Raw genomic sequence first — 53,932 nt, 5'->3', positions numbered from 1 at the left:
CGGAGTTGGAGGGAGTCAAAAGCTTGCGCGTGTCGGGGTTGTCCAAGGTCAAGCTCGGCATGACTTCGCTGGAAGAGATTCTGGGCTGCACCAATGTTTAAGCAGTCGCGTTCAATTGCCGTCACCTGGCGGCATGAGCGTGGCGACAAGGCGGTCTGAGACTGTCGATACAACGAGAAAGCATCATGGCAACTGCAGTATCCAAGGGCATCAAGGAATTTGTTTTCGAGTGGGAGGGCAAGGACCGGGGCGGCAAGCAGGTTCGCGGTGAGATCCGCGCCGCCGGCGAGAACCAGGTCAAGTCTTCGTTGCGCCGCCAAGGCGTCCTGCCCACCAAAATCAAGAAGCGCAAGATGCGCTCGGGCAAATCGATCAAGCCCAAGGATATTGCGATCTTCACCCGCCAGCTGGCCACCATGATGAAGGCCGGCGTACCGCTGCTACAGGCTTTCGACATCGTGGGACGCGGCAATCCCAATGCCAGCGTGACCAAGCTGCTCAACGACGTGCGCACTGACGTTGAGACCGGTACCTCGCTGAGCGCGGCGTTTCGCAAATTCCCGATGTATTTCAATGCGCTCTACTGCAACCTGGTTGAGGCCGGCGAGGCCGCCGGTATCCTGGAGTCGCTGCTGGACCGCCTGGCGACCTACATGGAGAAGACCGAAGCCATCAAGTCCAAGATCAAGTCGGCCCTGATGTACCCGATTTCGGTGGTGGTGGTGGCCTTTGTAGTGGTCGCCGTGATCATGATTTTTGTGATCCCGTCGTTCAAAAACGTGTTTTCCTCATTCGGCGCCGATTTGCCGGCGCCCACGCTGATCGTCATTGCGATGAGCGAGTTTTTTGTGGCCTATTGGTGGCTGATTTTCGGCGGCATAGGCGGCGGGCTCTACTTCTTCTTCCAGGCCTGGAAGCGCAACGAGAAAATGCAGAAGTTCATGGACAGGGCTTTGCTCAAGGTGCCGGTGTTCGGCGCACTGATCGAAAAATCCTGTATCGCCCGTTGGACCCGCACGCTCGCCACGATGTTCGCCGCAGGCGTGCCGCTGGTCGAGGCGCTGGATTCCGTCGGTGGCGCTTCCGGCAATTCGCTGTATGCCGATGCCACCGAGAAAATCCAGCAGGAGGTTTCCACGGGTACCAGCCTGACGGCAGCCATGACCAATGCCAACCTGTTCCCCTCCATGGTGCTGCAGATGTGCGCGATCGGCGAGGAGTCTGGCTCCATCGACCACATGCTTGGCAAGGCGGCCGACTTTTATGAAGCGGAAGTCGATGAAATGGTGGCCGGCCTTTCCAGCCTGATGGAACCCATCATCATCGTGTTCCTGGGCACGCTGATCGGCGGGATCGTGGTCTCCATGTACCTGCCTATTTTCAAGCTGGGCCAAGTCGTTTGATGGGGACCGGTCTGGGGCCGGCATTCGATGGGTTGCTGGCCGGTTTCATGGGCCTGCTCATCGGCAGTTTCCTTAACGTTGTTATTTACCGCCTGCCCAAGGTCATGGAGCGGCAGTGGGCGCAGGAATGCGCCGAGCTGACCGGAACTGCACAGGAACCCACCGAAAAATTCAACTTGCTGGTACCGCGTTCGCGCTGCTCCAGCTGCGGCCACGTCATACGCTGGTATGAAAACATTCCGGTGGCCAGCTACCTGTTTCTCCGGGGCAAATGTTCTGTGTGCGGCACGCCCTACGGCCTGCGTTATCCGATGGTCGAAGCGGTGACAGGGGCCCTGTTCTTCTTTTGTGCATGGCGCTGGGGCTTGTCGCTGACCGCGCTGGCCTGGTGTGGTTTTTCCGCGGCGCTTCTGGCTCTGGCGGTGATCGACTGGGACACGACCCTGCTGCCGGACGACATCACCTTGCCCTTGCTATGGGCCGGCCTGATTGTTGCCGCCCTCCAGTGGAATCCCCCGGTCAGCCTGGGGACGGCCTTGTGGGGCGCAGTCGCCGGCTACCTTTCCCTCTGGCTGGTGTATTGGGCGTTCAAACTGGTGACCGGCAAAGAGGGCATGGGCTATGGCGACTTCAAGCTTTTCGCCGCGCTCGGCGCCTGGTTCGGTTGGCCTGCGCTGGTGCCCATGATCCTGATGGCTTCCGTGATCGGTGCCGCCGTCGGTATCGCGATGAAGTTCTCCAGCGGATTGCGTGAAGGCGGCTACGTGCCCTTCGGTCCTTTCCTGGCCGGGGCGGGCTTCACTGCCATGGTCTTCGGGCCTCAATCCATCCTGCGGTTTATCGGCCTGTGAAGCCATGCGCCGTGCAGCTTTGCGCATTGGACTGACGGGCGGCATAGGCAGCGGGAAAAGCACGGTCGCCCGCACCCTGGTGGCTTGCGGCGCGGCGCTGGTGGATGCCGATGCGATCTCCCGTGCGGTCACGGCGGCAGGCGGCGCCGCCGTGAAGGAGATTGCCGCGCAGTTCGGCGGCCAGATGATCACCGCCGACGGCGCCATGGACCGGGACCGGATGCGCCAACTGGCCTTTGACGACCCCTCCGCCAGGCGGCGGCTGGAGTTCATTGTTCATCCCCTGGTCAGCCGCGAGACCTTGCTGCAATACGAGCAGGCCGCCGCTGCCGGTTGTGCCTGTGTGGTGTTTGATGTGCCCCTGCTGGTGGAATCGGGGCGCTGGCGGCAGCAACTGGACCAGGTGCTGGTCGTGGACTGCGGCGAGGCCACGCAGCTCAGCCGGGTCATGGCCCGCAACGGCTGGCCCCGGGAGGCGGTGGAGAAAGTCATGGCCGGACAGGCCAGCCGCGCACAGCGCCTGTCGGCCGCCGATATATGCCTGCACAATGATGGTTTGCCGCTGGAGGCCCTGGATGCCGAGGTGCGGCGGCTTGCCGCGCGCTTCGGGCTATGATGCGCAAACAAACCTCCTCATTGAAGCCGACGAAAATATAGCGCTGTGATCCTTTACGAGTATCCTTTTCACGAACGCATACGCACGTATTTGCGACTTGAACACCTGTTCCGCCGCCTTGGTGAACTGGTGGAGCGGGAGAGCCCGACGGATCATCACTACGCCATCACGACGATTTTTGAAATCATGGACGTGGGCGCGCGGGCCGACCTCAAGACCGACGTCCTCAAGGACCTTGAGAAACAGAAACACGTCCTCAACGGCTACCGCGGTAACCCTGCCATTTCGGAGGCCGTCCTGGACGAGGTGACCGGCCAGCTCGAAAGCTGCTTTTCCGCCCTGAACAGCCTGCCCGGAAAGGCCGGCCAGTCGCTGACCGAAAACGACTGGCTGATGAGCATCCGCAGCCGCGTCGGCATCCCGGGCGGAACCTGCGAGTTTGACCTGCCGGCCTACTATGCCTGGCAGCACCTGCAGACGGGCGTGCGCAAGCAGGACTTGCAGCGCTGGATCACCCCCCTGGTTCCGCTCGCAGAGTCCATACGCGTGCTGTTGACCTTGTTGCGAGACTCTGGCGCGCCGCAAAAAGTGGTGGCGCCGGCCGGCCAATACCAGCAGACGCTGCCGCAAGGACGCACTTTCCAGCTTTTGCGCCTCCGCATAGACCCCGCCCTGGGGCTGATTCCTGAAATCAGCGGCAACCGGTTGATCGTTTCGGTGCGCCTCATGCGCCACGGCGAAGACGACCGGCTGCATGCCAGCACCGACGATTCGGCGTTTGAGTTGACCCTCTGTTCCTGATCCGCGGGCTCGCCAACCACCGGCCTCCTTTCCGATTGATCCCCCAGACTTGTCCTGAAACATGCCTGTGACGAAAAAAGACTCCCCACCCGTCAAGCTGGTCGTGTGCCCGGGCTGCGGCGGCGAAAGCGTTTACGCGCCCAGCAACCCTTTTCGCCCTTTTTGCAGCGAGCGCTGCAAAAACATCGACCTGGGCGCCTGGGCCAGCGAAGGCTTCCGCCTGCCGGCGGACACGCCGCCCGACGACGAGGTTTTCGGCGATCCCAAGCTGCAATAGAATTTGCCGAGGCGCGCGGTGTCAGCCGCGTTTGATAAAAGCAAAAAAGAGAGGGAGCGAAAAATGAACATCAAGTCTTTGATGAGACCCGTCCTGGCCGCGCTCATGGCGGCCGCTTTGGCGGCAAGCCATGCCCAGGCGCAGACCCAGCCGGCACCGGAGGGCGAGAAGCCCGCCAAGTCCAAATCCAAAAAAGCCGCCAAATCTGGCAGTAAAGCCAAATTCATCCCGGGCTCCGGTGAAACGGTCGCCCAGCGCACCGCCCGCCTCAAGCGTGAATGCAAGGGTGCCGTGGATGCGGGCGCCTGCTCCGGCTACACGCGCTGACCGGTATTTGAAGAGGGCGGGCCGGCGGATAGTACCGCTGGTATCGCGCCTTGGCCGCCGGGCCGCTCAGGCGGCGGGTGTGCCCAGCACCTGCTGGAGTTCGCCGCTCTGGTACATCTCCATCATGATGTCCGAGCCGCCGATGAATTCACCCTTCACATACAGCTGGGGGATGGTGGGCCAGTTGCTGAATTCCTTGATGCCGTGGCGGATTTCCTCGTCTTCCAGCACGTTCACGGTGGCGGGCTTGTTCACGCCGCAGGCCTTCAGGACCTGGATGGCGCGGCCGGAGAAACCGCACATGGGAAACTGGGCCGTGCCTTTCATGAAAAGGACCACGTCGCTGGATTTGACGATTTCGGCGATGCGTTGCTGGGTGGGGTCTATGGTGCTCATGGTGAAATCCTTTGCAAATCCGTGGGGGTAGGGGCTTGGGCCCCGCGCCAGCCCGGTATCAGGGCAGGCGACTTCAATTAGATGGAATCTGGGAAGCAGAATTCAACAGGCCGATTATCCCGCCGTTTCGCATCCCGCGTGGCGGCCTCACTCGCCCACCCATAGCCCGCCCGAGCAGCGCGCAATGCCGGCCAAGTCCAGCTGGCTCTGGACTTGCGCAAAGCCTGCCTGGGCCAGCAGATTGCACACCGCCTCGGCCTGGTCGTAGCCATGCTCCAGCAGCAGCCAGCCGCCCGGCAGAAGGTGGCCGGGCGCCTGCCGCACGATTTCGCGGATATCGTCCAGCCCGTCGGTGCCGGCGGCCAGGGCGGACAGGGGCTCATAGGCCAAGTCCTCCAGATGATGATCAGCGCTGGCGATATAAGGCGGGTTGCTGACGATCAGGTGAAAGTGTCCGCTAACTTCCTCTAGCCAGTGGCTCTGGAGGAAATCCAGACCCAGCCCGAGGCGGGAGGCGTTACCCCGGGCCACCTCCAGCGCCCCCGCGCTCGCGTCCACGGCCACGACATTGGCCTGGCGGCCTTCTGTTTGCAGGCTGTGCGCGATGGCCAGCGCAATCGCACCGCTGCCGGTACCCAGGTCCAGCACCGTCGGCACCGGCGGCATGTCGAGGGCCTGCAGCCGCTCAAGCGCCCAGCCCACCAAGGTTTCAGTGTCGGGCCTCGGCACCAGCACGCGGGCGTCCACCTGAAGCGTGAGACCGAAAAACTCCTTGTAGCCGACGATGTAAGCCAGGGGCTCCCCGGCGATCCGGCGCAGGCACATGGCCCGGAAGTCTTCAGCGGCCCGGTCCGGCAGGACATCGGTGTCATGCGCCAGCAGCCAGGCCCGCGCGTCGCCGGGCCTGCCCAGCGCATACAGCAGCAGCAGCTGGGCGTCCAGCCGATCCAGCCCTTGGGACTGGGCGGCGGCCAGGGCTTGCGCGCAGTTTGGCGGGTTCACGGCGAACGCCTCAAAGCCCGCTGTTAGCGGTTTCCAGCTCGGCGAGCTGCTCGGCGCCGCGCGCCACCTGCAGCGCGGTGATCACGTCGCCCAGGTCGCCTTCCATGATGGTCAGCAGCTTGTACAGCGTGAGGTTGATGCGGTGGTCGGTCAGCCGGCCCTGCGGGAAGTTGTAGGTGCGGATGCGGTCGCTGCGGTCACCCGTGCCGACCAGGCCCTTGCGCAGGGCCGCGTCCTTGGCGGCGCGCTCGGCACGGTCTTTTTCATGGATGCGGGCGGTCAGCACCTTGAGCGCCTGGGCCTTGTTGCTGTGCTGGCTGCGCCCTTCCTGGCATTCGGCGACGATACCGGTCGGGATGTGCGTGATGCGCACGGCCGAGTCGGTCTTGTTGATGTGCTGGCCACCGGCGCCACTGGCGCGGTAAGTGTCTATACGCAGGTCGGCCGGGTTGATCTGGATGGCCACCGCCTCGTCAGGCTCCGGCATCACGGCCACGGTACAGGCGCTGGTGTGGATGCGGCCCTGGGTTTCGGTGGCCGGCACGCGCTGCACGCGATGGCCGCCCGACTCGAACCGCAGCTTGCCGTAGACACCTACGCCCATGGCATCGGCGGCGCCCTCGATGCGCAGCACCACCTCCTTGTAGCCACCCAGCTCGCTCGGCGACTCGCTGATGATCTCGACCTGCCAGCGGTTGCGCTCGGCAAAACGGGTGTACAGGCGGAACAGGTCGCCGGCGAACAGCGCCGACTCATCGCCACCGGTGCCGGCGCGGATTTCGACAAAGGCCGGGCGCAGGTCGTCAGGGTCCTTGGGGATCAGCATCAGCTGCAGCGCTTCGTCGATGGCTGCGATGTCGGCCTTGGCCGCGTCAATCTCTTCCTCGGCCATGGCGGCCATCTCGGGGTCGTCTTTCGCGTCGGCCAGCATGCTTTCGGCACCGGCCAGGTCGGCCTCGCGGCCGGTCAGCCGCGTGTACTGCTCGGCGATCACACTGGCTTCTGCGTGCTCCCGGGTCAGGGCACGAAAACGGTCCAGGTCGCTGACCACGTCGCTGGCGGACAGCAAGGCGTCCAGTTCGTGCAGCCTCAGAAGCTGGCGGTCCAGGGTTTGGCGAAGAAAGGGTTTCATGGGAATGGAGGCCGGAAAAGCCGAAAAGGGTGCCGCAAGGCCGTCAACAAGGGCGCCGGCTGACGCCGGCAGGGGAGGTCAGCGCTGTGGCGGGCGCTAACGCTCTTTGTCGTCGGGCTTGATCTTGGGCAGCTGGCCGCGCAAAAACAGCCGAGAGACAGCCTGCGCCGTGGCTTCGCGGCTACTGGCGTCGCCGGCATGCAACTCGGCCAGGGTGCCGTGCAGCATCTTCTGGGTCAGGCCGCGGGTCAGTGCATCCAGCACGGTGTCTATGGGTTCGCCTCGGGCGAGCAACTTCTTGGCCCGGACGATTTCGGCGGCGCGCCATTCGTCGGTCTGCGCATTGAGCTGCTGGATCAGCGGCACGCTGCGGCGCTGGCCCAGCCAGTGCATGAAGTTCTGCACGCCGGCGTCGATGATAACTTCGGCCTGGGCCACGGCGGCCTTGCGGCTGTCCTTGCCGGTCTGCACCACGTGCGCCAGGTCGTCCACCGTGTAGAGGTAGATGTCGGGCAGGGCCTTGACTTCGGGTTCGATGTCGCGCGGCACGGCCAGGTCGACCATGAACATGGGGCGATGCTTGCGCAGCTTGACGGCGCGCTCGACGGCACCCAGGCCGATGATGGGCAGCGTGCTGGCGGTGCAGCTGATCACCGCGTCGAATTCGTGCAGGCGGCTGGGCAGGTCGGCCAGGCGCATGACTTCCGCGCCGAAGCGGCCGGCCAGCTTTTCGCCGCGCTCCAGCGTGCGGTTGGCAATCGCCATGGCTTTCGGGTTTTTGGCGGCGAAGTGAGTGGCCGCCAGGTCAATCATCTCGCCGGCGCCGACAAACAGCACCTTGATATCGCTGAGGTTCTCAAACAGCTGGCCGGCCAGGCGCACGCTGGCCGCCGCCATGCTGATGCTGTGCGCGCCGATTTCGGTGCTGCTGCGCACCTCCTTGGCCACGGCAAAGGAGCGCTGGAACAGCTGGTGCAGCGTGGTGCCCATGGCGCCGGCGTCTTCGGCGGCGCGCACCGCGTCTTTCATTTGCCCCAGGATCTGCGGTTCGCCCAGCACCATGGAGTCGAGGCCGCTGGCCACGCGAAAGGCGTGGCGGGCGACCTGGTCGCCCTGCAGCGTGTAGGCATGCGAGCGCAGCAGGGCGGGCGAAACGCCGCCGTTGTGCGCCAGCCACTCCAGGGTGTGGTCCAGGTCCGTGTTGTCGCCGGCGCAGTAGATTTCGGTGCGGTTGCAGGTGGAGAGCAGCGTCGCCTCAGGCTGGCGCGCCAGCGAGGCACGCAGGCCGCGCAAAGTGGGCTCGACCTGGTCCAGGGCGTAGGCAAAGCGCCCGCGCAAATCGAGCGGTGCGGTGTTATGGTTTAGCCCAAGGGCCCAGACTGACATCCTCCGATTATAAAATTGAAGCGGCCGGCCCGGCTGGAAGCCCTGACAATCGCCTTGACAGCCCTTTTTTCGAGGCTTTTTGGGATGCTTCCCGGCGATTTTTCAATCTTCCCCAAGCGAATGACCTTTTACCTGCTGGCCAACCACCTGTTCAACCTTGTCCTGCCGGCCGCCGTGGTCGCCGTGCTGTTGGTGCTATCCAGCCGCGTGTTTGGCGGAGTTTTCAGGTCTAAAAACCCCGTGGCCGCCACTTGGTGGGCGCAGGCGGCGATTGTTTTCGCCGTGAATGTGCTGGTGCTGGTCGCCGGCCTGGTGTTCTTCGGCCATGACGGCAAGATGCTGACCTATGCCGCAATGGTGGCCGGCGCGGCGCTTTGCCAGTGGGTACTTTTGGGCGCCTGGAAAAACTGAAAGCCTAGTCAGGCTTGAAGACGTTCACCGCGTCAGTGATGATGCCGTCGGTGCCCAGTGCCAGCAGCCTCTGCACATTGGCCTCGTCGTTGACGGTGTAGCTCAGCAGCTTGAAGCCGGCTTTTTTGGCTTGCGCCACCGTGTCGGCGTTCCACAGTTTGTGGTTGCAGACTATCGCCACACAGCCCAGCCCGGCCGCGGTTTCCAGCCAGCTGGCGGGGAGTTCGTCGAGCAGCAGGCCGCGCGGCAATTGGGGCTGCGCGGTACGGGCCGCTTCAAGCGACAGCGGCTGGAAGGACGTCAGCAGCGGCGGAACCGCCGTGCCCTGCCAGAGCCGGGCCGCTTCATTGGCCACGACGGTGCCGGTATGGCTCTCTACGCCCGGTGTGGGTTTAATTTCGATGTTCAGGAAATAGCCCTTGTCCAGGCAAAAGCGGGCGATGCGCTCAAAGCTGGCCAGGCCTTCGGCGGCAAAGGCCGGCGAATGCCAACCCCCAGCGTCGAGCTTTGCCAGAGCCTCCCAGTTCAGCTCACCGGCCACGCCCTTGCCATTGCTGGTGCGCTCCAGCGTGGCGTCGTGCAGCAAAAACGGGATGCCATCGGCGCTGAGCTTCACGTCGCACTCAAACATGCGGTAGCCATGGCTGGCGCCCAGCATGAAAGAGGCCAGGGTGTTTTCAGGCGCCAGCTTGCCGGCGCCGCGGTGCGCCACCCAGCGGGGATAGGGCCAGTTGGAGGCGGTCACGGGATTCGTCATGGCGCAATTACAGCCGTTTGCCCGTCTCGGCGTCGAACCAGTGCAGGCGGTCCGCGCGCGGCGTGACGTGGATGGTCGCGCCGATTTCAGGCGCCGTCGACAGGCTTTCGTCGGTGCGCACGATGATGGCTTCGCCGCCCATGCGGCAATACACCAGCCGCTCGGCACCCAGCATTTCAATCGTGTCGACTTGCACCGCCCAGCCGGTGGCGCCAACCTGCAGGTGCTCGGGCCGTATGCCCAGGATGGCGCCCGGCTTGCCACCGAAGTCGGCGTTGGGAGCCTGCTTGAGCAGGTTCATGGGCGGCGAGCCCATGAAACTGGCCACAAAAGTAGTGGCGGGGCGGTTGTAGACCTCTTCGGGCGTGCCGAACTGCTCCATGCGGCCGGCGTTCATCACCATCATGCGCTGTGCCAGCGTCATGGCCTCGACCTGGTCGTGGGTGACGAAGAGCGAGGTGATGCCGAGTTCGCGGTGCAGTTTCTGGATTTCCAGGCGCGTCTGCACGCGCAACTTGGCATCCAGGTTGGACAGCGGCTCGTCGAACAGGAACACCTGCGGCTGGCGCACGATGGCGCGGCCCATGGCCACGCGCTGGCGCTGGCCGCCCGAGAGGGCGCGGGGCTTGCGGTCCAGCAGGTGGCCGAGTTCGAGGATCTTCGCGGCCTTGTCGACGCGGGTCTTGATCTCGTCCTTGGGCACTTTGGCGATCTTCAGGCCGTAGGCCATGTTGTCGAACACGCTCATGTGCGGGTACAGCGCGTAGTTCTGGAACACCATGGCGATGTCGCGCTCCGAGGGTTCCAGTTCGTTGACGACCTTTCCGCCGATGGAAATCTGCCCATCGCTGACCTCCTCGAGGCCGGCCACCATGCGCAGCAGGGTGGATTTGCCGCAGCCCGAGGGGCCGACGATGACGATGAATTCGTGGTCCTTGATTTCGGCGTTGACGCCGTGCAGCACCTGCAGCGCGTCCTTGCCGGTGCCGTAGCGCTTGATGATGTTGTTGAATGAAAGGGATGCCATAACTATTTCCGTCCTGTCTTGCTTGTTTCTTTTATTTCTCGGTATCGACCAGGCCCTTGACGAACCATTTCTGCATCAGCACCACCACCAGGGCGGGCGGCAGCATCGCCAGGATGGCGGTCGCCATGACCACGTTCCATTCGTTCTGGCCGTCGCCGCCGGCGATCATGCGCTTGATGCCCACGACGACGGGGTACATGTCTTCACTGGTCGTGGCCAGCAGCGGCCAGAGGTACTGGTTCCAGCCGTAGATGAACTGGATCACGAAGAGCGCCGCGATCGAAGTCTTGGACAGCGGCAGCAGCACGTCGAAGAAAAAGCGCATGGGGCTGGCGCCGTCCATGCGCGAGGCCTCGGTCAGCTCTTCCGGCACCGTCAGGAAGAACTGGCGGAACAGAAAGGTTGCCGTGGCTGAAGCAATTAGCGGCACCGTCAGGCCTGCATAGGTGTTGAGCATGTTCAGGTCCGACAGCACCTTGTAGGTCGGCAGTATGCGCACCTCGACCGGCAGCATCAGGGTGATGAAGATGGCCCAGAAGCAGGTCTTCTTGAAGGGAAAGCGGAAGTACACGATGGCGAAGGCCGACAGCAGCGAGATGGTGATCTTGCCGACGGCGATCACCATCGCAGTGACGAAGCTGACCCACATCATGTGCGCCACCGGCGCATTGGAGCCGGTCGCGGATTCGCGCCCGAACAGCGCCGCCTTGTAGCTATCGAGCATGTTCGTGCCCGGCAGCATCGGCATGGGCGCCTGCACGATTTCCTGCGCCGTATGGGTCGAGGCCACAAAGGCCAGGTAGAGGGGGAAGGCGACGATGAAGACGCCCAGCATCACCACCACGTGGGCGAGGATGCCGTGGGTGCCGCGTTTTTCAACCATGAAATGACCCCCACGGTTGCTCACTTCGTGTAGCGCCCTGCCCCCCGAGGGGGCCGCTGCGCCTGCGGCCTGGCAAAGCCAGTTCCGCGGCCCCTGCTGAACAGGAATTCACATGTTTTTTGGAGACCATCAGTACTGAACCTTTTTCTCTACATAGCGGAACTGGATGACCGTCAGAGCCACCACGATCACCATCAGCACCACCGACTGCGCGGCCGAGCCGCCCAGGTCCATGGCCTTGAAGCCATCGTGGTAGACCTTGTAAACCAGGATGGCCGTGTCTTTGCCCGGACCGCCTTCGGTAGCAGCGTGGACGATCGCAAACGTGTCGAAGAATGCGTAGACCACGTTGATGACCAACAGGAAAAAAGTGGTGGGCGACAGCAGCGGGAACTGGATGGTCCAGAAGCGGCGCCAGGGCCGGGCACCGTCAATGGCGGCGGCCTCGATCAGTGACTTGGGGATCGACTGCAGGCCCGCCAGGAAGAACAGGAAGTTATAGGAAATCTGCTTCCACACTGCAGCCATCACAATCAGCGTCATCGCGTGACGGGAGTTCAGCAGGTGATTCCAGTCAATGCCTATCTTGCCCAGGGCATAGGCCACCACGCCCAGCGAGGGAGAAAACATGAAGACCCACAACACGGCCGCGACAGCTGGGGCGACGGCGTAGGGCAGCACCAGCATGGTCTTGTAGAACATGCCGCCGCGCGTGATGCGGTCGGCGAAAACGGCCAGCAGAAGTGACAGGCTGATGCCTATGCCGGCCACCATCACCGAGAAAAACGCGGTGGTCTTGAACGACTCCACATAGCTCGGGTCGTCGAACAACTGCTGGAAATTGGCCATGCCGACGAATTCGACGGAGGTGCCGAAGGCATCCTGCTGTTGCAGCGACTGCAGGATGGCCTGCGCGGCAGGCCAGAAGAAGAACACCAGGATGACCGCCATTTGCGGCAGCAGCAGCAGCCAGGGAAGCCAGCTGGATCGAAAGACAACGCGTTTTTCCATAGGGCCTTCAGTGGGCAGAAACTTGGGGGCGCTTAAACATAAAAGCCCGCCTGGCCTTCTCTTGTCGGGAAGGGGAAGTCAGGCGGGCCGAGTGTAGCCCGTCGGACGGGCTTGCTCTGTCGCTTGCGTGATCAGCCTTTGTTGGCTTTCTGGAAGCGCTCAATCTGTTCGTTGCCGCGCTTGACGATGGAGTCCAGGGCTTCCTTGGCCGTCTTCTTGCCGTTCCAGACTTGCTCGAGTTCCTCGTCCTCGATCGCGCGCACCTGCACATAGTTGCCAAGGCGGATGCCGCGGCTCTTGTCGGTCACCTTGCGAATCATCTGCGTCACGGCGACGTCGGTGCCCGGGTTTTGCGTATAGAAGCCCGATTTTTCGGTCAATTGGTAAGCGGCAGTGGTCACCGGCAGATAGCCGGTGCGCTTGTGGCTGGCCGACTGCACTTCAGGCGTCGAGATGAAGCTGAAGAACTTGGCAACGCCCTTGTATTCGGCCGGTTTCTTGCCCGACATGACCCAGAGGCTGGCGCCGCCGATCACCGTGTTCTGCGGCGCGCCGGGAACGTCCTGGTAGTAAGGCAGCGGGGCCAGGCCGTAGGCGAACTTGGCGTTCTTGGCCACGTTGCCGTAAAAGCCCGAGGAGGTGTTGATCATGGCGCACTCGCCCGACACAAAGCTGGCTTCCGGCACGTTGCCGCGGCCTTTGTAGACGAAAAGGCCTTGCTTGGCCATGTTGGCCAGGTTTTCGATGTGGCGCTGATGCAGCGGCGAGTTGATCTTCATGCGCGCGTCGAGCCCGGCCAGACCGTTGCTCTTGGTCGCGAACTCGACGTTGTGCCAGGCCGAGAAGCTCTCCAGCTGGGTCCAGCCCTGCCAGGCGGTGGTGAAGGGGCACTTGTGGCCGGCGGCCTTGAGCTTGGCGGCGGCATTCACCACCTCGGGCCAGGTCACCGGCGCTTTGTCGGTAGGAAGGCCGGCGGCCTTGAAGGCATCCTTGTTGAAGTAGAAGATGGTGGTGGAGCTGTTGAACGGGAAGCTCAGCATCTGGCCGTTGGGCGCCGTGTAGTAGCCCGCGACGGCCGAGATGTAGGCGTTGGGATCGAATTTCTCGCCGGCGTCCTTCATGACCTGGCCGACCGGAATGACCGCGCCCTTGCTGGCCATCATGGTGGCGGTGCCGACTTCGAACACCTGCAGGATGTGGGGCGCGTTGCCGGCGCGAAAGGCCGCGATGGAGGCCGTCATGGATTCGTCGTAGCTGCCCTTGAAGGTGGGGACGATCTTGTATTCCTTCTGGCTTTCGTTGAACTGCTTGGCCAGGTCATTGACCCATTCACCGTTGACCGCCACCATGGAGTGCCACCACTGGATCTCGACTTGCGCCTGGCTGGCCAAAGGCATGCACAGGCCTAGGGCCGCAAAAGCAAACGCGGAAAGACGGTTTTTCATCAAAACTCCTGGGATTTGGGCGCACACAAGGGGCGCCAAGTTAAACGGGACAGTCTAGAAACTGTTTATGACACACGGATTTAAGCGATTTCGAAGACCTCAGACAAGCGGGATTTCCATAAGACAACTTAGGACTATTCCCCCAGGCCTGTGTGGTACGGCCACGAATGTTGCGCTGCGGTAATATAGGGCAACAGCGCTGGACACGGGTCTGAAGCCGCTGGCTTTTCACGATGAACGCCCCTACCACACTCCAAGAACTCCACGTCTTTGCCGGTGACGCAAAGGCCGGCGAAGCCCGCATCCGCGAGATTCCCTACAACTACACCTCGTTCTCCGACCGCGAAGTGGTCATCCGCCTGCTCGGCGAGAGGGCCTGGGACCTGCTAAACCGCCTTCGCGACGAGCGCCGCACCGGCCGCTCCGCGCGCATGCTGTACGAAGTGCTGGGCGACGTCTGGGTGGTGCAGCGCAACCCCTATTTGCAGGACGACCTGCTCGACAACCCCAAGCGCCGCAAACTGCTGGTCGACGCCTTGCAGCACCGTCTGACCGAGGTGGAAAAGCGCCGTACGCCGGATGTTGACCAGCAGCGCGACGCCATCGTGGGCGAATTGCTGGACGCCGCCCGCGGCGCCGTTGCCCGCTTCTATACCTCCTTCAGCGAGATGTACGACCTGCGCCGCCTGACGGAACGCAAGCTGCGCAAGCTGACCCTCAAGGACAACATCAAGTTCGACGGCCTCTCGCGGGTTTCACACGTCACCGACGCGACCGACTGGCGCGTCGAATATCCTTTTGTGGTCCTCACACCCGACACCGAAGCCGAAATGGCCGGCCTGGTCAAGGCCTGCATCGAACTCGGCCTGACCATCGTCCCGCGCGGCGGCGGCACCGGCTACACCGGCGGGGCGATCCCGCTGACCTGGAAGTCGGCCGTTATCAACACCGAAAAGCTCGAAGCCATGACCGAGGTCGAAATGGTCTCGCTGCCGGGCCTTGAACAGCCTGTCGCCACCATCTGGACCGAAGCCGGCGTGGTCACCCAGCGCGTGGCCGATGCGGCCGAGCGCGGGGGCTTTGTGTTCGCGGTCGACCCGACCTCGGCCGAAGCCTCCTGCATAGGCGGCAACATCGCGATGAACGCGGGCGGCAAGAAGGCCGTCTTGTGGGGCACCGCGCTCGACAACCTGGCCTCCTGGCGCATGGTCACGCCCGAAGCGACCTGGCTGGAAGTCACGCGCGTGGGCCACAACCTGGGCAAGATCCACGACGCCGAGGTGGCCAGCTTCGAGTTGCAGTATTTCGAAGCCGACGGCAAAACTCCCATTCGCACCGAGCGGCTGGATATTCCCGGCAAAACATTCCGCAAGGAAGGGCTGGGCAAGGACGTTACCGACAAATTCCTGAGCGGCCTGCCCGGTATCCAAAAGGAAGGCTGCGACGGCCTGATCACCAGCGCGCGCTGGATCGTGCACCGCATGCCGGCGCATACCCGCACCGTGTGCCTGGAGTTCTTCGGCAATGCCAAGGACGCAGTGCCCAGCATCGTCGAGATCAAGGACTTCATGTTCGCCGAGCAAAAGCGCGGTGGCGCCATCCTGGCGGGGCTTGAACATCTGGATGATCGCTACCTGAAGGCGGTCGGCTACGCCACCAAATCGAAAAAGCATGGCGGCTTGCCGAAGATGGTGCTGTTTGGCGACATTGCCGGCGACGATGCCGATGTCGTGGCGCGTGCCACGTCGGAAGTCGTGCGCATTGCCAACTCGCGCCACGGCGAAGGTTTTATCGCCATCAGCCCTGACGCCCGCAAGAAATTCTGGCTGGACCGCAAGCGCACCGCCGCGATCTCCAAACACACCAACGCGTTCAAGATCAATGAAGACGTGGTGATCCCGCTGCCTCGTATGGCGGAGTACACCGATGGGATCGAGCAGATCAATATCGAGCTCAGCCTGCGCAACAAGATCAAGCTCTGCGACGAACTCGAGGCTTTTTTCCTCAAGGGCAACCTGCCCCTGGGCAAATCCGACGATGCCAACGACATTCCATCGGCCGAGCTGCTGGAAGACCGTGTAGCCCAGGCGCTTGCGCTGGTGGGCGAAGTGCGCGCGCTCTGGTCGGGCTGGCTCGAAGGCGTGGCCACGCTGTTCCCGCAACTGCAGGACCACTCGCTGCGGGCGAGCTGGAAAACCCAGATCCGCGCTCCGCTGCAGGCGATTTTCTCGGGCGGCGCGTTCTTGCCCATCCTCGAGGAATGCACGGCCATCCACAAGCGCGTGCTCAAGGGCCGCGTCTGGGCCGCGCTGCACATGCATGCCGGCGACGGCAACGTGCACACCAATCTGCCCGTCAACAGCGACGATTATGAGATGCTGCAGACCGCGCATGTGGCCGTGGCGCGCATCATGGTGCTGGCCCGTTCGCTGGACGGCGTGATTTCCGGCGAGCACGGCATCGGCATCACCAAGCTGGAATTCCTGACCGACGAGGAGTTGCGGCCTTTCACCGAATACAAACAGAAGGTCGACCCTGAAGGGCGCTTCAACAAGGGCAAGCTGCTGCGAGACCAGGGGCACCTTGGCAAAGAAGGACAAAGTCTTCAAGCCGATTTGACGAATGCCTACACGCCCAGTTTCGGCCTCATGGGGCACGAATCGCTGATCATGCAGCAGTCCGACATAGGCGCCATCGCCGACAGCGTGAAGGACTGCCTGCGCTGTGGCAAATGCAAACCTGTCTGCGCCACCCACGTACCGCGCGCCAACCTGCTGTACAGCCCGCGCAACAAGATCCTGGCGACCTCGCTGCTGGTGGAGGCTTTCCTGTACGAAGAGCAGACCCGGCGCGGCGTGAGCATCAAGCACTGGGAAGAGTTCGAGGACGTGGCCGACCACTGCACGGTCTGCCACAAGTGCCTGACCCCGTGCCCGGTGGATATCGACTTCGGCGAAGTCTCGATGAACATGCGCAACCTGTTGCGCAAGATGGGGCAGAAGTCCTTCCGGCCCGGCAATGCCGCCGCCATGATTTTCCTGAACGCGACCAGCCCGCAGACCATCAAGTTCATGCGCGGCGCCATGGTCGATGTGGGCTTCAAGGCCCAGCGGCTGGCCAACGACCTGCTGCGCCGGCTGGCGCGCAAGCAGACGGCGCTGCCGCCGGCGACGGTCGGCAAGGCGCCCGTGAAAGAGCAGGTGATCCACTTCATCAACAAGAAGATGCCGGGCGGCCTGCCCAAAAAGACCGCGCGCGCGCTGCTGGACATCGAGGACAAGGACTACGTCCCCATCATCCGCAACCCGAAAAGCACCACGTCGGAAACTGAGGCCGTGTTCTATTTCCCCGGTTGCGGTTCCGAGCGCCTGTTCAGCCAGGTCGGCCTGGCGACGCAGGCCATGCTCTGGCATGCGGGTGTGCAGACCGTGCTGCCGCCGGGCTATTTGTGCTGCGGCTACCCGCAGCGCGGCAGCGGGCAATTCGACAAGGCCGAAAAAATCATCACCGACAACCGGGTGCTGTTTCACCGCGTGGCCAACACGCTGAACTACCTGGACATCAAGACGGTGGTGGTCAGCTGCGGCACCTGCTACGACCAGCTGCAGGGCTATGAGTTCGACAAGATATTCCCGGGCTGCCGCATCATCGACATCCACGAATACCTGCTGGAAAAAGGCATCACACTGCGCACCGACCAGCCGGGCGCGGGCTACCTGTACCACGATCCCTGCCACAGCCCCATGAAGCTGCAGGAGCCGATGAAGACCGTCAAGGCCCTGATGGGCGACAACGTGCTCAAGAACGACCGCTGCTGCGGCGAATCTGGCACGCTGGGCGTCACCCGCCCCGACATCTCGACGCAGATCCGCTTTCGCAAGGAAGAAGAGCTGCGCAAGGGCGAAGCCGCCCTGCGGGCATCCGGCGCCGTCGCCGAAAGCGGCAGCGTCAAGATCCTCACCAGCTGCCCGAGCTGCCTTCAAGGGCTCTCGCGCTACGGCGACGATCTGCAGAACGGTTTGCTCGAGGCCGACTACATCGTCGTGGAAATGGCCAACCAGATCCTGGGCAAGGAATGGCTGCCGGCCTACGTGGAGGCAGCCAACCACGGCGGCATCGAGAGGGTGCTGGTCTAGCCAGGCTTCGGTGTCAATGGGCTTATTGCCAAAACCATGATGGCCGGATGAGTCCGGCCATTTCCTCTCAGAAAGCGATCACTCCATGGCAGGCCTTCAACCCGGCTCCCCGACGCCCACGGCGCTGACGGTTCACAGCCAGTCGCGCGTCCTTGAAGTCGCTTTTTCCGACGGCGCCGAATTCCGGATTCCGTTTGAACTCATGCGCATCTACTCGCCGTCGGCCGAGGTCCAGGGCCACGGCCCGGGCCAGGAAATCCTGCAGACCGGCAAGCGCGAGGTGAACCTGGTCGAGCTCGAGCCCATCGGCAACTACGCGGTCAAGCCGGTGTTTTCCGACGGTCACGAGAGCGGGATTTTTTCCTGGGACTACCTCTACCACCTGGGCGCCGAGCAGAGCCGCCTCTGGGACGATTACCAGCGGCGCCTGCAGGCAGCCGGTGTGGACCGCGACGCACCCATGCCGCAAGCCGGCGGCCACGGCTGCGCAAGCCACTGAGCGCACAGGCCGCGCGAAGGCCCCGGCCGTGCCGCGCGAGTGCGGCGAAAGCCGGCTTTGCGGCACTGTTGTTTTTCCAGCATAAAAGCCGGCAATAAGGCCGCAATGCCCCGCGTCATCCCAGGGTTGTCGCGGTCATTCCGGGCATTGCCCTCTAGCATTGATGCATGAGCAGCACCCATTTCGGTTTTGAATCCGTCGACGAGCAGGACAAGGCGCGCCGCGTGCGCGGCGTTTTCGATTCCGTGGCGCCCAAATACGACGTGATGAACGACCTGATGTCCATGGGCCTGCACCGCGCCTGGAAGGCCTATACCGTGCTGGTGGCCAACGTCAAAGAGGGCTACCAGGTGCTGGACATCGCCGGCGGCACCGGCGACCTAGCGCTGGCTTTTGCCCCCAAGGTGGGCAGCACCGGGCGTGTGGTGCACACCGACATCAACGAGGCCATGCTGCGCGAAGGCCGCAACCGGCTGCTGGACGCCGGCGTGAACCTGCCGACGCTGGTCTGCGACGCGGAGCACCTGCCTTTCCCCGATGCGAGCTTCGACGTGGTGACCGTGGCCTTCGGCCTGCGCAACATGACGCACAAGGAAGACGCGCTGCGCGAGATGAACCGCGTGCTCAAGCCCGGCGGCAAGCTGCTGGTGCTTGAATTCTCCAAAGTGGCCAAGCCGCTGGAAAAAATTTACGACTGGTATTCCTTCAAGGTCCTGCCCCGGCTGGGCAAGCTGGTGGCCAACGACGACTCAAGCTATCAGTACCTCGCCGAGTCCATCCGCATGCATCCGGGCCAGGAAGAACTTAAAGCCCTGATGCGCAAAGGTGGTTTCGGCCATGTGGACTATCACAACATGTCGGGCGGTGTGGTGGCATTGCATGTTGGAATCAAGTGCTGAGGCATTGAACCGCTGAATTGAAATTGAAGTGTTGAGTGTGATTAAGGAGACGATATGAAAACGAAAATCTGGTCCGCGATTCTTTCCACCGTGCTGGTCACGGCCATGGCCCTGGCCGGCACGTCGGCCGAGGCCAAGCGCCTGGCCGGCGGCAAGTCGATCGGCAAACAGTCGTCCAACGTCACACAACGCGAGGCGGCGCCGGGCGGCGCCGGCTCGGCCACCAACTCCGCCGCCAAGCCGGCCACGCCCGCCGCGGCGCCCGCGCAGGCGCCCAAGCGCCCTTGGGGCGCGATGCTGGGCGGCCTGGCCGCGGGCCTGGGCCTGGCCTGGCTGGCTTCGTCGCTGGGCCTGGGCGGCGCCTTCGGCCAGATCATCATGTTCGCCCTGCTGGCGCTGGTGGTCATGGTGGTGATCGGTTTTGTCATGCGCAGGCTCAAGGGCGGGGCGGCTGCGGCGCCCGGCGCGGCGTCCGGCCAGGCGCCGTTCGCCTTCCAGGGCGCGGGCAATGCCACCACCCCCAAGAACTACAGCCCCGAGAACGTGGGCAACGATGCCTCCGCGCGCCCCTGGGAGCGCAGCAGCATGGCTTTCGACGCCAACAAATACGACGCGGCCGCACCTGCTGCGGGCGGCTCCATGATCGGCTCGGCCCTGCTGGGTTCGCAGTCCTGGGGCGTGCCGGCCGGATTTGACGCCGAAGGCTTTCTCAAGGCCAGCAAGGCCAACTTCGTGACTTTGCAGGATGCCTGGGACCGCTCCGACATCCAGAGCCTGCGCGCCATGATGACCGACGACATGCTCGAGCAGATCAAGACCCAGCTCGCCGACCGCGAATCGCACACCGGCGGCCAGGTCAACAAGACCGAGGTCGTGATGCTGGACGCCCAGTTGCTCGGCATCGAGGAACTGAGCGACGTCTACATGGCCAGCGTGGAGTTCTCCGGCATGATCCGCGAAGACGCCTCCGCGGGCGCCAGCCCCTTCCGCGAGGTCTGGAACATGACCAAACCACGCAGCGGCGGCAGCGGCTGGTTAGTGGCAGGCGTACAAGCTCTCCAATAATCCCCGTCCAGGCTCACTTCGTGTAGCCTGTTCCCACCTACAGGGGGCGAAGCCTGCGGCCCGGCAAAGCCGGCTCCGCGGCCCCGGTTGGCAGATAAATAGGCTACTTGCCTTGTCAGGTGTTTTATCCTGCAAAATCGGGGTCGTATGAACACTACGACCCCTTTTTCATTTCTGGAATCCATTGCCACCCGCTTTCAGCCGCCCGCCTGGGTGGTCGATGAGGGGCAGCAACGGCTGGTGCTCTTCCTGAACCACGTCCTGATGCAGGAAAAGCAGGCCCAGGACCGCCTGCTGCGGCAAAAGGGGCGGGTGGTGCACTTGCGCTGGGGCCTGTTTTCGATCGACCTGGTGGTCACTCCAGCGGGCCTGGTCGACAGGGTCGCACCCGGCACCAAGCCGGATCTCACGCTGGCCGTCGCCACCGAATCACCCCTGACCGTCATGCAATCCGTGCTGGCCGGCAAGCCGCCGCCGGTGAAGATTGAAGGTGACGTGCAACTGGCCGCCGAACTCGGGTGGCTGGCGGAGAACCTGCGCTGGGATGCCGAGGAAGACCTGTCGCGCCTGATCGGCGATGCACCCGCCCACGCGGTGGCCGACGCTGGCCGCCGCCTGTTTGAAGGGCTCAAGCAGTTCCTGGCCAGGACGCCGCTGTCCCCGGCCCCCGTTTCATCCGGTGTCGCCAGCCCGGCGGCCCCCGCAAGCCCCGCGGCGGCAGGCGAGGGCGCCCCGGCCGCGAAGGCTTCTGCATGACCCGGCTTTTCCGGGGTATCTTCATCGTCTGGACCGTGCTGCGGTTCGGGCTGGACGAACTGGTGTTGTCCAGTTTCGAGCGCCCCTGGATACGCCTGCTGACGCGCATTGTTTCAGTCGGCCGCAACCTGAAGGCGCCGCGCGGCGAGCGCCTGCGCGAGGCGCTCGAAAGCCTGGGTCCCATCTTCGTCAAATTCGGCCAGGTGATGTCCACCCGCCGCGACTTGCTGCCGCCCGACATCGCCGACGAACTAGCCCGCCTGCAGGACCGGGTGCCGCCCTTTGAATCCGCCGTGGCCGTGGCCATCATCGAAAAAGCCTTCGGCCGGCCGCTGGACCGGATTTTTGCGAGTTTCGAGCAGACGCCGGTGGCCAGCGCCTCGATCGCCCAGGTGCACTTCGCCACCCTGCCGAACGGCCGCGAAGTGGCCGTCAAGGTGCTGCGGCCCAACATGCTGCCCGCCATCGAAAAAGACCTGGCGCTGATGCACATGATGGCCGGCTGGATAGAAAGCGCTTCGGCCGACGGCAAGCGCCTCAAGCCCCGCGAGGTGGTCGCCGAATTCGACAAATACCTGCACGACGAACTCGATCTGCTGCGCGAGGCGGCCAATGCGGCCCAGTTGCGCCGCAACATGCAGGACATTGACCTGGTCATGATCCCCGAGATGGTCTGGGATTTCTGCATGCCCGACGTGATGGTGATGGAGCGCATGAAAGGCGTTCCCATCAGCCAGGCCCAGCGGCTGCGCGATGCCGGCGTGGACATGAAAAAACTGGCGCGCGACGGCGTCACCATCTTTTTCACCCAGGTGTTCCGCGACGGTTTTTTCCATGCCGATATGCACCCGGGCAACATCCAGGTGAGCCTGGCGCCGGAAACCTTCGGCCGTTACATCTCGCTGGACTTCGGGATCGTGGGCACGCTGACCGAAGTCGACAAGGAATACCTGGCGCAGAACTTCAGCGCGTTTTTCCAGCGCGACTACAAACGTGTGGCCGAACTGCACCTCGAGTCCGGCTGGGTGCCCCCGGAAACGCGGGTCGACGAGCTGGAAGCCGCCATCCGCGCCTGCTGCGAGCCCTATTTCGACCGGCCCCTGCGTGAAATTTCGCTGGGGCTGGTGCTGATGCGCCTGTTCCAGACCTCGCGGCGCTTTCACGTTGAAATCCAGCCCCAGCTGGTGCTGCTGCAGAAAACCCTGCTCAACATCGAAGGCCTGGGGCGGGAACTGGATCCCGACCTGGACCTCTGGAGCACCGCCAAGCCTTTTCTCGAAAAATGGATGCTGGAGCAGGTGGGCCCCGAGAAACTGCTGGCGCAGCTCAAGGCCGAGGCGCCGGCCTACGCCAAGCTGCTGCCGGGCCTGCCGCGCCTGCTGTCGCAATACCTCAAATCTCCGCCCGGCCTGCACCGCCGGGAGATCGAGGAACTGTTGTACGAGCAAAAACGCACCAACAAGCTGCTGCAAAGCGTGATTTACGGCGGCCTGGGCTTTGTTTTGGCGCTGGTCACCATGCAAGTCGTGCAGGTGCTGCGGTTCCGCTTGTTCTGAGCTTGACGGGGCCCCCAACGGCCTATAATTGAAGGCTTTGCATCTGGGTGCCTTTTCCGGGCAATCCAGGCGAATTCCCCCGGGTAATCCTCGGAATACCCCTCTCAAAGCCTTAAGCACTATGCCAATCTACGCCTATAAATGCGAGTCCTGTGGGCATGCCAAGGACGTCCTGCAAAAAATCTCCGATGCGCCGCTCACGGTGTGTCCGCAATGCGGCGCGCCCGCGTTCAAGAAGCAGGTCACGGCCGCGGGTTTCCAGCTCAAGGGCTCGGGCTGGTACGTGACGGACTTCCGCGGCAACAGCACGGGCGGCGCGCCCGCACCCAAGACAGAGGGCGGCGAAACAGGCGCGGCTAAAGGCGCCGACAGCAAGCCGGCCGATTCCGGTACAGCCGCGCCGGCAAGCACCGCCGCAGCCCCGGCTCCCGCGCCGGCCGCGCCCGCCAAGGCCCCGGCCGGCGATTCTTCCTCCAAATCGTCTTCGTGATGGCCTCAATCCGCCGATGGCTTCTGGCCGGACTGCTGGTGCTGGTTCCCCTGGCGATCACGCTGTGGGTGCTCGACTGGATCGTCGGCACGCTGGACCAGACGCTGCTGATCCTGCCGGGCTCCTGGCACCCCGACAAGCTGCTGGGTTTCCACATCCCGGGTTTCGGTGTGTTGCTCATGCTGCTGATCGTGCTGCTGATGGGCGCCATCGCCAGCAACTTCTTCGGCAAAAAGCTGGTGCGCTGGGGCAATTCCTTCCTGAGCCGCATTCCCATCGTCCGCTCCATCTATTCCAGCGTGAAGCAGGTTTCCGACACGGTGTTCTCGGAAAACGGCAACGCTTTCCGCAAGGCCCTGCTGGTGCAATGGCCGCGTGAAGGCGTCTGGACCATAGGCTTTCTCACCGGCACGCCCGGCGGCGACGTTGTCAACCACCTGCAGGGTGATTACCTGAGCGTTTACGTCCCGACCACGCCCAACCCCACCGGCGGCTACTTCGTGATGCTGAAAAAAAGCGACTGCATCGAACTCAAGATGAGCGTCGATGAAGCCCTGACCTATGTGATTTCCATGGGTGTCGTGGTGCCCGCAGCAAAACCTGCGCCGCTGCCCGCGACCCTGCCCCTGACCCCTCCCCTTTAAACGGCGAAAACTGCCTTTCCAAAAGCGCTGAAAGTTCGAGTATTTTTATGGCCATCGTTTCCCAAATGCGTTCCAACTATTGCGGTCTGGTGACCGAGAGCCTCATGGGCCAAACCGTGAGCCTGTGCGGCTGGGTGAACCGCCGCCGCGACCACGGCGGCGTGATCTTCATCGACCTGCGCGACCGCGAGGGCTATGTGCAGGTGGTCTGCGACCCGGACCGCGCCGACATGTTCAAAACCGCCGAAGGCGTGCGCAACGAATTCTGCGTGCAGGTCAAGGGCGTGGTGCGGGCCCGTCCCGAAGGCACGACCAACGACAACCTCAAGAGCGGCAAGGTCGAGGTGCTGTGCCATGAGTTGATCGTGCTGAACCCCAGCGTGACGCCGCCCTTCCAGCTTGACGACGACAACCTGTCGGAGACGACGCGTCTCACGCACCGCGTGCTGGACCTGCGCCGCCCCTACATGCAGAACAACCTGATGCTGCGCTACCGCGTGTCCATGGAAACGCGCAAGTTCCTCGACGCCAACGGCTTCATCGACATCGAAACCCCGATGCTGACCAAGAGCACGCCCGAGGGCGCGCGCGATTACCTGGTGCCCAGCCGCGTCAACGAAGGCATGTTCTTCGCGCTGCCGCAAAGCCCGCAGCTGTTCAAGCAGCTGCTGATGGTGGCCGGCTTCGACCGCTACTACCAGATCACCAAGTGCTTCCGCGATGAAGACCTGCGCGCCGACCGCCAGCCCGAATTCACGCAGATCGATATCGAAACGTCCTTCATGGGCGAGCAGGACATCCGCGACCTGTTCCAGGGCATGATCAGCAACATCTTCAAGACCGTGCTGGCCACCGACCTGGGCGAGTTTCCCGTCATGGCCTATGCCGACGCCATGCACCGCTTCGGCTCCGACAAACCCGACCTGCGCGTGAACCTGGAGTTCACCGAACTGACCGACGTCATGGCCGATGTGGACTTCAAGGTCTTCAGCGCGCCGGCCACGGCCGTGGGCGGCCGCGTGGTGGCCCTGCGCGTGCCTGGCGGCTCCGAGATGAGCCGCGGCGAAATCGACGGCTACACCGAGTTTGTGAAGATCTACGGCGCCAAGGGCCTGGCCTGGATCAAGGTCAACGATGTGAGCAAAGGCCGCGAAGGCCTGCAAAGCCCCATCGTCAAGAACCTGCATGACGCGTCTATCGCCGAAATCCTCAAGCGCACCGGCGCGCAGAACGGCGACATCCTGTTCTTCGGCGCCGACAAGGCCAAGATCGTCAACGACAGCATAGGCGCGCTGCGCCTGAAGGTCGGCCATAGCGACTTCGGCAAGAAGACCGGCCTTTTCACCAAGGGCTGGAAACCGCTGTGGGTGGTGGACTTCCCGATGTTCGAATTCGACGAGGATGGCCAGCGCTGGAGCGCCGTGCACCATCCCTTCACCGCGCCCAAGGACGGGCATGAGGACTGGATGGACACCGACCCCGGCCGCTGCATCGCCAAGGCCTACGACATGGTGCTCAACGGCTGGGAACTGGGCGGCGGTTCGGTCCGTATCCATCGCGCTGAAGTCCAGAGCAAGGTGTTCAGCGCGCTGAAGATCGGCCCTGAGGAAGCGCAGGAAAAATTCGGTTTCCTGCTGGACGCGCTGCAGTACGGCGCACCCCCCCACGGCGGCCTGGCCTTCGGCCTGGACCGCATCGTCACCATGATGACGGGCGCCGAGTCCATTCGCGACGTGATCGCTTTCCCGAAAACCCAGCGCGCGCAGGACTTGCTCACGCATGCGCCCAGCCCGGTGGACGAAAAGCAACTGCGCGAACTGCACATCCGCCTGCGCAATCCCCAGCCAGTCTGAAATGCCAGCGGGGAGGGGATGCCTTGAAGCCGTTCAAGATTCCCGAATCCGTGCTGGTGGTCATCCACACGCCGCAACGCGAGGTGCTGCTGATAGAGCGCGCCGACAATCCTGGTTTCTGGCAAAGCGTCACGGGGTCCAAAGACACGGTCGATGAGCCTTTGCTGGAAACGGCGATGCGCGAAGTGTTCGAGGAAACCGGCATCGCAGCCGCGGCCGGGCAGTTCCGCGACTGGGGCTTGTCCAATGTGTATGAGATTTATCCCGTCTGGCTGCACAGGTACGCAGCCGGCGTCACCCATAACACCGAACACGTCTTCAGCCTGTGCCTGCCCCATGCCTGTGAGGTGAGGCTCAACCCCGCGGAGCACACCGCCTGGCGGTGGCTGCCGCACCACGAGGCCGCCGACCTGTGCTTTTCACCCTCGAACGCCGAAGCGGTGCTGCTGCTGCCGACATTCATGGCGTGAGCCGCGCGGCGCGGCAGGCGCAACACTTTGTGAGTTGGCGTTTCATGGGATTGGCAAACACCGGCCGCTCGGTTTAAATGGGCTGGACCTCACGCCCACTTCTCGCCACTCGCAAGGGACGACCGCCACCGGCCATGCTGTACCCATTTCACAAGACAGGCGAGCTGCAACTGCTGCAAGGCGGGCGGGATTATTTTCCCGCCTTGATCCGGGCACTGGACGCGGCGCAGACCTGGATACAGCTGGAAACCTACATTTTCGATTTTCACGGCGCCGGGGCCGGGGTGGCCGAGGCGCTGGTGCGAGCGGCCGGCCGCGGCGTGACGGTCCAGGTGCTGGTGGACGGCATAGGCACCAACCCCCTGCCGCCGCAGTGGCGGGAAAAATTCGCGCAGGCCAAGGTCGAGTGGTTTGTCTATTCGCCCCTGGGGACGGGCCTGCGCGGCCTGGGCCTGCTGCTTCCTGAGCGCTGGCGCAGGTTGCATCGCAAGCTCTGCGTGGTGGACCAGCACACGGTGTTCTGCGGCGGCATCAATGTGCTCGACGATTTTTACGACCCCAACCATGGCGAGCTTCAGGCGCCGCGTGTCGATTTCGCCGTGTCCGCCACCGGGCCGCTGGCGCGGGAAGCCGCCGATGCGATGGCGCTGCTGTGGTGGCGCGTGCAGGCGGGTTACAGCGCGCGGCAGCGGCACATGACCGCGGCGTGGGAGACGTTCAAGGCGGCGGGCTACGGCGGACGCACCCAGGCCGAGCCCTCTGTCGCAGGCAATAGCGCCGGCGCCGCCGGTCCGCGGGCGGCGCTGGTGCTGCGCGACAACCTGCGCAACCGCAGCAGCATAGAGCGCGCCTACCGCAAGGCCATCGGCAAGGCGCACCGCGAGATCATCATCGCCAACGCCTATTTCCTGCCGGGCGGCAAGCTGCGGCGCGCCCTGATCGGGGCCGCGCGGCGCGGCGTGCGCGTGACGCTGCTGCTGCAGGGACGCTACGAATACTTCATGCAGTACCACGCGGCCCGCCCCGTTTACGGCGCCCTGCTGGAGGCCGGCGTGGAAATCCATGAATACGAGGCCGGCTTTCTGCATGCCAAGGTGGCCGTGGTGGACGGGCACTGGGCCACCGTCGGTTCATCCAATCTCGATCCGCTGAGCTTGCTGCTGGCCCGCGAAGCCAATGTGGTGGTCGAGGACAAAGCCTTTGCCGAAGGCCTGGCGGCCATCCTGCGCGAGGCCATGCTGACCCAGGGGCGGCGCATGGAGCCGGCCGCCCACAGCCACCGCCCCCTGGGCCAGCGCCTGCGGGGCTGGGTGGCTTATGCGCTGGTGCGGCTTGCGCTGCTGGTGGCCGGCCAGCGTTATTGAGGCCTTGAGGCCGCGCTGCCCCTAACAAGCTACCAAATTGATAGCTGCTTGTGCCCATGTGGAAAGGGAGAAATGCCAAAGACCCTGTCAAATTCCGGACAAGACGGCACAGGGTCAGGCTGGTAATATCTGGCATGCTTATGAAATCCGACACGCCCCCCCAGGACGCGACCGGCGAGGGTACGCCCGTTTCCGTCAAGATCCGCGAACGGCTCGCCCTGGCGCGCAAGCGCTTTCACGCCAATGACAACATCGCCCAGTTCATCCAGCCCGGAGAGCTCGAAAAACTGCTGGACGAAGTCGAGGTCAAGATGCAGGGTGTGCTCGACAGCCTGGTGATAGACACCGCCGGCGACCACAACACCAACAACACGGCGCGCCGCGTGGCCAAGATGTACCTTAATGAGGTCTTCAAGGGCCGTTATGTGCAGCCGCCCACCATCACCGAATTCCCCAATGCCGAGCACCTCAACGAGCTCATGATCGTCGGGCCCATCACGGTGCGCAGCGCCTGCTCCCACCATTTCTGCCCGGTCATCGGCAAGATCTGGATAGGCGTGCTGCCCAATGAACACACCAACGTGATCGGCCTCTCAAAATACGCGCGCCTGGCCGAATGGGTCATGGGCCGCCCGCAGATCCAGGAAGAGGCCGTGGTGCAACTGGCCGACCTCATCATGGAAAAAACCCAGCCCGACGGCCTGGCCATCGTGATGGAGGCCAGCCATTACTGCATGGCCTGGCGCGGCGTGAAAGACATGGACAGCAAGATGATCAACTCGGTGATGCGTGGCGTGTTCCTCAAGGACTCGACCTTGCGCCGCGAATTCCTCGCCCTGATTCCGCAGAAAGGCTAAGCATGTTGGTACGTTTACTTTACGCAAGCCGCGCGGTCGACACCAGTCCCGAAGCCATCGAGGGCATCCTGTCGCAGTCGCGCCAGCACAACCCGGCCACCGGCATCACCGGCATCCTCTGCTACGGCGGCGGCATCTTCCTGCAGGCCATTGAAGGCGGGCGCATGGCGGTCAGCGACCTGTTCGGCCATATCCAGCACGATGCACGCCACAAGGACGTGGTGCTGCTGCACTTCGAGGAAATTTCCGAGCGGCGTTTCGGCGGCTGGACCATGGGCCAGGTCAATCTCTCCAAGCTCAACCATTCCATCCTGCTGAAGTACTCCGAGAAAGCCGAGCTCGATCCCTATTCCGTCTCCGGCAAGGTTTCGTACGCGCTGCTCGAAGACCTGATGGCCACCGCCTCCATCTGCGGGCGCGTTTGAGCCTGGCGGCAGCGCCGGTGACCGGGCTGCTTCTGGGCTGCGATTTCTCCAGCAGCCCGAGCCGCCGCAAACCCATTGTGATGGCCACTGGCTCCTCGGCGGGCGGCCGCGTGCTGCTCATGGGCCTGGAGCGCATCGAGTCGCTGGACGGCTTCGAGCAATGGCTGCGCCGCGAGCCCGCCTGGCTGGGTGCTTTTGACTTCCCCTTCGGCCTGCCGCGCGAACTGGTCGAGCAACTCGGCTGGCCCGGCCAATGGCCGGAGCTGATGCTGCACTATGCCGCCCTGAGCCGGCCCGACATCCGCACCGCCTTTGCCGCCTTTTGCGATGCCCGCCCCGCCGGGCGGAAATTCGCCCACCGCGCGGCCGACGGGCCGGCCGGCTCCAGCCCCTCGATGAAATGGGTCAACCCGCCGGTCGCCTACATGTTGCATGCCGGCGTGCCCCGGCTGCTGGCAGCCGGCGTGCACTTGCCCGGCCTGCACCAGGGTGACCTGAACCGTGTCGCGCTGGAGGGCTACCCCGGCCTGCTGGCGCGCGAGGTGCTGGGCAGTCGCTCGTACAAAAGCGACGACAAGGCCAAGCAGACGCCGGAACGGCTGATCGCGCGTAAAGACCTGATCACCGCGCTGGAAAACGGGCAAACCCGGCTGGGGCTGCGCCTCAAGGTCAGCCATGCCCAGCGCGATGCGCTGGCCGACGACGCCAGCGGCGACAGCCTGGACGCCGTGCTGTGCCTGATGCAGGCGGCCTGGGCCTTGCGGCAGGGCGCACCGCGCTATGGCTTGCCGCTCGAGATGGACCCGCTCGAAGGCTGGATCGTCACGGCCTGAGATCTGCGCGAAGGCGGGTGAACCGTACTGTTTGTTTGTCCAGTATATTCAAGGCCCTTCCTTCCGCAGTTCACGGGCCTCTTCGGACAATGTCTTCCCTTTCACGCACTCTTGCCACAGCTGCATTGCTGGTCGCATGGCTTCTTCCGGCCCAAGCCTCTTCACCGGGCAAATCCTCGGCGCCGGCCTGGTCCGGTGTCGTCAGCTATGTGGTCGACGGCGATACCGTCAGGGTGCGGCCGCCCGGCGGAGGCAAGCCCATCAGCGTTCGCATCAACGGCATAGACGCGCCGGAAATCTGCCAGGCCGGCGGTACCGCCTCCCGCGACGCGCTCATGCGAAAGCTGCTGGGCCAGCGCGTGGCGGTGCATGGCCGGCATCATGACGACTATGGCCGCCTGCTGGCGAAGATCACGCTCAAGGGCGAAGACACAGGCGGATGGATGGTGGCGCAGGGCCTGGCCTGGTCTTACCGCAGCCGCGGCGGCGCCGGCCCATACGCCGTACAGCAGCGGCGCGCCAAGGCCGCGGGGCTGGGGGTTTTTTCGCCGGCGCATGGTGTTCCGCCTGTGTATCCCGCGCAGTTTCGCAAGCGGCACGGAAGCTGCCACTAGCCGCGCGCGCTGTCCCTTGTCCTACGGCTGTTTCAGCCGGCGCCGATGTGCGGCAACGGGCTCGCTGGCTAGAGTGAATGTGCGCGAACGCTGCTTCGCCATCCCCCAGCGCCCGACCAGCCCAGCCCAGGCCGGGCCAGCGCACATTCCCAACAAGGAGCCATCATGATTTCCAAGCTTTCCAACCCCTTGCATGCGGGCCATTCCCTCCGCCCCCTGGCTGTCCTCGGTGCGCTCTCCGTGGCGATGGCGCTGTCGGCCTGCAACAAGCAGGATGAAGGGAAAACCGCCGGCCAGCAACTCGACTCAGCCATTGCCAAAACCGAAGACGCGGCCGCCAGGGCCAAGGCCAAGGCTGAAAGCGAAATGGCCAGTGCCGGCGCCGCGGTGAAGAACGCGACCCAGGGCGCCGAGTCTTCTGGCAAGGACATGGCCGCCAAAGCCGGTGAAAAAATCGACGACCTCACGATCACGACGACCGTTACCGCCGGGTTCGCGAAGGACCCCGATTTAAGCGTGCTCAAGATCAACGTGGACACCCGCAACGGTGCCGTGACTCTCAATGGCTCCGCGCCCACGGCGGCCGCCCGCGACAAGGCCGGTAGCCTGGCCAAAGACGTCAAAGGCGTCAACTCGGTGGACAACAAACTGGTGGTGAAGGCTGCCGGCTAGTCCAGGCTGTCGGTCTTATCCGGCCGGACACAAAAAAAAGGCAGGCATGGGAAACCATGCCTGCCTTTTTGCAGCCGCCTCGCGGGCGGCCGGCCTTGCAAAACCGTTTATGGGCGGACGACGATGTCGTTGCGAACGGCTTTGACGTTCTTCACATTGCGGGCAATGTTTTCAGCCTGGGCTTTTTCCGCTGAGGATTTGGCGAAGCCGGACAGTTGGACCGTGCCGTTGAGCGTTTCCACCTTGATGGAGGAGGCCGCCACGGTTTTGTCTTCGACGAATTTCGCCTTCACGGAAGTCGTGATGGCGGCGTCGTCGACATAGGCACCTGCGGACTCCTGGCCACGCCCGACAGCGCAGCCGCTGCCAATGATGGTGATGCCTGCCAGAGCGGCGAATGCAATTGCGCGAGCGTATTTCATATTGTTTTCCTCTTGAGTTGATGTCATTGGTTTGGTGCAAGTTTAAAAAAGCCTGCAGATGGGCGGCACCACGCCCACCGGCCTGCGGTAACGCTATTTCTCCAGCCAGTCCTTGAGTTCGTCGGCGTGCTCCTCCTCGTCGGCAAGAACGTCTTCGAGCATGCGCCGCGTCGTCGGGTCCTTGTCGCCGATCAGCGCGATCATCTGGCGGTAGGTCTCCACCGCGATGCGCTCGGCGACCAGGTTGACGCGCACCATGGTCTTCAGGTCGTTGGATTCGTCGTAGTCCGCGTGGCTGCGCTGCAGCAGCGTGCCGGGCGAGAAATCGGGTTCGCCGCCCAGCTGCACGATGCGCCTGGCGATGCGGTCCGCGTGCCCGGATTCTTCGTTGGCGTGCACCAGGAATTCGTCGGCGATGGGCGGAGACGACACGCCGCTGGCCATGAAGTAGTGGCGCTTGTAGCGCAGCACGCAGACCAGTTCCGTCGCGAGGGCGTCGTTGAGCAGTTTCACGATGGCATCGCGGTGCGGCCCGTAGGCCGGCGTGATGGCGCCGTCGGCCAGGCTGTTGCGGGCCGCGTCCAGGCCGGTCTCGTCCAGCACAAGTTCGCCGGACGCCGCTGTGGGGAGTTTGGAAATAACGGAGGAGTTCATGGGGGTGTCCTTTGAGTCTGTTCGTTGCTTTGCACCGGGCTGGAGAGCATCGACAGCAAGGCGCCGGAGAGCTCCGACGACTTGAGCGCGGCCAGCAGCACGCTGCCCAGCGACACCAGCCGCCAGGGCTTGAATGCCACGGCCGCCGCGCCCGCCACGGCGGCGATGCCCAGCAGTTGCAGGGGTTTTTCCCTGGCGTAATCGCCGAGCACCGGCCGCGCCAGGCTGAACGCGGCGCTCACGGGGTGGTGCTGCCACCAGGCTCCCAGCGCGTGTTTGATGAAGCCCCAGCTTCCGCCCCCGGCGTGTTCAGGATCTTCTTCACCGTGCTGTCCGGAGTGCTCCTGCTCATCGTGGGACAGCTTGTCGCGGCTCATGTGCCGGACGATGGCCTTGCGGCTGCTAGCCAGTCTTTCCTGCGGTGTGGGCTGGGTGAGCGATGTCATGGCGCGGTCTTCGGCACGGTGTTTATGCGGCCGTGCGCAGGGCACGGGCATCGCTGTCGATCTGCGCCTTCAGTTCGGGAAAGCGTTCCGTGGCGAAAGGCTTGCGCGCCCGCATTATGGCAACGACAAGAATCGCCAGTGCGACGCCCGGCACCACCACCAGCACCCAGTGGAACTGGTTGTGCAGCATCCCCAGCATCGCAGCCGTGCCGGCCAGGCCCAGGAAGACAGCGGCCGCGACAACCGCCACGACCCAGGCCACCACGCGCACCACCAGCTCGGAGCCGGCTTCGGAAGCTTCTTCCTGGAACAGCGCCGCATAGGCCGACAAATGGTCCACGACCAGGTCGGGCCGCTGCACGATGGTGGAGAAAAGAGGGTGGAGCATAGGGCTGGGTGGTTTTGATCGCGGCGATGGCTCAGTAACGGTTGTGGTTGCGGTGGCGTGCCGAGGAGATCAGCAGCGCGACACCGGCGCCCACCGCCGCAGCGATCAGCACGGAACGCAGCGGCTGGTCGGCGACGTAGCGCGACGTGGCGCCCGCGGCATTGGACAGCGAGCGTTGTGCGCGTTCCTTGGCTTCAGCGGCGAGGTCCAGGCTCTGGCGGGCCAGGTGCTGGGCCTTGGAGGCCAGCATGTCGACCATGGGGTCGACGCTGCCGCGCAGGTCGCGCACCTTGTTCTCGGCCTTGTCGAGGGCTTCGTTGGCGTAGCTGCGGGTGGTGCCCACGGCCTTCTCGGCGGTCTGCAGCAATTCATCGGAGGTTTGTCGTGCGGTGTTGGCGGCGGTCTGGGTGTTCATGGCAAATCCTTGGCGGGTTAAAGGGAGGAGTGAAAAGAAGAAGGGAAAACAAAAGCCGGGTCACCGGGTGACGCGGCTCGTGCGGGGAAGCTCCGGTGAAAAACGCGGGGGCCGTCAGTTCTTGCGCAGAAGGCTGATGACAAAACTCACCACGGCCATCACGGCGAAGATGAAGAACAGGATCTTGGCGATCTCGACGGCGCCGGCCGCGATGCCGCCGAAACCGAAGACGGCGGCGATCAGCGCGATGACGAGGAAAACGACGGAGTAGTGCAGCATCTTGGGCTCCTTGGCTGTGGGTGTGCGGCCCTTGTTTCGTTTGAAACGGCCTTGAGCCAAGCTTAGTGAGCGCCCCTGGTTTGCCTCATCGGCTGCCAGCGTGTGCCTGTGTCAGTTCGAATGGCCATGCCCTGTAGGAGGGGGCCGACAGTTTGTTACGCAGCTTTTGCGCGTCGTATGCGCGTCGCCGCCGCGGCCAACCAAAGGGATCGACGCGTCTTCGGGCCAGCGATGCTCAAAGCGTCTTCGGCAGCACCGCGGAAATTTTGGTGCCTTCGCCTTCGGTGCTGGTGACCGTCAGGCGCCCGCCGGCGGCTTCCACGCGATGCCGCATGCCGGCCAGCCCATGGCTACCGGCGCTCACGCTGCCGACCTTGAAGCCCTTGCCGTTGTCCTTGACCTCGACAGTGATGTAGCTGTCGAAGTTGTGCAGGCTGATTTCGGCCTGCTTGGCTTCCGCGTATTTGCCCATATTGGTCAGCGACTCCTGCACCAGGCGGTAGACCGTCAATTGCGCGGAGCCGCCGAGTTCGACGGATTCCAGGTCGGTGGTGATGGACAGGCCCGAGCGTTCCTCGAACTCGCGCGCCAGGATCTCCAGCGATGCCACCAGGCCCAGGTGCGACAGCGAGGACGGCCGCAGGTCTTCCACGATGCGGCGCTTGAGCGCGATGCCGCTGTTGAGCGTGTTGGTCAGGTGCGTCAGCCGTTCCGCGGCTTCCGGCAGATTGCCCGCCAGGCGTGACTTCAAACGGGCCACGTCGAGCTTGGCCGCCGTCAGCAGCGCGCCCAGTTCATCGTGCAGTTCGCGCGCGAGGTGGCCGCGCTCGTCCTCGCGCACGTTCTGCAGGTGGGTGGCCAGCTCGGCCAGGTTGGCGGTCCGGTCGCGGACCTGCACTTCCAGGAAGTCGCGCTCGCGCTGCAGCGACTCCTGCTCGCGGCGGCCGGAAGCCAGCAAGGCCTTGGTCTGCAGAAGGTACATGTAGAAGGCCAGCAGGCCCGCCAGCGCCATGGTGGCCACGCCGATGCGCGACAGCTGTAGCGTTCGCCTGATCTGGTCTTGCCCCTGTTCCATTTTGCTGACGCTGCTGGCGGCCAGCTTGGCGGACTGCGCGCGGATGGCCTCCATATGCTCCTTGCCGACGTCGGTGGTCAGCACGAATTTCCAGGCGTCCTCGTTGCCCTCCTTGCGCATGCGGATGCTCAGGTCCATTTCAGCGAGCTTGCGCGAGACATGCCGCGACATCAGGCCGAATTCCCCGAGCTGCTCCCGGTACGGGGTGAACAGCTGGCGCAGCGCGTTCAGGTTGTCGTCGATATCGGCCAGGGCGGCGTTGTAAGGCTCCAGGTAGCGCACGTCGCCTGTCAGCAGGTAGCCCCGCTGGCCGGTTTCCGCGTCCAGCATATGCTGCAGAAGTTTATTGATGGCGCCGCGCGTCAACTGCGCTTCTTCAATGCTGGCCGCCGCCTCGGTAGACTTGCGAAAACTCGCCTCATTGATGAAGATGAGGAAGGCGGCAGCCAGCACCGCCAAGGGCAGGCTGATGGCCATTCTGGGTATCGCAAATGGTTTCACGGCAAACTCCGTTTGGTACTTCGGTGAAGAATTCGTCAATAATGGATGCTGAAAATTAAAGCAGGTGCCGTTCCCGGCATCTCTCTTTCACGGCACCGCCGGCTTGCGCGGGCTTTATAAGGAAGACAGCGACATGATCAAAATCGGAATTGTGGACGACCACGCCATTGTGCGTTCCGGGCTCAAGCAGTTTTTCTCGGACCAGGTCGACTTGCGCGTCGTCGGCGAGGCCGGCAGCGGCCGCGAGGCCATTGACCTGGTTCGCAATGTCGAACTCGACATCCTCGTCATGGATTTGTCCATGCCCGGGCAGAGCGGTATTGATGCACTGGCCATGATCCGCGCGAAGGCGCCCGATGTCGGCATTCTGATCCTGAGCGGCTATCCCGAGGAACACTATGCGGTCAACCTGATTCGGCAAGGCGCCAGCGGCTACCTCAACAAGGAGTGCGATCCCTCCGAAATCGTCGACGCCATCCGCGTGATCTCGCTGGGAAAACGCTACATCACCCCGGCGGTCGCCGAGCTGCTGGCGCAACAGCTGAACCGGCCCAACGACGTGGCTTCGCACGAGCAGCTGTCCGAGCGGGAGTTCCAGGTGTTTCTGAAACTGGCGAAGGGTGAAACGGCGGGCGACATTGCCAAGGCGCTGTCGCTGAGCGTGAAGACGGTGAGCACCTACCGCACGCGCGTGATGGAAAAAATGAGCCTTTCCTCCAACAGCGACCTGACTTACTACGCCCTCAAGAACAAGTTGATCGACTGAGTTCAATCGACGGCGGCGCTCTGCTGGATGCAATAGTCCACCAGGGCGTCGATCTCGTTGGATTTGTCGAACACTGCGTCGACACCCAGCTGGGTGCAACGCTGGCGGATATCGGCCGTCGCGTAGTTGCTCAGGACCACGACCTTCTGACGCGAAGGGCGATCCCTGCAGGCGGCCAGCACGCCCAGGCCGCTTCCCTGTTTGAGAAACAGGTCAACGATCGCCAGATCCCAGTCCCCGCTGTTTTCCGTCAGCCAGGCCTTGCCTTCGTTCTCGGTTTCTGCGGTTCCCACGGCATCAATGCGTGCCAATTCCTCAAGCGTCCCGATCAGGTTTTCACGAATCGTGGGATTGTCTTCTACGATGTACGTTTTCAGTCTCACTGCTCAGGTCCAGGTAGGAGGCGTCGTGGCTCTCGAAGTATTACGAAAGTCCAAAGGATTCGAGAGTCTCTTGTTTCCTAATGTATCTTTTATCAGGGCCCATTCTGCCAGCGGCCAAGGCCAGCACTTGTAGGAGGGCTCCTACGCCCCCCGATTTGCCCACACACCAGACGCTCGCTTGCGGGCTGTAGGCACATGCCCACAGTGTGTTGTGGCGCCTGCCGACTGTTGCGTTGTGCGATTCCGGTCGATAGTGAGGCACATAGAAAACAGAGCCCTGCGCCGTTCCCGACGCGGACATCACACCCACAAACGCAGGGAGGCGGCGCATGTTCGGCAGTGTTTCCAACGCCTTTCCCGGCCACTGCATGGCAAGCCTCACGCCTTCCTTTTGATGCAGGCTTGACCCTCCATGCCACCCATGAACGACACACAGTCCCACCCGGTCCTTTGGCGAAGATGGCTTGCCGGCATTGCCGCCGTGCTGGCCGTCCTTGTCCTGGTGCTGGTGTTTTTCCCCTGGGATGTGCTGCGCGGCCCCATCAACCGCCATGTCTCGGACCAGCTGGGCCGGCGCTTTGAAATCACGCGGCACCTGTCGGTGCATCTGGGGCGCACCGTCACGGTCAGGGCCGACGGTGTGGAGTTCGCCAACCCCGAATGGGCCGACAAGCCGTACCTGGTCAAGGCGCAAGCGGCCGAGTTCGACATCAAGCTGCTGCCGCTGCTGCTGGGCAAGGTCGTGCTGCCACGCATCGCGCTGACGGCGCCGGAGATCGGCTTGCAGATGGAGCCCGACGGACGCAGGACCTGGGCGCTGTCACGCGACACCTCCGACGAAGGCGCCACCCCGCGCATTGATGCCCTGCTGATCGACGGCGGCAGCGTCGATTACCAGGCGGCAGCGCAGGGTGCGAACATCCATGTGGATTTTTCGCTCGCGCAGGAAACCGCCGGCCAGTTGCCGCTGAGCTACAAGGCCAAGGGGAAATGGCAGGGCGAGGCCTTCAGCGCCAGCGGCCGCACCGGCGGCGTGCTGCAGTTGAGCAAGAACCTCGAAGCGCCTTTTCCCATCGAGGTGAACGCGGTGGCCGGCAAGACCAGCCTGAAGGCCAAGGGGACCATCGCCAACCTCGCGGAACTCGCGGGGGTGGATGCCAGCTTCGACCTGCAGGGCCGCAACCTGGAAGAACTCTACAAGTTGCTGGGCGTGGTATTGCCTTCCACCCCCCCTTACAAGCTGCGCGGCAAGTTGGCCAAGCACGGCAAGGTCTGGGCCGCCAGCCAGATCCAGGGCACGCTGGGAAGCTCGGACCTCGGCGGCGCGCTCAGTTTCGACCAGTCGGCTGCGGTGCCGCTGCTGACCGGCAAGGTGCAGTCAAAATTGCTGGACTTCGCCGATCTGGCGCCAGTGATCGGGTTGCCTCCGCCAGCCGGGCCCACGCCCACGAAAGCGGCGGCGGCCAAGGCAGAGGATGAACCCGCACCGGCAAAAAGAAGCACGCCCGGCGGCGCATCGCGCAAAGTCCTGCCCGTCGCGACACTGGACGTCACCCGGCTCAAGGCCATGAATGCCGATGTGGTGTATTCCGCATCCGACATCCGGCATGTGGAGGTCCTGCCGCTCGACAAAGGCAGCGTCCACGTCAAGCTGAGCGCCGGCGTGCTGCAGCTGGAGCCGATCTCCTTGGGCATCGCGGGCGGCACGGTGGCCGGCAGCATACGCATCGATTCCAATGTGATGCCCGCGAGCTTCGCGACGCGGCTGGACCTGCGCGCGGTGCAGCTAAACCAGCTCTTTCCGGCGGTGGAGACCAGCAAAAGCAGCCTCGGAAAAATCAGCGGCCAGTTCGACCTCAAGGGGCGGGGCAATTCGCTGGCGCAAATGCTGGGCACTTCCTCCGGCGATGTGGCCGTGCTGATGGGCAAAGGCGAGATCAGCAACATCCTGCTTGAATTCATGGGACTGGACGGCGGAGAAATCATCAAGTTCCTGGTGCGCGGCGACCGCAATGTGCAGCTGCGCTGCGCGGCTGCCGCGTTTGAGGTCAAACAAGGCCTGATGAGCACCAAGACCATCGTGCTGGACACCACCGACACGGTGATCAACGGGCGCGGCAACATCAGCTTGGCTGATGAAACGCTGGACCTGATCCTGGACCCGGCGCCCAAGGACCGCAGCATCCTGAGCTTCAGGTCGCCCTTGAGGATAGGCGGCACCTTCGCGGCGCCGTCGGCGGGGCCAGACAAGAGCGCGCTGGCCGGCCGGGCCGGCATCGCGCTGGCGCTGGGCGTGGTCAATCCGCTGCTGGCTTTGGCCGCCACCATCGAAACCGGGCCGGGCCAGGATGAAAATTGCGTCGCGATCCTGAAACAGGCCGCTGCATCCAGTGCCGGTTCGCGTATGCCGACGCAGACACCGGCCGTCAAATAAAAGCAGCGCTCAGCCGTGAACGCTGCCGCAGACAGCACAAGCGGTGTTGCGCGCCAGTTTCATCTCGCTCCACTCCATGCGTTTGCCTTCCAGCATCAGCAAGCGCCCGGTGAGCGCCTCACCCACGCCGCAGATCAGCTTCAAGGCCTCGGCCGCCTGCATGCTGCCGATGATGCCGACCAGCGGCGCGAACACCCCCATGGTGGCGCAGAGCGCTTCTTCCATCAGCTCCGATTCGGGGAACACACAGGCGTAGCACGGCGACCGTGCATCGCGCGCGTCGAAGACCACGACCTGGCCATCGAAGCGGATGGCCGCGCCTGAGACCAGTGGTTTGCGATGCTTCACGCAGGCGCGGTTGATCGCGTGGCGGGTGGCGAAGTTGTCGGTGCAGTCGAGCACCAGGTCGGCCTCGCCGACCAAGCGGTCGAGCAGCGAGCCCTCAGCCCGCTGCGTGACCGGCGTGACCTCGACGTCGGGGTTGATCGCCGCGATGGCCTGTCGCGCGGACTCGGCCTTGAATTCGCCGACGCGGCCCAGGGTGTGGGCGACCTGCCGCTGCAGGTTGGTGGCATCGACCCGGTCATGGTCGGCAATGGTGAGGTGGCCGACACCGGCGCTGCCCAGGTAGAGCGCGACTGGCGAACCAAGCCCACCGGCCCCGACGATCAGCACATGCGCCTTGAGGATCTTGTCTTGGCCTTCGATGCCGATTTCATCGAGCAGGATGTGCCGGGAATAGCGGAGCAGCTGGTCGTCGGTCATGGGGAGGGAGGACTGCCGTGAGGGCAAGGCAGTCGGGGAAAAAGGCGCGAGACGCGCGAGAAACGAAACCGGGAAGACCGGCGTCTCCGGCGCTATCCCGTCACGGCTTTAGTTCTCTTTTTTCTCGTTCTTTGGCTCCACCACGGCCGTCTTGCTGACGAGCACGGGCCGGCCCTTGAGCTGGTTGATCGCCTGGGCCAGCTGGAAGTCCTTGTCGCTGCCCAGTTCAGGCGGGCGGCGCTGTTCCGGCGTCTTCTTGGCTTCTTCCTCGAGGCGTTTCATGGCTGCTTCGCGGGCTTTTTCACGGTTGGCATCCTTGACTTCGGCACCCTGGCCGCTGTTAAGGTGTTTTTCCAGGTCGGCTTCGCGGGTGCGCAGGGCGGCAAACGGGCTGCCTTCGGCGGTGTCGTCCACCATCACGTCGGGCACGATGCCGCGCGCCTGGATGGATTTGCCGCTGGGGGTGTAGTAGCGCGCCGTGGTGAGTTTCAGGCCAGTGTCGGGCCCCAGCGGACGCACGGTCTGCACCGAGCCCTTGCCGAAGGTCTGGTTGCCCATGATGGTGGCGCGCTTGTAATCCTGCAGCGCGCCGGCCACGATTTCGCTGGCCGAGGCCGAGCCCTCATTGACCAGCACCACCAGCGGCACGGTCTTGAGCGCCGCGGGCAGGCGCTTGAGCGGGTCGGAGCCGTTGCGGCGCTGGTAGAACTCAGGCGAGGCCTTGTAGGTGAACTTGCTTTCGGCCAGCTGGCCGTTGGTGGACACCACGGTGACGTTTTCGGGCAGGAAGGCGGCCGATACCGCGACGGCGGCATCCAGCAGGCCGCCCGGGTCGTTGCGCAAATCGAGCACCAGGCCCTTGAGGTTGGGTTCCTGCTTGTAGATCTGCTCGAGTTTGGTCACGAAATCGTCGACCGTGCGTTCCTGGAACTGGCTCAGGCGTATCCAGGCGTAGCCGGGTTCCACCACCTTGCTACGCACCGACTGGGTGCGGATTTCTTCCCGCGTGATGGTGACCGGGAAGGTGCGGTTTTCGTCCTTGCGGAAGATCGTCAGCAGCACCTTGGTTTTGGGTTCGCCGCGCATTTTTTTGACGGCTTCATTGAGCGTCAGGCCCTTGACGGCGGTGTCGTCGATGCGCGTGATCAGGTCGTTAGGCTTGAGGCCGGCGCGGTCGGCGGGAGAGCCTTCGATCGGCGAGACCACCTTGACCAGACCGTCTTCCTGGCTGATTTCGATGCCGACGCCGACAAAGCGGCCGGTCGTGCCTTCGCGGAATTCCTTGAAGGACTTCTTGTCGAAATAGACCGAATGCGGATCCAGGCTGGCGACCATGCCGGAGATCGCGTCGGTGATGAGTTTTTTCTCGTCCACCGGCTCCACGTAATCGCTCTTGACCATGCCGAAAACGGCGGCCAGCTGCTGCAGCTCCTCGAGTGGCAGCGGGGCGATGCCCGCGCGGGCCACCGCCTGCAATTGCACTGTGGTGAGGGCCCCTGCCACGGCGCCGATTGAAATCCAGCCTGCTATCTTGAGCTTCTGACCCATAAAAATACCTTCTTTAGCCTGTTGGGGAACCCTTGTTCCCCCTGTGGGAAGCAATATACACCTTGGAGAAAGGCCGGGAGCCCCAGTTCCGCCCCCGGCGCGGCACGGTGCGAAAAAAGAGGCGAAACGGCGGCTATTTACAGGACTTTTACAAAAACCAGGCCAGACGAGCCCTCGGGAGGAATCAGGCCTTGCCTTGTGCGCCCACGGCCGCCGCGGCCTTGGCCGCAGCCTCGCTGTCGCCCAGGTAATAGTGGCGCAGCGGTTTGAGCCCGGCATCCAGTTCGTAGACCAGCGGAATGCCGTTGGGGATGTTGAGTCCCACGATGTCGCTGTCGGAGATGTTGTCCAGGTATTTCACCAGCGCGCGTATGGAATTGCCGTGGGCCGCCACCACGATGCGTTTGCCGGCCTTGATGGCCGGCGCCATCGATTCGTTCCAGAAAGGCAGCACGCGGTCCACGGTGTCCTTCAGGCATTCGGTCAGCGGCACCTGGCCGGGCTGCAGCCTGGCGTAGCGCGGGTCGTCACGCTCGCTGCGCGGGTCGTTCGCCTCGAGCGGCGGCGGCGGCGTGTCGTAACTGCGGCGCCAGACCAGGACTTGCTCGTCACCGAATTTTTTCGCGGTTTCGGCCTTGTTCAGCCCCTGCAGGGCGCCGTAATGCCGTTCGTTGAGGCGCCAGCTGTGCACCACGGGCAGCCAGGTGCGGTCCATTTCATCCAGCGTGTGCCACAGCGTGCGGGTCGCGCGCTTGAGCACGCTGGTGTAGGCCAGGTCGAACTCATAGCCTTCGTTTTTGAGCAGCTTGCCGGCGTTTTTGGCCTGTTCGATGCCGGTTTCCGTGAGGTCCACGTCGGTCCAGCCGGTAAAGCGGTTTTCAAGGTTCCAGGTCGATTCGCCGTGGCGTATGAGCACGAGTTTGTACATGGTGGGAGGGATGAAGAGTGAGAAAAAGGGAGAAAAGAGGGAAAAAAGGGGAATAGGGAGGGTGGCCGGCGGGGCCTTTTCTCCCTCCATTCTAAAATCACGGGTTAGCCGAAAAATACACAAAGGGTATACCGTGAAATTTCTGATCGATAACTGGATGCTGATTTCGATAGCGCTCGCCTCGGGCGGCATGCTGGTTTGGCCCATGATTGCCAGTGGCATGAACGCCGGCGCACTGACCGCCAGCGGCGCGGTGCAGCTGATCAACCGCGAAAAAGCGGTGGTCGTGGACGTCAGCGAAGCCGACGAATTCGCCGCCGGCCACGTCACGGGCGCCAAAAACGTGCCTTTCAGCGAGCTGGAAGACAAATTGCCCGCCACGGTCAAGAACAAGGGCCTTCCCCTGATCCTGGTATGCGCCACCGGCGCGCGCGCCGGCCGTGCCGTCGCCGTCGCCAAAAAGCTCGGCTACGAGCAGGCTCAATCGCTGGGCGGCGGGCTCAAAGCCTGGAAAGAAGCTAACCTTCCCCTCGAAAAGGCCTGAATGAGGGTCGGCTGGCCAGGGCGGGCACGAAACCTGCCTCAGCCGGCCTGCCCCGCTTCATCCACTTTCCCCGCGCCGCGCCCACGCCGGCGCGATCCGGAGAAACCATGCAAACCGTCAAGATCTATACCACCGGCACCTGCCCCTACTGCATCCAGGCCAAACAGCTGCTCAAGCAGCGCGGCGTCACCGAACTCGATGAAATCCGCGTCGACATGGTGCCCGGCGAACGCCAGAAGATGATGGACATCACGGGACGGCGCACGGTGCCGCAGATCTTTATCGGCGAAACCCACGTCGGCGGCTGCGACGACCTGATGGCCCTCGACGGCCGAGGCGGCCTGATGCCATTGCTGAATAATCCTGCCTGAATTTTTGAGGCAGGAATTGCCTGAGATAATGCGCGCTGGCCGCCGGCCTGCCGGCGCATCGATCCCCCTTCCCGCACCCGAAAGAACATCATGGCTGAAGCCAATCTTGACCCCGTATTCCAGATCCAGCGCGTTTACCTCAAGGACGTGTCGCTGGAGCAGCCCAATTCCCCCGAAATCCTGCTGAACCAGGAACAACCCAGCGTGGACATCCAACTGGGCGTGGGTGCCACCCCCATCGCCGAAGGCCTGTTCGAAGTCGCCGTGACGGCCACCGTGCAGACCAAGATCGCCGACAAGACCGTGTTCCTGGTGGAAGCCAAGCAGGCCGGCATCTTTGAAATCCGCAACGTGCCGCCCGAGCAACTCGGCGCCATCCTGGGCATTGCCTGCCCGCAAATCGTTTACCCCTACCTGCGCGGCAACGTGGCCGACGTGATCCAGCGCGGCGGTTTCCCGCCCGTGCACATGGCCGAAATCAACTTCCAGGCCATGTACGAGCAGCAGCAGGCCGAAGCCGCAGCCGCCGCACCGGCCGCTTCCCAGATCATCGTGTGATGGCCCGCCGGGGCAAGCACCCCGGCCGCCTCATGATGTCCTCATGACGCCCTCATGAAAATACTGGTCATTGGCGCGGGTGCCTGGGGCACGGCGCTGGCCGTCAGCAGCGCCTCGCGCCACCAGGTCACCCTGTGGGCGCGTGATGCGGCGCAGCTTGCAAGCCTGAAGTCCGAACGCACCAACACCCGCTACCTGCCCGGCATTGCCTTGCCTCCGGCCCTGGTGCTGCAGGGCGGCGATGCGCCGCTGGTCCAGGCCCTGGCCGGGCAAGACCTCATCATCCTGGCCACGCCGGTCTCGGCGGCGCGTGGCATGCTGCAGAGCCTGCAGCATGCCAGCGCGCCCGTGGCCTGGCTCAGCAAGGGCTTTGAAGCGCCGGTGGCCGACGCTGCTTCTTCGCCTTCGCCGTTCGGGCTGATGGTCCATGAAATCCGCGCCCAGGCCGCCCCCGATTTAAGGGCCGGCGTGCTCAGCGGCCCCAGCTTTGCGCTCGAAGTCGCGCGCGGCCAGCCGACGGCGCTGGTTGCCGCCAGCGAGCATGCCGAGGTGCGCGATGCGCTGGTCGCCGCTTTCCACGGCGCCACCCTGCGCGTCTATGCCAATGACGACGTGGTTGGCGTCGAGGTGGGCGGCGCCGTCAAGAACGTGCTGGCCATCGCCACCGGGCTTTGCGACGGCCTGCAGCTGGGCCTGAATGCCCGCGCCGCGCTCATCACGCGCGGCCTGGCCGAAATGACGCGCCTGGGCGTGGCGCTGGGCGCCCGCGCTGAAACCTTCACCGGCCTCTCGGGCCTGGGCGACCTGGTGCTCACGGCCACCGGCGACCTGAGCCGCAACCGCAAGGTGGGCCTGTTGCTGGCCCAGGGCCAGACGCTGGCGCAGGCGGTTGCTTCGCTGGGCCATGTCGCCGAAGGCGTGTACTGCGCCCGCACCGTGGTGCAGCGCGCCGCCGGCCTGGGCGTCGAGATGCCGATCGCGCAAAGCGTGGTGGCCTTGCTGGACGGCAAGCTCCAACCCGCCGAAGCGGTGGCGATGTTGATGGGACGCGGGCCTACGGCCGAACTGGCCTGAATCTCCACTTCACGCCAAGGCGTGGCTACTTGCACAGATGCAGCGTCACCAGCAGCGAGGCGTCCTGCACCGCCGTCAGGCCGTGCGGCACACCGCCTGCCAGCCAGAGCAACTGGCCGGCTTTCATGGGCTGGGTCTGGCCGTTCGCGGTGAAGGCCACCTCACCCTCCAGGCATTGAACGGTGATTTCGCCTTTGACCTGGTGCGAAGGCACGGTTTTGCCGGCCGGCACGATGAGGCGCATGACTTCCAGTTCATCGCTTTTGAACAGCGCGACGGTCCTGGCTTCCGAGAGTTTTCCCGCCAGCGGCTGGACGTTGATCAGCTGCCCGGAAGCGGCGTGGGGAATGGCCATGGTGGAACTCCTGCAACGTGGGGGCAATATGCCAAGCCTGGGAACTTTATACCCCAAGGCCGGCGTCGCCCGTCCCCGCGTTTGACCTGATCAGGCCGGCACCACCGCCCCGGGAATCGCCTTGTTGTAGTACAGGAAAACCTCGTCGCGCACCCAGTCCAAAGATTCGTACAGGGCCTGCGCCTTGTGGTTGGTCCTGGCGGTGCTGAGGTCCAGCCGCGCGAAGCCGTTCTGCCGCGCATGGTCGTGGGCCGCCTGCATCAGCGCGCGGCCGGCACCGGTCTGGCGTGCTGGGGGCGCCACATAAAGATCGTAGAGCGTCAAGATCGGCTGAGCGATCACCGAGCAGAAGCTGGGGTAGAGCTGGCAAAACCCCACCAGCGATTGCGCAGCATCCGCAGCCTGGGCGACCAGGATCACCGATTCCTGGTTCCGCATGCGGTCGCCGATGAACTGCAAGGCCAGTCCGTCGTCGGCGGGCTGCTCGTAGAACTGCCGGTAGGCGTCAAACAGCGCGGCCACGGCCGGCAGGTCGGGCAGGGCGGCGAGGCGGATGGACACTGCGCTCATGCCGGCGGCACCCTAGATTTCCAGGTTGTCGATCAGCCGCGTGCTGCCCAGCTTGGCCGCGCCCAGCACCACCAGCGGCTCGCCGGCCAGCGGGCCCTGGGGCGCCAGCAAGTCGGCGCGGCGGCGCACGGTGAGGTAGTCGGGCTTCCAGCCGCGGCGCGCCAGCGCCTGCATGGCCTGCGCTTCCAGCGCGGGCAGGTCGGGCGTGCCGCCGGCGCGGGCGGCCTCGCCCAGCGCGCGTATGGCCTTGGAGAGCTCCACAGCCTCGGCGCGCTCGGTCGCACTCAGGTAGCCGTTGCGGGACGACAGCGCCAGGCCGTCCTCGGCGCGCTGGGTCTCGCCGGCCAGGATATCGATGGGCAGCGCGAACTGCTGCACCATGCGCCGCACCACCATGACCTGCTGGTAGTCCTTCTTGCCGAAGGCCGCCACGCCTGAGGGCATGCCGGCGAACACGCAGCTGAACAGCTTGAGCACCACGGTGCTCACGCCGATGAAAAAGCCGGGCCGGAAGTGGCCCTCCAGAATGTCGCTCAAGTCGGTGGCTGGATGCACCTTGTAGGTCTGTGGCTCGGGGTAGAGGTGTTTTTCGAGCGGTGCGAACAGCACATTGCAGCCGGCGGCTTTCAGGCGCTCGGCGTCGGCGTCCAGGGTGCGCGGATAGCTGTCGAAGTCCTCATGCGGCGCGAACTGCAGGCGGTTCACGAAGATGCTGGAGACGGTGACGTCACCCAGCGGCTTGGCCTGCCTGACGAGCGCGATGTGGCCGTCGTGCAGGTTGCCCATCGTGGGGACAAAGGCCGGGCGCTTGTAGGGGCTGAGGGCCTCGCGGAGTTCGGGGATGGTGTGGACGATCTGCATCTTTTGTTCTCCTTGGGGTGTTACCCCTTCCCCCTCTGGGGGAAGGTTGGGATGGGGGCTGGCTGCGTCAACGACCCGGCGGCTGCTACCAGTGCCAGCCGCCCCCATCCCCGCCTTCCCTCAGTGGGGGAAGGAGAAAAACCGTTACCACGCATGCGTGGCGTTCACCGGAAAGCTGCCGTCCTTGACGGCGCGCACATAGGCTTCCATGGCGCCGCGCACGCTGGCGCTTTTGTTGTCCGGGCCTTCCATGAAGTTGCGCACGAACTTCGGCATCTTGCCCAGGTTCATGCCCAGCATGTCGTGAAGCACCAGCACCTGGCCGGCCGTGCCGCTGCCCGCGCCTATGCCTATGGTGGCGCAGTGCGCGAGTTCTTTGGTGAGTTCGGCCGACAGGGCCGCGGGCACCATCTCCAGCACCATCATGGCGGCACCGGCGTCCTGCAGTTCGCGCGCCTGCTTCTTGAGCGTGGCGGCGGCTTCTTCACCCTTGCCCTGCACGCGGTAGCCGCCCAGCGCATGCACGGTCTGCGGCGTCAGGCCCAGGTGGGCGCAGACGGGAATGCCGCGCTCGACCAGGAAACGCACGGTCTCGGCCGTCCAGCCACCGCCTTCCAGCTTGACCATGTGGGCGCCGGCCTGCATCAGCACCACGGCGCTGCGCAAGGCTTGCTCTTTGGACTCGTGGTAGCTGCCGAAGGGCAGGTCGCCTATCAGCCAGGCCGTGGCCTGCGAGCGGCGCAGGCCGTTGGCCACGCATTCGGTGTGGTGGCGCATGGCCTCGAGCGTCACGCCGACGGTGCTGGTCAGGCCCTGGCAGACCATGCCCAGTGAATCGCCCACCAGGATGCACTCCACGCCCGCCGCATCGGCCACGGCCGCGAAGGTCGCGTCGTAGGCCGTCAGCATGGTGATTTTTTCGCCGTGCGCATGCATTTCGCGCAGGCGCGGCAGGCTCAGCGGCTTGCGCGCCGACGGCGTGGACGAGGGCGGCAGCGTGCCGTAAGGCGTGGCGGAGGTGTTGGGGGTATTGGAAGGAGACGTCATGGGCGCGATCCGGAATTTAGCGAGAGTCTAACCAGCTTCGCCGCGCTTTTTTGCACGCGATTTAGAGAGCCCAGACAAGCTGTGCGTGTTACCGAACTTCGGGCGCCGAGCGGCTCATGCCCAGGCGTTCCAGCAGCTTCACGTCGGCCTCGGTGTCGGGGTTGCCGGTGGTCAGCAGCTTGTCGCCGTAAAAAATCGAATTGGCGCCAGCCAGGAAACACAGGGCCTGCACGCCGTCGCCCATCTGCTGGCGGCCGGCCGACAGGCGCACGCGCGCGGTCGGCATGGTGATGCGGGCCACGGCAATCGTGCGCACGAACTCGAACGGGTCCAGGTCGGCCTGGTTGGCCAGCGGCGTGCCTTCGACCTTCACGAGGTTGTTGATGGGCACCGACTCGGGGTAGGGCGTGAGGTTGGCGAGCTCGGCCACCAGGCCGGCGCGCTGGCGGCGCGTCTCGCCCATGCCGACGATGCCGCCGCAGCAGACCTTGACGCCCGCGCTGCGCACGCGTGCCAGCGTGTCCAGGCGGTCCTGGTAGTCACGCGTGGTGATGATGTCGCCGTAAAAGTCGGGGGCGCTGTCGAGGTTGTGGTTGTAGTAGTCCAGGCCCGCGCTTTGCAGGGTTTGCGCATGGCCGTCTTCCAGCATGCCCAGCGTGGCGCAGGTTTCCAGGCCCAGGGCCTTCACGGTGCGCACCAGCTCGGCGACTTTTTCGATGTCGCGGTCTTTGGGCGAGCGCCAGGCCGCGCCCATGCAAAAACGCGTGGCGCCAGCGGCTTGGGCGCGTTGCGCGGCGGCCAGCACTTCGGCGGGCTCCATGAGCTTGCTGGCTTCCACGCCGGTGTCGTAGCGCGCGGCCTGCGGGCAGTAGCCGCAGTCTTCGGCGCAGCCGCCGGTCTTGACCGACAGCAGGGTGGCGAACTCGACGCGCGTCGGGTCGAAGTTTTCGCGGTGCACCGTCTGCGCGCGGTGCATCAGCTCAGGGAAGGGCAGGTTGAACAGCGCTTCGATGGCGTCAACGCTCCAGCGTTGGTCGCCGGCGGGGGCTGGCGCCGCTTTGGCGCGGGGGCGGTGCAGGGTGACGGTTTGTTCTGCGGCGTGGGACATGTGTTCTTCCTTCCGAAGCGTGGGTTTTGGAGTCTAGCTGAAGAGATGGGGGCGATGAGGTGTAACGATCAAGCGGCCTGCCGCTCCAGCGCGCCCAGGGCTTCAATCAATTGGTCGACGTCGGCGTCACTGTGCGCGGCCGACAGCGCGATGCGCAGCCGGGCCGTGCCTTCGGCCACGGTGGGCGGGCGTATCGCCGGCACCCAGATGCCGCGCTCGCGCAGGCCGTCCATCACGGCCAGGGCTTTGTCATTGGGGCCTATCAGCAGTGGCTGGATGGCGGTTTGCGAGGCCGACAGCTGCCAGCCGCTGCCCTCAAGGCTTGCCGTGAGGCCATCACGCAGGCGCGCGATGAGGCGCTGCAGGTGCGCGCGCCGCCATTCGTCCTGCTCAATCACTTGCAGGCTGGCGCGCAGGGCGCTGGCCAGCAGCGCGGGCGAGGCGGTGGCAAATATATAGCTGCGGGTTTTCTGCAGCAGCCATTCGACCAGCGCCTCGTCGCCCGCCACAAAGGCGCCGGCGACGCCAGCAGCCTTGCCCAGCGTGGCCATGTAGAGCACGCGGCGCGAGGCCCGCGCGCCATGCAGGCCGGCGGCGGCCAGGCTGCCCCGGCCCTGCGGGCCCAGCACGCCGAAGCCGTGGGCGTCGTCCAGCAGCAGCAGGGCGTCGTGGCGCTCGCACAGCGCCAGCAGCGCCGGGATGTCGGCGCTGTCGCCGTCCATGCTGAAGACGGCGTCGCTGATCACCAGCTTGCGCGGCGCGGTGCTGCGCGCGAGTTCTCCCGCCAGCGCATCGAGGTCGGCATGTGCGTAGCGGTGTATCTGCGCGCGCGACAGCCGCGCGCCGTCGATCAGGCAGGCGTGGTTGAGCGCATCAGAAAAGATCGCGTCGCCGGCGCCCMCCAGCGCCGGCACGATGCCGATGTTGGTGGCGTAGCCCGCGTAAAAATACAGAGCGCGCGGCAGGCCCACAAAGGCCGCGAGTTCGCGCTCCAGCGCCGCATTGGCCGCGCTGTGGCCGCTGACCAGCGGCGAGGCGCCGGCCCCCACGCCATAAGCGTGCGCACCTTCACAGGCCGCCCGCACCAGGACCGGGTGGGTGGCCAGGCCCAGGTAGTCGTTGCTGCAAAAGGCCAGCATGCTCTGGCCGTCCACCGTCAGGCGCGCGCCGCTTTCGGGCACGACCTCACGGCGCCGGCGGCGCAGGTGGGCGCTGTCCAGCTCAGCCAGGCGGGCCGGGAATTCATCGAGCCAGGAAGCGGTCGTCATTGCCATGCGGGGGGAAGCTCAAAGATGACCGCGCGCGGGTCGGGCACGGCCTGGTGGGGAATGGTGGCCAGCAGCGGCGCCTGCAGTTTTTGCCGCAGAAAGGCGATGTTGTCTTCTTGCGCCAGCATGGTGGCATCGACGTGGTTGGCCACCCAGCCCGCCAGCGTGAGGCCGCGCGCGCGTATGGCATCGGCGGTCAGCAGCGCATGGTTCAGGCAACCGAGCCGCAGGCCCACCACCAGCACCACGGGCAGGCCCAGAGCCTGGGCCAGGTCGGCGCCGGTTTCACTGTCCGACAGCGGCACCTGGAAACCGCCCGCGCCTTCCACCACCACGGCGTCGGCCAGCTGCGCGAGCCGGCGATGGCAGTCCACCAGCTCGGCGATGCGGATGGGCCGGCCGGCACGGCTAGCGGCGATGTGCGGTGACACCGGGTCGGGCAACAGCACCGGGTTGTCGAGTTCGGGCGGTACGCGGCAGGTCGAGGCGGCGCGCAGCGCGACCACATCTTCGTTGACGTCCTCTCCATTGAGCAGCACCGTGCCCGCCGCCACGGGTTTCATGCCGACGGCACGCACATGGTGGCGGGCCAGCGCATGCAGCAGCGCGGCGCTGGCCAGGGTCTTGCCCACGCCGGTGTCGGTGCCGGTCACGAACAACGAGATCGGCCTGCGCGCGGCTTCAGCCATGGGCGCCTTCTTCGGCCAGCGTGGCCGCCAGCGCCGCCAGCGCGCCGCGCGCCAGGTGCTGGGCGGGTTCCGCATCCATCACATAGGGCGGCATGGCGTAAATCGTCTGGCCTATGGGTCGCAGCAGCACGCCGTTCGCCATCGCGTGCTGGGTGTAGCGGCGCGCGAAGTGGGGAAGGCTGCCGGGCTCCACGTCCCAGGCCCAGATCATGCCGAGCCGGCGCGCATGCCGGACGGCTTTGTGTTGCGTGAGCGGCGCGAAGGCCGCGTCCAGCGCCTGGGCCAGTTCGGCGTTGCGCGCCAGCACGTCGGTCTGCTCGAACAGCTCCAGCGTGGCCAGCGCGGCGCGGCAGGCCAGCGGGTTGCCGGTGTAGGAATGCGAATGCAGAAATCCGCGCGCCACCTCGTCGTCATAAAAGGCTTCGTAGACCGTGTCGGTGGTCAGCACGGCCGACAGCGGCAGCGTGCCGCCGGTCAGCCCTTTGGACAGGCAAATGAAGTCCGGCCGTATGCCGGCCTGCTGGTGCGCGAACATGGTGCCGGTGCGGCCGAAGCCGGTGGCGATTTCGTCGGCGATCAGATGCACCTCGTAGCGGTCGCACAGCGCGCGGGCTTCGCGCAGGTAGGCCGCGTCGTACATGGCCATGCCGGCGGCACACTGCACCAGGGGCTCGACGATGAGGGCGGCGGTTTCCGCGTGGTGCTGTTCCAGCCAGGCCTGCAAGCTGGCGGCGGCGCGGCGTGCCACGTCCGCCGCGTTTTCGCCGGCCTGGGCGCCGCGCGCGTCGGGGCTGGGCACGGTGGCGGCCAGGCGCACCAGCGGCGCATAGGCTTCGCGGAATATCGCGATGTCGGTGACCGCCAGCGCACCCACGGTTTCGCCGTGGTAACCGCCGGCCAGGCCTATGAAGCGGCTTTTTTCGGGTCGGCCGCTGTTGCGCCAGTAGTGCGCGCTCATCTTGAGCGCGATTTCGGTGGCGCTGGCGCCGTCGCTGCCGTAGAAGGCATGGCCCAGGCCCGTCAGCGCGCCCAGGCGCTCGGAGAGTTCCACCACCGGCGCGTGGGTGAAGCCGGCCAGCATCACGTGGTCCAGCGTGTCGAGCTGGTCGCGCAGCGCCGCCTTGATGTGCGGATGGCCGTGGCCGAACAGGTTGACCCACCAGGAACTGACGCCGTCCAGGTAGCGCCTGCCTTCAAAGTCGTAAAGCCACACGCCTTCGGCACGCGCGATGGGCACGGGCGGCTGGGTCTCGTGCAGCTTCATCTGCGTGCACGGGTGCCACACATGGCGCAGGCTGCGCCGGATCATCGCTGCGTTGTCCATGAGGCCTTGTGATGAGGGGGAAAAGATCGCGGCCTCGGGCATCGCCGGGCCGCAAGGGCTCAGGGTTGCTGCACCGGGATGGTGGAGCGCTCTTCCTTGATGCGGTTGTCCGGGTTCACGAAGACCAGCTTGGGGCTGAAGCCCGCGACGTGTTCCTCATGCACCTGGGCAAAGGCGGCAATGATGACCAGGTCGCCCACGGCGGCGCGGCGCGCGGCCGAGCCGTTGACCGAGATGATGCGGCTGCCGCGTTCGGCGCGTATCGCATACGTGATGAAACGCTCGCCGTTGTTGATGTTCCAGATGTGGACCTGCTCGTTCTCGGCCAGGTTGGCGGCGTCCAGCAGGTCTTCGTCGATGGCGCAGGAGCCTTCGTAGTTGAGTTCGCAATGCGTCACCGCGGCGCGGTGGATCTTGGATTTGAGCAGGGTTCTGAACATGGTGGGCGTCGATGAAAATGGGGCAAGAGGCAAAGCGCCACTGTGGGGCGGATGGGCGCGGATCGCGGTATACAGGCGCCTGGCTGGCCGCTGTAACATTTGCGACAGTTTTCGGCTCTATTTAATAGTTTAGTGCACGGTATGGCGTGCTTCCAATCTTAGATTGCTTATGAAAAAGTCATTTGATTTCACGGCCGAAGCGCTGGCCGCCCTGGCCCAGGCCGACGCGGCCCGTGCCCTCGCGGAAGACATAGGCGCGGGCGACCTGACGGCTGGCTTGATAGACCCAACCCGCCAGGCCCGCGCGCAGGTGCTGGCGCGCGAAAGCGCCGTCGTCTGCGGCGCCGCCTGGGTTGAGGCCACGGTGCGGCAGCTGGACCCGCAGGCCCAGCTGACCTGGCATGTGAAGGACGGCGAGCGCTGCGAAGCCGGACAGGTGGTGTTCGAGGTGCGCGGCCAGGCCCGGGCCCTGTTGTCGGCCGAACGCACGGCGCTGAATTTTTTACAGCTGTTAAGCGCCGTCGCGAGTAAAACAGCGGTTTACGCCGACATCGTCAAAGGCACGAAGGCCGTCATCGTGGACACGCGAAAAACCCTGCCGGGCCTGCGCTTGGCCCAGAAGTACGCCGTGGTCACCGGCGGCGGCACCAATCACCGCGTGGGCTTATACGACGCCGTGCTCATCAAGGAAAACCACATCGCGGCGGCCGGCGGCATTGCCCAGGTGCTGGCGCGCGCGGCCGAGGTCGCTTCGCAGGCCGATTTTGTGCAGATCGAGGTCGAGAACCTCGACGAGCTGGCCCAGGCCCTGAATGCCGGCGCGCGCATGGTGCTGCTGGACAACATGAGCCTGCCCGACCTGAAAGAGGCTGTGCGCATCAACGCCGGCCGCGCCGTGCTGGAGATTTCCGGCGGTGTCACGCTGGACGGCCTGCGCGTCCTGGCCGAAACCGGCGTGGACCGGATTTCCATCGGCACGCTGACCAAAGATGTCCGTGCAATTGATTTTTCGATGCGCTTTGACGCACAGGCGGCCTGAGCATGCAAGCAACCCTGCCGATTCGCGTCGACTACGAGCAGCCTGAAGCGGCGGGCGCCTGCAGCACGCACCAGGCCTGGGCCCGCGTGCCGGCCGAGCCGACGCAGGCTGAGCGCGCGGCGCTTAAAAGCCGCATCCGCGAGCTGCTGAAGGCGCGCAACGCCGTCATGGTGTCGCACTACTACGTGCACCCCGACCTGCAGGACCTGGCTGAAGAAACCGGCGGCCTGGTGTCGGACTCGCTCGAAATGGCGCGCTTCGGCCGCGACCATGCGGCGCAAACCCTGGTGGTTTCCGGCGTGCGCTTCATGGGCGAGACGGCCAAAATCCTGTCGCCCGAAAAACGCGTGCTCATGCCCGACCTCGACGCCACCTGCTCGCTGGACCTGGGCTGCCCGGTCGACGAATTCGGCGCCTTCTGCGATGCCCATCCGGACCGCACCGTGGTGGTCTACGCCAACACCAGCGCCGCCGTGAAGGCGCGCGCCGACTGGGTCGTCACCTCCAGCTGCGCGCTCGACATCGTGCGCGCGCTCAAAGCGCAAGGCCAGAAAATCCTCTGGGCGCCGGATCGGCACCTGGGCGGCTACATCCAGCGCGAGACTGGCGCCGACATGGTGTTCTGGAACGGCGCTTGCATCGTGCACGACGAGTTCAAGGCTTTCGAGCTGCAGGCCCTGAAAGCCGAACACCCCGGCGCGCGCGTGCTGGTGCACCCCGAGTCGCCCGCCGACGTGGTGGCGCTGGCCGATGCTGTGGGTTCCACCTCCGGCATCCTGAAAGCCGCGCGCGAGATGGATGCCAAAGAATTTATCGTCGCGA

The 53,932-nt window shown here is 64.5% G+C and carries 61 protein-coding genes (2 of these 61 cut by a window edge); 32 read left to right on the top strand and 29 right to left on the bottom strand.

The window, feature by feature from the left end; genetic code table 11:
* The 7 genes from pilB to AC1D1F_RS05295 form a co-directional block, all read left to right on the top strand.
* Positions 1-101 carry the 3' end of a type IV-A pilus assembly ATPase PilB gene (pilB, locus tag AC1D1F_RS05325; protein ID WP_477681834.1) on the top strand. Its footprint begins 1,633 nt before the window's first position, so 101 of the gene's 1,734 nt are visible here — the last part of the coding sequence; the start codon falls outside the window, past its left edge; the stop codon is at positions 99-101.
* Positions 102-185: 84 nt separating this feature from the next.
* The gene (locus AC1D1F_RS05320) at positions 186-1,403 is read left to right on the top strand and encodes a type II secretion system F family protein (RefSeq protein WP_477678902.1); all 1,218 of its coding nucleotides are present in this window, start codon (positions 186-188) and stop codon (positions 1,401-1,403) included.
* Positions 1,403-2,254 carry a prepilin peptidase gene (locus AC1D1F_RS05315; RefSeq protein WP_477678903.1) on the top strand — a complete coding sequence of 284 codons (852 nt, stop codon included), beginning with the start codon at positions 1,403-1,405 and terminating at the stop codon, positions 2,252-2,254. The genes AC1D1F_RS05320 and AC1D1F_RS05315 overlap by 1 nt, the downstream gene beginning before the upstream one ends.
* 4 nt (positions 2,255-2,258) lie before the next feature.
* Positions 2,259-2,870, top strand: coding sequence for a dephospho-CoA kinase (gene coaE, locus AC1D1F_RS05310; protein WP_477696356.1), 612 nt, complete (start codon positions 2,259-2,261; stop codon positions 2,868-2,870).
* Positions 2,871-2,915: 45 nt separating this feature from the next.
* A complete protein-coding gene (gene zapD, locus AC1D1F_RS05305) occupies positions 2,916-3,671 on the top strand; it encodes a cell division protein ZapD (RefSeq protein WP_436157435.1) in 756 nt (251 codons plus the stop codon).
* A gap of 61 nt (positions 3,672-3,732) precedes the next feature.
* Positions 3,733-3,948 carry a DNA gyrase inhibitor YacG gene (locus AC1D1F_RS05300; RefSeq protein WP_477676602.1) on the top strand — a complete coding sequence of 72 codons (216 nt, stop codon included), beginning with the start codon at positions 3,733-3,735 and terminating at the stop codon, positions 3,946-3,948.
* 63 nt (positions 3,949-4,011) lie between these two features.
* A complete protein-coding gene (locus tag AC1D1F_RS05295) occupies positions 4,012-4,275 on the top strand; it encodes a hypothetical protein (RefSeq protein WP_477676601.1) in 264 nt (87 codons plus the stop codon).
* Between the two features lie 66 nt (positions 4,276-4,341).
* Here AC1D1F_RS05295 and grxD read toward each other — a convergent pair whose 3' ends face one another.
* From grxD to hemA, 4 genes are all read right to left on the bottom strand, one after another.
* Positions 4,342-4,671, bottom strand: coding sequence for a Grx4 family monothiol glutaredoxin (grxD, locus tag AC1D1F_RS05290; RefSeq protein ID WP_477676600.1), 330 nt, complete (start codon positions 4,669-4,671; stop codon positions 4,342-4,344).
* A 147-nt stretch (positions 4,672-4,818) separates the two neighbouring features.
* Entirely contained in the window at positions 4,819-5,673 is an 855-nt protein-coding gene (prmC, locus tag AC1D1F_RS05285; protein WP_477676599.1) for a peptide chain release factor N(5)-glutamine methyltransferase, read from the bottom strand.
* A gap of 10 nt (positions 5,674-5,683) precedes the next feature.
* Positions 5,684-6,805 carry a peptide chain release factor 1 gene (gene prfA, locus AC1D1F_RS05280; RefSeq protein WP_477696355.1) on the bottom strand — a complete coding sequence of 374 codons (1,122 nt, stop codon included), beginning with the start codon at positions 6,803-6,805 and terminating at the stop codon, positions 5,684-5,686.
* A 96-nt stretch (positions 6,806-6,901) separates the two neighbouring features.
* Entirely contained in the window at positions 6,902-8,191 is a 1,290-nt protein-coding gene (hemA, locus tag AC1D1F_RS05275; RefSeq protein ID WP_477676597.1) for a glutamyl-tRNA reductase, read from the bottom strand.
* A 120-nt stretch (positions 8,192-8,311) separates the two neighbouring features.
* On the opposite strand from hemA, the gene AC1D1F_RS05270 reads away from it, so the two are divergent.
* Positions 8,312-8,602 (top strand): hypothetical protein, encoded by a 291-nt coding sequence (locus AC1D1F_RS05270; RefSeq protein ID WP_477676596.1) that lies wholly within the window; start codon positions 8,312-8,314, stop codon positions 8,600-8,602.
* A 4-nt stretch (positions 8,603-8,606) separates the two neighbouring features.
* Here the strand turns inward: AC1D1F_RS05270 and ugpQ are convergent, their stop codons facing one another.
* The 5 genes from ugpQ to ugpB form a co-directional block, all read right to left on the bottom strand.
* Positions 8,607-9,359, bottom strand: coding sequence for a glycerophosphodiester phosphodiesterase (ugpQ, locus tag AC1D1F_RS05265; RefSeq protein WP_477696354.1), 753 nt, complete (start codon positions 9,357-9,359; stop codon positions 8,607-8,609).
* Between the two features lie 7 nt (positions 9,360-9,366).
* Positions 9,367-10,386, bottom strand: coding sequence for a sn-glycerol-3-phosphate import ATP-binding protein UgpC (locus tag AC1D1F_RS05260; RefSeq protein WP_477696353.1), 1,020 nt, complete (start codon positions 10,384-10,386; stop codon positions 9,367-9,369).
* A 31-nt stretch (positions 10,387-10,417) separates the two neighbouring features.
* Positions 10,418-11,269: a sn-glycerol-3-phosphate ABC transporter permease UgpE gene (ugpE, locus tag AC1D1F_RS05255; RefSeq protein ID WP_477676593.1), complete on the bottom strand. Its 852-nt coding sequence runs from the start codon at positions 11,267-11,269 to the stop codon at positions 10,418-10,420.
* Between the two features lie 129 nt (positions 11,270-11,398).
* On the bottom strand, positions 11,399-12,280 hold the full coding sequence (ugpA, locus tag AC1D1F_RS05250) for a sn-glycerol-3-phosphate ABC transporter permease UgpA (protein WP_477652491.1): 882 nt from the start codon (positions 12,278-12,280) through the stop codon (positions 11,399-11,401).
* Positions 12,281-12,411: 131 nt separating this feature from the next.
* Positions 12,412-13,725, bottom strand: a complete 1,314-nt coding sequence (gene ugpB, locus AC1D1F_RS05245) for a sn-glycerol-3-phosphate ABC transporter substrate-binding protein UgpB (protein WP_477652492.1) — start codon at positions 13,723-13,725, stop codon at positions 12,412-12,414.
* Between the two features lie 233 nt (positions 13,726-13,958).
* Between ugpB and AC1D1F_RS05240 the strand changes: the two genes are divergently transcribed.
* The 16 genes from AC1D1F_RS05240 to AC1D1F_RS05165 all read left to right on the top strand — a co-directional run bounded on the left by AC1D1F_RS05240 (position 13,959) and on the right by AC1D1F_RS05165 (position 30,858).
* Positions 13,959-17,861: a DUF3683 domain-containing protein gene (locus tag AC1D1F_RS05240; RefSeq protein ID WP_477700665.1), complete on the top strand. Its 3,903-nt coding sequence runs from the start codon at positions 13,959-13,961 to the stop codon at positions 17,859-17,861.
* An 85-nt stretch (positions 17,862-17,946) separates the two neighbouring features.
* Positions 17,947-18,360 (top strand): gamma-butyrobetaine hydroxylase family protein, encoded by a 414-nt coding sequence (locus AC1D1F_RS05235; protein ID WP_477676589.1) that lies wholly within the window; start codon positions 17,947-17,949, stop codon positions 18,358-18,360.
* Between the two features lie 167 nt (positions 18,361-18,527).
* Complete coding sequence (gene ubiE, locus AC1D1F_RS05230; protein ID WP_477696351.1) at positions 18,528-19,259, top strand: bifunctional demethylmenaquinone methyltransferase/2-methoxy-6-polyprenyl-1,4-benzoquinol methylase UbiE; 732 nt, start codon at positions 18,528-18,530, stop codon at positions 19,257-19,259.
* Positions 19,260-19,313: 54 nt separating this feature from the next.
* Positions 19,314-20,324, top strand: coding sequence for a Tim44 domain-containing protein (locus AC1D1F_RS05225; protein ID WP_477696350.1), 1,011 nt, complete (start codon positions 19,314-19,316; stop codon positions 20,322-20,324).
* A gap of 147 nt (positions 20,325-20,471) precedes the next feature.
* Positions 20,472-21,080: a hypothetical protein gene (locus AC1D1F_RS05220; protein WP_477676874.1), complete on the top strand. Its 609-nt coding sequence runs from the start codon at positions 20,472-20,474 to the stop codon at positions 21,078-21,080.
* Positions 21,077-22,636, top strand: coding sequence for a ubiquinone biosynthesis regulatory protein kinase UbiB (ubiB, locus tag AC1D1F_RS05215; protein ID WP_477676873.1), 1,560 nt, complete (start codon positions 21,077-21,079; stop codon positions 22,634-22,636). The genes AC1D1F_RS05220 and ubiB overlap by 4 nt, the downstream gene beginning before the upstream one ends.
* 121 nt (positions 22,637-22,757) lie before the next feature.
* Positions 22,758-23,126, top strand: coding sequence for an FmdB family zinc ribbon protein (locus AC1D1F_RS05210; protein WP_477676872.1), 369 nt, complete (start codon positions 22,758-22,760; stop codon positions 23,124-23,126).
* The gene (locus AC1D1F_RS05205) at positions 23,126-23,770 is read left to right on the top strand and encodes a DUF502 domain-containing protein (protein ID WP_477676871.1); all 645 of its coding nucleotides are present in this window, start codon (positions 23,126-23,128) and stop codon (positions 23,768-23,770) included. Before AC1D1F_RS05210 ends, AC1D1F_RS05205 begins: the two co-directional genes overlap by 1 nt.
* A 47-nt stretch (positions 23,771-23,817) precedes the next feature.
* Complete coding sequence (gene aspS / locus AC1D1F_RS05200; protein WP_477676870.1) at positions 23,818-25,623, top strand: aspartate--tRNA ligase; 1,806 nt, start codon at positions 23,818-23,820, stop codon at positions 25,621-25,623.
* Positions 25,624-25,646: 23 nt separating this feature from the next.
* The gene (nudB, locus tag AC1D1F_RS05195) at positions 25,647-26,093 is read left to right on the top strand and encodes a dihydroneopterin triphosphate diphosphatase (RefSeq protein ID WP_477676869.1); all 447 of its coding nucleotides are present in this window, start codon (positions 25,647-25,649) and stop codon (positions 26,091-26,093) included.
* 134 nt (positions 26,094-26,227) lie between these two features.
* Complete coding sequence (gene clsB / locus AC1D1F_RS05190) at positions 26,228-27,457, top strand: cardiolipin synthase ClsB (RefSeq protein WP_477676868.1); 1,230 nt, start codon at positions 26,228-26,230, stop codon at positions 27,455-27,457.
* 134 nt (positions 27,458-27,591) lie between these two features.
* The gene (folE, locus tag AC1D1F_RS05185) at positions 27,592-28,314 is read left to right on the top strand and encodes a GTP cyclohydrolase I (RefSeq protein WP_477652504.1); all 723 of its coding nucleotides are present in this window, start codon (positions 27,592-27,594) and stop codon (positions 28,312-28,314) included.
* Between the two features lie 2 nt (positions 28,315-28,316).
* Positions 28,317-28,739: a BLUF domain-containing protein gene (locus AC1D1F_RS05180; protein ID WP_436157645.1), complete on the top strand. Its 423-nt coding sequence runs from the start codon at positions 28,317-28,319 to the stop codon at positions 28,737-28,739.
* Between the two features lie 80 nt (positions 28,740-28,819).
* Entirely contained in the window at positions 28,820-29,572 is a 753-nt protein-coding gene (locus AC1D1F_RS05175; protein WP_477676867.1) for a DUF429 domain-containing protein, read from the top strand.
* A gap of 89 nt (positions 29,573-29,661) precedes the next feature.
* Positions 29,662-30,186, top strand: coding sequence for a thermonuclease family protein (locus tag AC1D1F_RS05170; protein ID WP_477696349.1), 525 nt, complete (start codon positions 29,662-29,664; stop codon positions 30,184-30,186).
* Positions 30,187-30,351: 165 nt separating this feature from the next.
* Positions 30,352-30,858: a BON domain-containing protein gene (locus tag AC1D1F_RS05165; RefSeq protein WP_477676865.1), complete on the top strand. Its 507-nt coding sequence runs from the start codon at positions 30,352-30,354 to the stop codon at positions 30,856-30,858.
* A 107-nt stretch (positions 30,859-30,965) separates the two neighbouring features.
* On the opposite strand, the gene AC1D1F_RS05160 is transcribed toward AC1D1F_RS05165, so the two are convergent.
* The 7 genes from AC1D1F_RS05160 to AC1D1F_RS05130 all read right to left on the bottom strand — a co-directional run bounded on the left by AC1D1F_RS05160 (position 30,966) and on the right by AC1D1F_RS05130 (position 35,014).
* Positions 30,966-31,280: a BON domain-containing protein gene (locus tag AC1D1F_RS05160; RefSeq protein ID WP_477652507.1), complete on the bottom strand. Its 315-nt coding sequence runs from the start codon at positions 31,278-31,280 to the stop codon at positions 30,966-30,968.
* Between the two features lie 93 nt (positions 31,281-31,373).
* The gene (locus AC1D1F_RS05155) at positions 31,374-31,934 is read right to left on the bottom strand and encodes a ferritin-like domain-containing protein (protein ID WP_477652508.1); all 561 of its coding nucleotides are present in this window, start codon (positions 31,932-31,934) and stop codon (positions 31,374-31,376) included.
* On the bottom strand, positions 31,931-32,380 hold the full coding sequence (locus AC1D1F_RS05150; RefSeq protein ID WP_477676863.1) for a hypothetical protein: 450 nt from the start codon (positions 32,378-32,380) through the stop codon (positions 31,931-31,933). Before AC1D1F_RS05150 ends, AC1D1F_RS05155 begins: the two co-directional genes overlap by 4 nt.
* 22 nt (positions 32,381-32,402) lie before the next feature.
* Positions 32,403-32,768, bottom strand: a complete 366-nt coding sequence (locus AC1D1F_RS05145; protein WP_477676862.1) for a hypothetical protein — start codon at positions 32,766-32,768, stop codon at positions 32,403-32,405.
* Between the two features lie 31 nt (positions 32,769-32,799).
* Positions 32,800-33,183, bottom strand: a complete 384-nt coding sequence (locus AC1D1F_RS05140) for a hypothetical protein (RefSeq protein ID WP_477676861.1) — start codon at positions 33,181-33,183, stop codon at positions 32,800-32,802.
* Between the two features lie 114 nt (positions 33,184-33,297).
* Positions 33,298-33,462 carry a DUF1328 domain-containing protein gene (locus AC1D1F_RS05135; protein ID WP_007867921.1) on the bottom strand — a complete coding sequence of 55 codons (165 nt, stop codon included), beginning with the start codon at positions 33,460-33,462 and terminating at the stop codon, positions 33,298-33,300.
* A 235-nt stretch (positions 33,463-33,697) separates the two neighbouring features.
* Positions 33,698-35,014: a sensor histidine kinase gene (locus tag AC1D1F_RS05130; RefSeq protein WP_477700672.1), complete on the bottom strand. Its 1,317-nt coding sequence runs from the start codon at positions 35,012-35,014 to the stop codon at positions 33,698-33,700.
* Between the two features lie 157 nt (positions 35,015-35,171).
* Here AC1D1F_RS05130 and AC1D1F_RS05125 point away from each other — a divergent pair, with 157 nt between their 5' ends.
* Positions 35,172-35,804 (top strand): response regulator, encoded by a 633-nt coding sequence (locus tag AC1D1F_RS05125; protein ID WP_007867910.1) that lies wholly within the window; start codon positions 35,172-35,174, stop codon positions 35,802-35,804.
* 2 nt (positions 35,805-35,806) lie between these two features.
* Here the strand turns inward: AC1D1F_RS05125 and AC1D1F_RS05120 are convergent, their stop codons facing one another.
* Entirely contained in the window at positions 35,807-36,187 is a 381-nt protein-coding gene (locus AC1D1F_RS05120; protein ID WP_477652513.1) for a response regulator, read from the bottom strand.
* Positions 36,188-36,599: 412 nt separating this feature from the next.
* On the opposite strand from AC1D1F_RS05120, the gene AC1D1F_RS05115 reads away from it, so the two are divergent.
* Positions 36,600-38,621: an AsmA family protein gene (locus AC1D1F_RS05115; RefSeq protein ID WP_477696348.1), complete on the top strand. Its 2,022-nt coding sequence runs from the start codon at positions 36,600-36,602 to the stop codon at positions 38,619-38,621.
* Positions 38,622-38,630: 9 nt separating this feature from the next.
* Here the strand turns inward: AC1D1F_RS05115 and AC1D1F_RS05110 are convergent, their stop codons facing one another.
* The 3 genes from AC1D1F_RS05110 to gpmA all read right to left on the bottom strand — a co-directional run bounded on the left by AC1D1F_RS05110 (position 38,631) and on the right by gpmA (position 41,862).
* The gene (locus tag AC1D1F_RS05110; RefSeq protein ID WP_477676556.1) at positions 38,631-39,386 is read right to left on the bottom strand and encodes a HesA/MoeB/ThiF family protein; all 756 of its coding nucleotides are present in this window, start codon (positions 39,384-39,386) and stop codon (positions 38,631-38,633) included.
* A 108-nt stretch (positions 39,387-39,494) separates the two neighbouring features.
* Complete coding sequence (locus AC1D1F_RS05105) at positions 39,495-40,934, bottom strand: S41 family peptidase (protein WP_436157399.1); 1,440 nt, start codon at positions 40,932-40,934, stop codon at positions 39,495-39,497.
* 184 nt (positions 40,935-41,118) lie between these two features.
* On the bottom strand, positions 41,119-41,862 hold the full coding sequence (gene gpmA, locus AC1D1F_RS05100) for a 2,3-diphosphoglycerate-dependent phosphoglycerate mutase (protein ID WP_477676555.1): 744 nt from the start codon (positions 41,860-41,862) through the stop codon (positions 41,119-41,121).
* 133 nt (positions 41,863-41,995) lie between these two features.
* Between gpmA and AC1D1F_RS05095 the strand changes: the two genes are divergently transcribed.
* The 4 genes from AC1D1F_RS05095 to AC1D1F_RS05080 all read left to right on the top strand — a co-directional run bounded on the left by AC1D1F_RS05095 (position 41,996) and on the right by AC1D1F_RS05080 (position 44,409).
* Positions 41,996-42,406 (top strand): rhodanese-like domain-containing protein, encoded by a 411-nt coding sequence (locus AC1D1F_RS05095; RefSeq protein ID WP_477676554.1) that lies wholly within the window; start codon positions 41,996-41,998, stop codon positions 42,404-42,406.
* A gap of 107 nt (positions 42,407-42,513) precedes the next feature.
* Positions 42,514-42,777, top strand: a complete 264-nt coding sequence (gene grxC / locus AC1D1F_RS05090) for a glutaredoxin 3 (protein ID WP_007867884.1) — start codon at positions 42,514-42,516, stop codon at positions 42,775-42,777.
* Positions 42,778-42,867: 90 nt separating this feature from the next.
* Entirely contained in the window at positions 42,868-43,335 is a 468-nt protein-coding gene (gene secB, locus AC1D1F_RS05085; protein ID WP_477683527.1) for a protein-export chaperone SecB, read from the top strand.
* 54 nt (positions 43,336-43,389) lie between these two features.
* Positions 43,390-44,409, top strand: coding sequence for an NAD(P)H-dependent glycerol-3-phosphate dehydrogenase (locus AC1D1F_RS05080; protein WP_477696347.1), 1,020 nt, complete (start codon positions 43,390-43,392; stop codon positions 44,407-44,409).
* Positions 44,410-44,434: 25 nt separating this feature from the next.
* On the opposite strand, the gene AC1D1F_RS05075 is transcribed toward AC1D1F_RS05080, so the two are convergent.
* The 9 genes from AC1D1F_RS05075 to panD form a co-directional block, all read right to left on the bottom strand.
* Complete coding sequence (locus AC1D1F_RS05075; RefSeq protein ID WP_477676551.1) at positions 44,435-44,764, bottom strand: cupin domain-containing protein; 330 nt, start codon at positions 44,762-44,764, stop codon at positions 44,435-44,437.
* A gap of 90 nt (positions 44,765-44,854) precedes the next feature.
* A complete protein-coding gene (locus AC1D1F_RS05070; RefSeq protein WP_477676550.1) occupies positions 44,855-45,334 on the bottom strand; it encodes an N-acetyltransferase family protein in 480 nt (159 codons plus the stop codon).
* Between the two features lie 12 nt (positions 45,335-45,346).
* Entirely contained in the window at positions 45,347-46,195 is an 849-nt protein-coding gene (panC, locus tag AC1D1F_RS05065; protein ID WP_477676549.1) for a pantoate--beta-alanine ligase, read from the bottom strand.
* Between the two features lie 144 nt (positions 46,196-46,339).
* A complete protein-coding gene (gene panB / locus AC1D1F_RS05060) occupies positions 46,340-47,242 on the bottom strand; it encodes a 3-methyl-2-oxobutanoate hydroxymethyltransferase (RefSeq protein WP_477676548.1) in 903 nt (300 codons plus the stop codon).
* Between the two features lie 88 nt (positions 47,243-47,330).
* Complete coding sequence (gene bioB / locus AC1D1F_RS05055; protein WP_477676547.1) at positions 47,331-48,350, bottom strand: biotin synthase BioB; 1,020 nt, start codon at positions 48,348-48,350, stop codon at positions 47,331-47,333.
* Between the two features lie 68 nt (positions 48,351-48,418).
* On the bottom strand, positions 48,419-49,618 hold the full coding sequence (gene bioF, locus AC1D1F_RS05050) for an 8-amino-7-oxononanoate synthase (protein ID WP_477700664.1): 1,200 nt from the start codon (positions 49,616-49,618) through the stop codon (positions 48,419-48,421).
* Positions 49,615-50,307 carry a dethiobiotin synthase gene (bioD, locus tag AC1D1F_RS05045; protein WP_477696346.1) on the bottom strand — a complete coding sequence of 231 codons (693 nt, stop codon included), beginning with the start codon at positions 50,305-50,307 and terminating at the stop codon, positions 49,615-49,617. The genes bioF and bioD overlap by 4 nt, the downstream gene beginning before the upstream one ends.
* On the bottom strand, positions 50,300-51,631 hold the full coding sequence (locus tag AC1D1F_RS05040; protein ID WP_477677614.1) for an adenosylmethionine--8-amino-7-oxononanoate transaminase: 1,332 nt from the start codon (positions 51,629-51,631) through the stop codon (positions 50,300-50,302). Before AC1D1F_RS05040 ends, bioD begins: the two co-directional genes overlap by 8 nt.
* A gap of 59 nt (positions 51,632-51,690) precedes the next feature.
* Complete coding sequence (panD, locus tag AC1D1F_RS05035; RefSeq protein WP_007867856.1) at positions 51,691-52,071, bottom strand: aspartate 1-decarboxylase; 381 nt, start codon at positions 52,069-52,071, stop codon at positions 51,691-51,693.
* A gap of 169 nt (positions 52,072-52,240) precedes the next feature.
* Here panD and nadC point away from each other — a divergent pair, with 169 nt between their 5' ends.
* Together nadC and nadA are read left to right on the top strand one after the other, a co-directional pair.
* Entirely contained in the window at positions 52,241-53,110 is an 870-nt protein-coding gene (gene nadC, locus AC1D1F_RS05030; RefSeq protein ID WP_477677613.1) for a carboxylating nicotinate-nucleotide diphosphorylase, read from the top strand.
* Positions 53,111-53,112: 2 nt separating this feature from the next.
* Positions 53,113-53,932, top strand: partial view of a quinolinate synthase NadA gene (gene nadA, locus AC1D1F_RS05025; protein WP_477677612.1) — the 5' portion only. Its footprint extends 296 nt past the window's final position; only the first 820 of its 1,116 coding nucleotides appear in the window; its start codon is at positions 53,113-53,115; its stop codon lies off the right edge, out of view.

The organism is Polaromonas sp. P1_H6, from assembly GCF_056405195.1.
Note: the sequence above shows the minus strand (reverse complement) of the source record. Positions and strands in the feature narration are given on the sequence as shown.

Bases quoted from the DNA above. Each gene is read 5' to 3' on its own strand.
- coaE (WP_477696356.1), top strand. From the start codon at position 2,259: ATGCGCCGTGCAGCTTTGCGCATTGGACTGACGGGCGGCATAGGCAGC.
- AC1D1F_RS05225 (WP_477696350.1), top strand. From the start codon at position 19,314: ATGAAAACGAAAATCTGGTCCGCGATTCTTTCCACCGTGCTGGTCACG.
- grxD (WP_477676600.1), bottom strand. From the start codon at position 4,671: ATGAGCACCATAGACCCCACCCAGCAACGCATCGCCGAAATCGTCAAA.
- secB (WP_477683527.1), top strand. From the start codon at position 42,868: ATGGCTGAAGCCAATCTTGACCCCGTATTCCAGATCCAGCGCGTTTAC.
- AC1D1F_RS05220 (WP_477676874.1), top strand. From the start codon at position 20,472: ATGAACACTACGACCCCTTTTTCATTTCTGGAATCCATTGCCACCCGC.
- ugpE (WP_477676593.1), bottom strand. From the start codon at position 11,269: ATGGTTGAAAAACGCGGCACCCACGGCATCCTCGCCCACGTGGTGGTG.
- AC1D1F_RS05235 (WP_477676589.1), top strand. From the start codon at position 17,947: ATGGCAGGCCTTCAACCCGGCTCCCCGACGCCCACGGCGCTGACGGTT.
- AC1D1F_RS05210 (WP_477676872.1), top strand. From the start codon at position 22,758: ATGCCAATCTACGCCTATAAATGCGAGTCCTGTGGGCATGCCAAGGAC.
- AC1D1F_RS05160 (WP_477652507.1), bottom strand. From the start codon at position 31,280: ATGAAATACGCTCGCGCAATTGCATTCGCCGCTCTGGCAGGCATCACC.
- AC1D1F_RS05155 (WP_477652508.1), bottom strand. From the start codon at position 31,934: ATGAACTCCTCCGTTATTTCCAAACTCCCCACAGCGGCGTCCGGCGAA.
- ugpA (WP_477652491.1), bottom strand. From the start codon at position 12,280: ATGGAAAAACGCGTTGTCTTTCGATCCAGCTGGCTTCCCTGGCTGCTG.
- clsB (WP_477676868.1), top strand. From the start codon at position 26,228: ATGCTGTACCCATTTCACAAGACAGGCGAGCTGCAACTGCTGCAAGGC.
- AC1D1F_RS05295 (WP_477676601.1), top strand. From the start codon at position 4,012: ATGAACATCAAGTCTTTGATGAGACCCGTCCTGGCCGCGCTCATGGCG.
- ubiB (WP_477676873.1), top strand. From the start codon at position 21,077: ATGACCCGGCTTTTCCGGGGTATCTTCATCGTCTGGACCGTGCTGCGG.
- AC1D1F_RS05145 (WP_477676862.1), bottom strand. From the start codon at position 32,768: ATGCTCCACCCTCTTTTCTCCACCATCGTGCAGCGGCCCGACCTGGTC.
- AC1D1F_RS05135 (WP_007867921.1), bottom strand. From the start codon at position 33,462: ATGCTGCACTACTCCGTCGTTTTCCTCGTCATCGCGCTGATCGCCGCC.
- AC1D1F_RS05150 (WP_477676863.1), bottom strand. From the start codon at position 32,380: ATGACATCGCTCACCCAGCCCACACCGCAGGAAAGACTGGCTAGCAGC.
- AC1D1F_RS05070 (WP_477676550.1), bottom strand. From the start codon at position 45,334: ATGAGCGCAGTGTCCATCCGCCTCGCCGCCCTGCCCGACCTGCCGGCC.
- ugpB (WP_477652492.1), bottom strand. From the start codon at position 13,725: ATGAAAAACCGTCTTTCCGCGTTTGCTTTTGCGGCCCTAGGCCTGTGC.
- AC1D1F_RS05130 (WP_477700672.1), bottom strand. From the start codon at position 35,014: ATGGCCATCAGCCTGCCCTTGGCGGTGCTGGCTGCCGCCTTCCTCATC.
- AC1D1F_RS05205 (WP_477676871.1), top strand. From the start codon at position 23,126: ATGGCCTCAATCCGCCGATGGCTTCTGGCCGGACTGCTGGTGCTGGTT.
- AC1D1F_RS05270 (WP_477676596.1), top strand. From the start codon at position 8,312: ATGACCTTTTACCTGCTGGCCAACCACCTGTTCAACCTTGTCCTGCCG.
- bioD (WP_477696346.1), bottom strand. From the start codon at position 50,307: ATGGCTGAAGCCGCGCGCAGGCCGATCTCGTTGTTCGTGACCGGCACC.
- hemA (WP_477676597.1), bottom strand. From the start codon at position 8,191: ATGTCAGTCTGGGCCCTTGGGCTAAACCATAACACCGCACCGCTCGAT.
- AC1D1F_RS05115 (WP_477696348.1), top strand. From the start codon at position 36,600: ATGCCACCCATGAACGACACACAGTCCCACCCGGTCCTTTGGCGAAGA.
- panD (WP_007867856.1), bottom strand. From the start codon at position 52,071: ATGTTCAGAACCCTGCTCAAATCCAAGATCCACCGCGCCGCGGTGACG.
- aspS (WP_477676870.1), top strand. From the start codon at position 23,818: ATGGCCATCGTTTCCCAAATGCGTTCCAACTATTGCGGTCTGGTGACC.
- grxC (WP_007867884.1), top strand. From the start codon at position 42,514: ATGCAAACCGTCAAGATCTATACCACCGGCACCTGCCCCTACTGCATC.
- AC1D1F_RS05170 (WP_477696349.1), top strand. From the start codon at position 29,662: ATGTCTTCCCTTTCACGCACTCTTGCCACAGCTGCATTGCTGGTCGCA.
- ubiE (WP_477696351.1), top strand. From the start codon at position 18,528: ATGAGCAGCACCCATTTCGGTTTTGAATCCGTCGACGAGCAGGACAAG.
- bioB (WP_477676547.1), bottom strand. From the start codon at position 48,350: ATGTCCCACGCCGCAGAACAAACCGTCACCCTGCACCGCCCCCGCGCC.
- AC1D1F_RS05315 (WP_477678903.1), top strand. From the start codon at position 1,403: ATGGGGACCGGTCTGGGGCCGGCATTCGATGGGTTGCTGGCCGGTTTC.
- gpmA (WP_477676555.1), bottom strand. From the start codon at position 41,862: ATGTACAAACTCGTGCTCATACGCCACGGCGAATCGACCTGGAACCTT.
- AC1D1F_RS05080 (WP_477696347.1), top strand. From the start codon at position 43,390: ATGAAAATACTGGTCATTGGCGCGGGTGCCTGGGGCACGGCGCTGGCC.
- AC1D1F_RS05105 (WP_436157399.1), bottom strand. From the start codon at position 40,934: ATGGGTCAGAAGCTCAAGATAGCAGGCTGGATTTCAATCGGCGCCGTG.
- nadC (WP_477677613.1), top strand. From the start codon at position 52,241: ATGAAAAAGTCATTTGATTTCACGGCCGAAGCGCTGGCCGCCCTGGCC.
- panC (WP_477676549.1), bottom strand. From the start codon at position 46,195: ATGCAGATCGTCCACACCATCCCCGAACTCCGCGAGGCCCTCAGCCCC.
- panB (WP_477676548.1), bottom strand. From the start codon at position 47,242: ATGACGTCTCCTTCCAATACCCCCAACACCTCCGCCACGCCTTACGGC.
- AC1D1F_RS05175 (WP_477676867.1), top strand. From the start codon at position 28,820: ATGGCCACTGGCTCCTCGGCGGGCGGCCGCGTGCTGCTCATGGGCCTG.
- AC1D1F_RS05180 (WP_436157645.1), top strand. From the start codon at position 28,317: ATGTTGGTACGTTTACTTTACGCAAGCCGCGCGGTCGACACCAGTCCC.
- AC1D1F_RS05320 (WP_477678902.1), top strand. From the start codon at position 186: ATGGCAACTGCAGTATCCAAGGGCATCAAGGAATTTGTTTTCGAGTGG.
- AC1D1F_RS05040 (WP_477677614.1), bottom strand. From the start codon at position 51,631: ATGGACAACGCAGCGATGATCCGGCGCAGCCTGCGCCATGTGTGGCAC.
- AC1D1F_RS05075 (WP_477676551.1), bottom strand. From the start codon at position 44,764: ATGGCCATTCCCCACGCCGCTTCCGGGCAGCTGATCAACGTCCAGCCG.
- AC1D1F_RS05140 (WP_477676861.1), bottom strand. From the start codon at position 33,183: ATGAACACCCAGACCGCCGCCAACACCGCACGACAAACCTCCGATGAA.
- AC1D1F_RS05240 (WP_477700665.1), top strand. From the start codon at position 13,959: ATGAACGCCCCTACCACACTCCAAGAACTCCACGTCTTTGCCGGTGAC.
- AC1D1F_RS05260 (WP_477696353.1), bottom strand. From the start codon at position 10,386: ATGGCATCCCTTTCATTCAACAACATCATCAAGCGCTACGGCACCGGC.
- folE (WP_477652504.1), top strand. From the start codon at position 27,592: ATGCTTATGAAATCCGACACGCCCCCCCAGGACGCGACCGGCGAGGGT.
- AC1D1F_RS05165 (WP_477676865.1), top strand. From the start codon at position 30,352: ATGATTTCCAAGCTTTCCAACCCCTTGCATGCGGGCCATTCCCTCCGC.
- ugpQ (WP_477696354.1), bottom strand. From the start codon at position 9,359: ATGACGAATCCCGTGACCGCCTCCAACTGGCCCTATCCCCGCTGGGTG.
- AC1D1F_RS05125 (WP_007867910.1), top strand. From the start codon at position 35,172: ATGATCAAAATCGGAATTGTGGACGACCACGCCATTGTGCGTTCCGGG.
- AC1D1F_RS05300 (WP_477676602.1), top strand. From the start codon at position 3,733: ATGCCTGTGACGAAAAAAGACTCCCCACCCGTCAAGCTGGTCGTGTGC.
- AC1D1F_RS05110 (WP_477676556.1), bottom strand. From the start codon at position 39,386: ATGACCGACGACCAGCTGCTCCGCTATTCCCGGCACATCCTGCTCGAT.
- prfA (WP_477696355.1), bottom strand. From the start codon at position 6,805: ATGAAACCCTTTCTTCGCCAAACCCTGGACCGCCAGCTTCTGAGGCTG.